The following is a 55,908-nucleotide window of genomic DNA, read 5'->3' as shown; positions in this document are numbered from 1 at the left end:
GCTGACGCTGGCGGGTTTCACCATCCCGCACGGCATGGTATTTCTGGCCTTCGCCTATGTGGCCGTGTCCACCGTGTTTGCCTTCCGCATCGGCCGCCCGCTGGTTAAGCTCAACTTCTTCAACGAGCAGCTCAACGCCAACTATCGTTACTCGCTGGTGCGCCTGCGCGAATACGCTGAAAGCATCGCTTTTTATGCCGGTGAGCGGGTGGAAGGCGCGCTGCTGCGCAGCCGTTTCGGCCAAATCATCAGCAATAATTGGCAAATCGTTTACCGGACGCTGAAGTTCCAGGGCTTCAACCTCATCGTCAGCCAGGCTGCCGTGGTGTTTCCGCTTGTTATCCAGGCGCATCGATTCTTTTCCAAACAGATCACGCTGGGCGATCTGATGCAAACCTCCCAGGTCTTCGGCCAACTGCATGACGGCCTGTCTTTCTTCCGCCAGGCTTACGATGACTTTGCCGGCTACCGGGCCACGCTGGAACGTCTGAGCGGGCTCACCCAGTCCGCCGATCAAGCCGCCGCCTTGCCACGCCCGAATATCGCCCATGACGGGCAACGACTGGCGCTGGAGGACTTCACGCTGCTCTCCCCTGCTGGCGTGCCGCTGATCAGTGCGCTGACACTGGACGTGCCAGAGGGCGAAGCACTGCTGGTGCGCGGCCGCTCCGGCTCGGGCAAGACCACCCTGTTGCGCAGCCTGGCCGGCATCTGGCCTTACAGCCGGGGCAAGATCATCCGCCCGGCAGAGCACACCCTGTTCCTGTCCCAGCGACCCTATCTGCCGGAAGGCAGCCTGCTGGACGCGCTATGCTACCCGGCCACGCCCCAGCCGGGCGGCGAAGCGCGCGCGCGCGAAGTGCTGCAACTGGTACAGCTGGGCCACCTGTGTGACCGGCTGGAGCTACATGACAACTGGGGCGTCATCCTGTCGCTGGGCGAGCAACAACGCCTGGCCTTCGGCCGGTTGCTGATCAATCAGCCGCGCATCGCCTTTCTTGACGAAGCCACTTCCGCGCTGGACGAAGGCCTGGAAGACGCCATGTACCGGCTGGTGCGGCACCAGCTGCCCGGCACCAGCCTGATCAGCGTCGGCCACCGCAGCACCTTGCGCCAACATCACGACCGCGAGCTGGAAATCGGCCTGGACGGCCGCTGGCAAAGCCAGCCCCTGCTTTCCTGACTCGCAGCCACCTCCAGAACAGCCCTTCGCGGGCTGTTTGTTTTTCTGTCTGCGAAATTAATTACGTGTTAGTACGCAGTGTCGCTTGCATTTGCAAGCAAACAGCTAATACTGGTAAAGGTATGTAAAACCATAATTAGCAGGGGGACATTCATGACCATCATCAAGAAACTGCTCATTACACTGGGCATTGCCTTGCTTAGCCTGCTGCTTATCGGCGGGCTGGGTATGTATCAACTCAAGACATCCACCAAGCTGTTTGAAGATCAAGTCAATAATTTCACTCCCAGCATTCACGACTTGAATGACGCCACCTATGCGTTCATGGACGCTCGCAGCGCCGTCACCAAAGGTGGCATGAGCACAGACGCCGGCGTACGCAAGACAGCAGAAGCTGAGGCGGAAACCGCTTTCAAGAAACTGGACGATGCACTTGGCGCCTACGAAAAGAATGACGTATCGGATGATCATGACCGTAGCCTGATCAATGATGACAAAACCAAGGCGGCTGCTTATAGCGTCGCTACCAGAAAATATTTTTCATTACTGGCTACCGGCCATGACGACGACGAAGCCAAAAAAATGGTGAGCGGCGTAATGTCGGAAGCCGGCGGTGCTTTCCGCAAAGCGCTGATCGACCACATTGACTACAACTTCAAGCTCACTAATGACACGCTGGAAAGCAACAAAAACGCCATAGCCGCCGGCATGACCCAAACCATCATCATCATTGCCGTCATTACCCTGTTTGTAGCCTGGATGGGTTTTGCGCTGTTCCGCACCATCAGCGGCGGTCTGACCGGCATTCGCAGCACCCTGCAAACTGTCAGCGCCTCGCTGGACTTCACCCAGCGCGCCCGCGCAGACAGCAAGGATGAAATCAGCCAGACCGCGCAGGCCTTCAACAGCTTGCTGGAAGGGCTGCAGAACAATCTCAAATCCATTCTCAACGGCGCCAACGACGTCGCCGCCGCCTCGCAAAGCCTGTCGCAAACCGCTACCCAGGTGGCCGCCGCCGCCGACTCTCAAAGCGCCTCCTCCGCCAGCATGGCCGCCACCATCGAGCAGATGACGGTGAGCGTCAACCATGTTGCCGAGCGCGCGTCGGAATCCCGCGATCTGGCGCAAAGCGCCGGCGATCTGGCCCGCGAAGGCTCTCACACCATTTCGCAAACCATTCAGGACATCCGGGAAATTTCTCATGCCGTAGACAGCGCCGCCAACAGCATCCGAGAGTTGGACACTTACAGCGCTCAGGTGGACACCGTTGTGAGCGTAATCAAGGACATTGCCGACCAAACCAACCTGCTGGCGCTGAACGCCGCCATTGAAGCCGCCCGCGCCGGCGAAATGGGGCGCGGCTTTGCCGTGGTGGCCGACGAAGTGCGAAAGTTGGCCGAACGCACTTCCAGCTCCACGCAGGAAATTTCCGGCACTATCAACGCCATGCGCGATCGTTCGCGCCAGGCCACCGAACAGATGCACAGCGCGGAAGAACTGGTGCGCAACGGCGTCTCTCGCGCAGACAACGCCGACCAGGCCATCCGCCAGATCGGCGACGCCACCAGCAATACCGTGCACATGGTGTCGGAAATCTCCGGTGCCATCAAAGAACAAGGCAACGCCACCAACAATATCGCCGCGCAGGTGGAGCGCATTGCCCAGATGACGGAGGAATCCTCCGCCGCTGCACAAGAGGCCGCCGGCAGCGCACAAAGGCTGGATGAACTGGCTCGCCAGCAGATTGCCACCCTGCGCAACTATCGCCTGTAAATCACCCCTCGCATCTTGCTGACCAATGGCCGGGCATCGCCCGGCCATTTGCTTTTTCACGCCCGCAATCGTTCCTCTCCCTGGCGCACACCTGCCCAGCGCACAAAGGCTGAATGATCTGGCTCGCCAGCAGATTGCCACCCTGCACGGCTACACGCTCTGACCCTGACAGCGCCAGGCAATACACCCGGCGCTTTACAAAAAGGCTGCCACATGGTTTAACACGCAGCCTTTTTGTTGCTCTCAGGAAGACTTCATGCTTGTGATTCGTCCCGCCGCGCCGCAGGATGTCCCCGCTGTTTTTGCCATCGAGCGCGCAGTGTTCGGCGACCCGCCCTACCCCGATTTCTTTTTCCGCCAGGCCGTGGACATGTGGCCTGAGCAACTCCTGTTGGCAGAAACCGATGGCCGCGTCGTCGGCTACATACTTTCCTGCCCTGCCGGGCAAGCCGGCGAAGCCTGGATCATGTCGCTGGGTGTGCTGGACTCCGCGCGTGGACAGGGCACGGGCAAACGCTTGCTGATCGCCGCGCTGGACGTGCTGAAGAAGCGAGGCTGCAAGACAGCGCTGCTGACTGCGCATCCGGACAACCCGGCGGTAGGTCTTTACCAAAGGCACGGCTTTCAGGTGGATCATCTGGACCCGGCGTACTTCGGCGCCGGAGAACCCCGGCTGCTGATGCGCTGCCAACTTAGCTGAGCGCAGACAAAAAAAAGCCCGCCACTGTTGCTGGCGGGCAATTTCCCTTCCCCCGGTTGTTCCTCTGTTGGCCCTCTTTTGTTCTTGTCGTTTATGCGCAAGCCGCAAAACGACGCTGATGTGTTCTTTATAGACCTTGTTCGTACAAAACAAGATATATTTCGACAAGAGGGTATAACATCAGCATAAACTTGCCGACTTTGTTGGCTGCGCGCGACAAGTCTGCGCCGGACACATCACGAGGGTTGATTCATGAAAATCGCGGTACTCACTTTTCCCGGTTTCAACGAGCTGGACTCCTTCATTGCCTACGGTCTGCTCAACCGCTTGCACCCGTTTGGCTGGCACGCTTTCATCACCACGCCGCAAGACCGCGTGGTGTCCATGAACGGACTCGAAATGCAAGGCCAGCAGCCGCTGGAATTCGCCAATCAGGCTGATATCGTGCTGTTCGGCAGCGGCGTAATGACGCGCGACATTGCCAATGATGAAGCCGTGCTGGGCCGCTTGCAGTTAAACCCCGCTCGCCAGCTGATAGGCGGGCAATGCTCAGGTACGCTGTTGATGGCCAAGCTGGGTCTGCTGCAAGACGTGCCGGCCTGTACCGACCTGCGCACCAAGCCCTGGGTTGAACAGGAGGGCATCAATGTGATTGACGCGCCCTTCGCCGCGCAAGGCAATGTCGCCACCGCCGGCGGCTGCCTGTCCGCACCCTATCTCTCCGCTTGGGCAATGCTCAAAGGCGCGGGCGAATCCGCCACGCGCGAAGCTTTGTACTACGCCGCGCCAGTGGGCGAGAAAGACGCCTACGTAGACAAACTGCTGGATACGGTACGCCCTTTCTGCTGAGTCCTTCTTCCCGCCAAGAGCCGCAGTCAAAACCTCGCAGACACCCTGAATCAGGGTGTGCCGACGCTGGCGACACCCGGACTGCGGCCCGCAGGCGCAACACCGGGACAGGTTTTTTGTCAGCGGGTCTAACACCAGGTTTGCCGAAGCCCGGGACACGATGCGTGAACCGGGCTTTTCTTCTGCCGCCGCCTCTCGCGCCGGCATCGCATCCCTCCTTACAGGCAGGAATGCACCGCTGCATGCAAACCCGGCTGCCTGCACATTGACAAGCCCCTCGCCTCGCCCTACCATTCAAACAAAAGTTTATTTAACAAACATTTGTTTGCAATGACTGAACGCGAGCAACAGATTCTCACCCTCTTGCGGCAAGACCCGCTGATCCCCCAGCAGCAGCTGGCGGATCAACTCGGCATCAGCCGCTCCGCCGTGGCTGGCCACATCATGAACCTGATGCAAAAGGGCCATATCCTCGGCAAGGGCTATATTCTCTCCGGTCAGCGCCATGTGGTGGTGCTGGGCGGCGCCAATATGGACATCCGCGGCGCCACCCGCCAAGCCCTGCGCTTTGGCGATTCCAACCCCGGGGCGGTGAGCTGCTCGCCCGGCGGAGTGGGGCGCAACATTGCCGAAAACCTGGCGCGGCTGGGCGAAGATTGCCGGCTGATCAGCTGCGTGGGCGATGACATTCACGGCCGTTCGCTGCTGGACATCACCCAGCGCGCCGGCGTGGACGTCCGCCCGTGCCTGGTGCTGCCCGACGCCGCTACCTCCACCTATCTGTCCATCCACGGCCCGGATGGCGATATGGCCATCGCCATCAACGACATGGCCATTCTGGAGCGACTGGGTCCGGCGCAACTGGCCGAACAGCGCGAACTGGTACGCCATGCCGCCCTGATCGTGGCGGACGCCAACCTGTCCGCCGATGCGCTGGCCTGGTTGTTTGCCGAAGCTGGCGACACGCCGGTATTCGTCGACACCGTGTCCGCCTTCAAAGCCCAGCGTTTGCGCCCCTGGCTTGGCAAGATCCACACGCTCAAGCCCAATCGCATCGAAGCGACGCAGCTCTCCGGCCTGCCGCTGGAATCCGCCGCCGACATTCCCGCCGTCATGCACTGGTTCCACGCGCAGGGCGTGCAACAACTGGTGCTGAGCATGGCCGATGAAGGCATTCATTTCAGCACCGCTGCCGGCGTGCGCGGCCGCCTGCCGGCCCCCCTTGTCGATATCGTCAACGCCACCGGCGCGGGCGACGCCCTAATGGCCGGGCTGGCGCATGGTTGGCTGGCGGACATGCCGCTGGCCGACGCCGTGCGTTTTGCCCAAGGCTGCGCCGCGCTCACCCTGCAATACGCCGGCACCACCTGCCCCACCCTGTCGGGCAGCGCCGTTCAACATTTCCTGACCGCCACTTCTTCCTCGCAGGAGACCGCATGACTCTCGCCACACATCTGGACATCCACCCCGAAGTCGCCACCGCGCTGGCCGCCAACCGCCCGGTCGTCGCGCTGGAATCCACCATCATTTCCCACGGCATGCCCTACCCGCAAAACGTGGAAACCGCTTTGAAAGTGGAAGCGGAAGTCCGCGCGCACGGCGCGGTGCCGGCCACCATTGCCATCATCAAAGGTCGCCTGAAAGCCGGCCTGACGCCGGAAGACATCGAGCATCTGGGCAAGTCCGGCCGCGATGTGGTCAAAGTCAGCCGCCGCGACATCCCCTTCATCGTCGCCGCCGGCAAAACCGGCGCCACCACCGTGGCCTCCACCATGATCGTGGCCCATATGGCAGGCATCCGCGTATTCGCCACCGGCGGCATTGGCGGCGTGCATCGCGGCGCGGAACGCAGCTTTGACGTTTCCGCCGACCTGCAAGAACTGGCGCAAACCCCGGTCACCGTCGTCTGCGCCGGCGCCAAGTCGATTCTGGACCTGGGCCTGACGCTAGAATATCTGGAAACCCACGGCGTGCCGGTCATCGGCTACCGCACGGACCAACTGCCGGCATTCTTCACCCGCGACAGCGCTTTCGGCGTGGATTACCGGCTGGACGAAGCGGCCGACATCGCCGCTGCCATGAAAGCCAAGCAGGACCTGCAACTGAAGGGCGGCATGGTGGTGGCCAACCCCATTCCGGAAGCCTTCGCCATGCCGCGCGACAAGATCGACGCCGCCATCGAACAGGCGCTGGCGGAAGCGGTCGAACAGAAAATCGGCGGCAAGGAATCCACCCCCTTCCTGCTGGCCCGTGTATGCGAGCTCACCGGTGGCAACAGTCTGGCCGCCAACATCCAGTTAGTGCTCAACAACGCCCGCCTGGCCTCGGCCATCGCCGCGCGTTACTGCGAACTGGCTGCCTGATCGCGCTATCCCTGTGCCTCAGGGTTGGCCGAAAACCTTCGGCCAACCTTGCCCGGGCTGCAAGCCGCCGCCGATTCTCGACTGACTACCGCGCGCTTGACGGCAACATTGTCCGGCGGTGTAATCGCCAGCCCCAAGGGAGAAAACCATGTCCGACCCACGCCTACCCCACTGGCAACCCCGCCTGATCGATCTCTTGCTGCAGCAACCCGCCGACGAAGACGGCGCACACGATCTTTCCCACTTCCACCGCGTTTGGGCCGTGGCGCGCCGCATTCTCGAGCAGCACCCCGAAGCCGACGCGCTGACTGTCATGGCCGCCTGCTACCTGCACGATCTCGTCAACCTGCCCAAGAACCATCCGGAACGCCATCTTGCCTCGCGTCAGGCTGCGCAGAAAGCGGCAGACCTGCTGACCGCCGCCGGCTTCCCGGCAGACCTGCTGCCCGGCGTGGCCCACGCCATCGAAGCGCACAGTTTTTCCGCCAATATCGCGCCTACCACGCCTGAAGCCCGCATCGTGCAGGACGCGGACCGCATGGATGCGCTGGGCATGATCGGGCTGGCTCGCATGTTCTACACCTCGGGCCGCATGGGCCGCAGCCTGGCCCATCCCGACAGCCCGCTGGGCGAGGGCCGCGCGCTGGACGACCGCGAATACGCGCTGGACCACATCGAAGTGAAACTGGCGCGCCTGCCCGCCATGATGCAGACCGCAGCCGGCCGCGCCATCGCAGAGGAAAGGGTGCGCAGACTCTACGAATTTCGCGATCAGTTCGTGGAAGAATGGCTGCAAAGGTAAGGAAAAGTCTGTGAAAGCTTGAGGATGCGCACGGAACCTGCCGGGCGTATCATGGGACAAACAGCCGCACACAGGCAGCGCGCCCGGCAGACATGCCGACGACGCGACAAGACAAAGAGGAGACGTCCCATGGAATACCTCAACCAGAGACTGGTGAACCACGTTCATTTGCAGGCCGCCAATTTCGCCGCCTGCCAACGCTTTTACGCCGCCCTGCTGACAGCGCTTGATCGCCCTGCACCCAGCCTGAGCGACGACAGGCTGGAAAGCGATGAGCTGCTCATCACCGCCGGCGCGCCGGACAAACAAGTGCAACTGGCTTTCCGTTGCGACTCCCCCGCCAGCCTGCAGCGTTGCCAGATCGCCGCGCTGGACAATGGCGGTCGTCCGGTGCCCACCAGCCCCACCGCGCCAGAACCTTCACTCACCGTGCGCGACCCGGACGGCAACGAAGTGCTGCTGTTCTGCCCGCCCGGCGTCAAGGCCGCCTTCGGCAAACCTTCCGGCGACACCCCCTTCACGGTATCCGAATAAGTCCCCGTTTCACGCAAACGGCGCATGCGCCGGCGATCTCACCGGCATCCTGCGCGCAGGATGAAGCCATCTCACCCTCGCCGCTTGCGGCACCCCGCGGGAACACCTCCCGCCATTCAGGAGAAAAGCATGATCGGTTACGTCACCTTGGGCAGCAACGATATGCAACGCGCCGCCGCCTTCTACGATACCCTGCTGGCGGACATCGGCGCCAAGCGCTTGTGGGAGATGGATCGCGGCATTTGCTGGGGCACTCATCCGGAACGCCCGCAACTGGCCATCATGAAGCCCTACAATGGCGAAGCCGCCACCGTGGGCAACGGCGTGATGGTGGGTTTCTACGTGGACAGCCGCGCCAGCGTCGACAAGCTGCATGCTCATGCGCTGCAACTGGGCAGCCAGGATGAAGGCGCGCCCGGCCTGCGCGGCGATGATTTCTACGGTGCTTACTTCCGCGATCTGGACGGCAACAAGTTGTGCTGTTTCACCATGGCCAAATAAAAAAAGGAGGGCAAGATGCCCTCCATCAATGCTTGTAGCCAGGAGTGTTACAAGAAAATCAAACCACGGCCGGGCCTGCCCGGCCGTTTTGCATCCGGTGGATGCGTCAACGTTTACTTCCAGTTTTGCGGCAGCTTGTAGCCGGCGTACTTCTGTTTGGCCCAGCTCTGGAAATCCTTGCTGTTGTAGGCGGCAATCACGTCCTTGGCCCACGGCTTCGCGGCGTCGGCGGCGCGAACCACGCCCCAGTTCACATAGGCGTAGCTCTTTTCCTGATACACGGCTTCGGTCAGCTTGATGCCGGACGAGGTGGCGTAGTTGCCGTTGATCACGGCAAAGTCCACGTCATTGCGGGAACGCGGCAGCTGCGCGGCTTCCAGTTGCACCAGCTTCACCTTTTTCACGTTCTGGGCGATATCGCGTTCGGAAGCAGTCAGCGGATTGATGCCCGGCTTCAGCTTTACCCAGCCCAGATCATTCAGCATCACCAGTGCGCGGGCGAAGTTGGACGGATCATTGGGCGCGGAAACGGTAGCGCCTTCCTTTACATCCTTCAGCGACTTCAGCTTGCCCGGGTAGATGCCCAGCGGCGCGGTCGGCACTTGGAACACTTCTTTCAGCGACAGCTTGTGCTCTTTGGCGAAGTTGTCCAGATACGGCTTGTGCTGGAACACGTTCACATCCAGCGAGCCTTCCTGCAGCGCCAGATTGGGACGCACGTAGTCGGAAAACTCCACCAGCTTCACGGAATAGCCCTGCTTTTCCAGAATCGGCTTGATGGACTGCTTCACCATATCGCCAAAGTCGCCCACGGTAGTACCGATGACGATTTCCTTCTTGGCCGGGTCGGCGGCCAGGGCGGCGCCGGCAAAAGCCAGGCCCAGTACGGAAGCGGCAACTGCCTTGATAACGAATCTGCGCATTGTTTTCTCCTTCGAATGCTTGGGTAAGGGTGGACGCCCCGCCCTCGTGAGGCCGGCGTCCGGAATCAAAATCAGCGTTTGTCCAGATGGGCTGCCAGACGATTGCCGGCAAACTGGATGATCTGCACGATCACCACCAGCAGCAGCACCATGGCTACCATCACATCGGTCTGGAAACGGTAGTAGCCGTAGCGGATGGCCAGGTCGCCAATGCCGCCGCCGCCTACTACGCCGGCTACCGCCGAATAGCTGAGAAAGCTGATGGTAAGAATGGTGAGGCTGGAAATCAGGCCGGATCGCGCCTCGTTCAGCAACACTTTGACGATGATCTGCAGCGGGCTGGCGCCCATGGCCTCGGCAGCCTCCACCACACCGCGCGGAATCTCGCGCAGGGTTTGCTCCACCAGCCGGGCAAAATAGGGAATGGCGGCAAAGGACAGCGGCACGGCAGCGGCAATGGGGCCGATGGTGCTGCCCACCAGCACGCGCGTCAGCGGCACCAGCGACACCATCAGGATGATGAAGGGGAACGAGCGAACCAGATTGACCAGCCAGCCCAGCACGCCGTTGACGACGCGGTTGGCAAACAGCTGGCCCGGCTGGGACAAATACAGAATGATGCCCAGCGGTCCGCCCAGCAAAATGGCGGTAAACAGGCCAATGCCCAGCATCAGCGCGGTTTCGCGGCAGGCCTGCCAGATTTCCGGGGCCATGCTGCTGAGGTTGGCGAGGGCGGAGGCGAAAGTGATTGGTTCCATGTTACGCAGCCTCCAGCAAAGAACGGGCAAGTTCGGAGCGGGCATCCACCTGCCCTTCGGCCACGTCAACCACTTCAACCACTTCGCCGGCGTCCAGCACGGCGGCGCGATGGCAAATGGAACGCACCACATGCATCTCGTGCGTGACAATCACCACGGTGACGCCGAAACGGGCGTTGATGTCTTTCAGGCAATCGAGAATGGATTGGGTGGTTTTCGGGTCCAGCGCGGAGGTGGGCTCGTCCGCCAGAATCACCTTGGGGCGCGGCGCCAGCGCGCGGGCGATGCCCACCCGTTGCTTCTGGCCACCGGACAATTGTGCCGGGTAGTGGTTGGCGCGGTCTTGCAAACCCACCACCTCCAGACACTCCGCCACGCGTTGTTCGATATCGGCGCGGCTCCAGCCGGCAATCTCCAGCGGAAACGCCACATTATCGGCCACCGTGCGATTGGCCAGCAGGTTGAACTGCTGAAACACCATGCCCAGGTTCTGGCGGGCTCGGCGTAGCTCGCGCGGGGCAAGGCTGGTCAGATCCTGCCCGTCCACGATCACCGCTCCGGCGTCTGGACGCTCCAGCAGATTGATCAGTCGCAACAAGGTGGACTTGCCGGCGCCGGAAAAACCGATCAGACCGAACACTTCGCCCGGCGCGATGGAGAGAGAGGTATCGCGCACAGCGTCGAACCAGCCGCCCTCGGGGCGACGGAAACGCTTGCGGATGTTTTGCAGATGAATCATTCAACACTCCAGAAATGCATAAAGCCCGCCGGTTGCGCCGCGGGCTTTATGCATGGAATCCTGAATGAATCAAAGATTATATAACCAGAGGTTCTACACTAATGGGTGTCTGGTTACCCACGCTTTAGCTGTTTTACGCCCGCAAGCTGTGTTCAAATCGGCGATCAAGTTTGATTGGAATTGAACATCCATTTTCATTTCATGTCAACCTTTCTGCTTGAAAAAGTCAGAAAACGTCGCATTACAACAAAAAGCATGTTCTTTTAATTACAGCCAGTTATATACATATCACCCTTCCGGCAACAGCGAGGCCGACAGCGGCAAGTGGTCCGACAAGCGTGACCACGGCTTCCCCTGCAGCACCTGAGCCGCCACGGGTTTGAGGCCGCGCACATAAATTCGGTCCAGCGGCAGCATGGGCATGCGCGCCGGAAAGCTGCGCGCCAGATGCCCCTGGTAAAGGTGGAATACATCCCGCAAACCGGCTTCGGCCAACTGTTGACCCGCCTCAGCCTGCCAGTCGTTGAAATCCCCGGCCAGGATCAGCGGCGTATCCGGCGCGATGGCATGGCGGATGTAGTGCAGCAGGTCGGCATACTGCTTGCGCCGATCACGCGCCAGCAGATTCAAATGCGCGCACAGCGCCACCACCGGCTTCGGCCAACCTTTGGGTTGCACCACGCAATGCAGCACGCCGCGGCTCTCGAACCGGTTGACGGAGATATCGCGGTTGCACCACTCCACAATGGGATAACGGCTGAGCAAAGCATTGCCGTGATGGCCATGCTCATAGGCCGCATTGAGGCCATACACAACCTTGTGATCCAGATGGCGCGCCAGAAAATGATGCTGCGGCAGCGTGGGCCAGTGTTCGTGCCGTAAAGCCCGCTGCAGATTCCGCCCCTGCACCTCCTGCAGAAACAGCAAATCGGGCGACTGCCCATGCAAAGCCTCCGCAATGGCCGCCACACGCACATGCCGGTTCAGCGGAGACATGCCCTTGTGGATGTTGTAAGTCAGTACCTTCAGGCTTTTCATATGTTTTTCAATAGCTTAATTTACCTGCAGCAGGCAAACCACAAGAGAAATTGCACCTTTAAAAATTTTACAAATCAATGACTTTTCGCAGCATTTTGATAACAACAAAGGCTAATTCAATACCCGCTCATCCATAAACCAGCCAACAACGGGCTCACCAACTCGGAACCAGACATATCTAGTTTGATGAGCAAATCGGGCTCGCAAGAACCATTCCCTGCATGAATGCTTTTCCCACCAACTGGCAGTTCGACAACTTGGTCGACGGCAGTTCGCCCACAACAGACATATCGGCCAAATTCATTAAGAGAGGCTAACAAAAAGCGGTTTCACCACAGAGGCAAGGCACGCCGACGCAGGTCGTATCGAGTACGACCAGTCGGCGCAACGCCACATCAGGAATATTATTAGCCGCTCTAAGTGTGGGCGATTTGATGCACGGCAGCTGCTCAGTTTTCCTGCAAAATTCAATCAACTGGTCGGGATCTGGATTCTCCATATCTGCTGAACTGCTGCCTGATTTTTTGAATCAGCCGCTCCACGGCGGGATTTGGTTTATACCCGGACCGGGTTATCAATCCTATGGTTCTCGATATCTGTGGATCTTCCAGCGAGATTCCAGCCAGTATGGGCGTATAGGCTGGCGTCAAGGAGAGTTCAGGCACGATCATTACGCCAAGGCCAGCCATTGCCATGCCGTAGGCTCCGTGCAAGTGGCTGGCTTCATAGTGCACCCGAGGCCTCTTGGGCAGGTTGGCCAGATGATGATCCAGCAACAGGCGGTTACCGCTCCTTTGCGACACAGCAATCAACCGCTCTCCCGTTAGCTCCTCCCACGCTACCGACTGCCGATGAGACAACGCATGATCCCGCCGCACAACCAGCACATAACGCTCAGTGAGCATAGGCTGGAAATCGATGCCGGGATCCTCTCCTCCGATGAAGTTAATGCCGAAATCAGCCTTACCCTCCAGCACTTGGTTCAATACCTCTTGCGCACCTTCATCAAATACCCGCAGGCACATGCCCGGATAGTCGTCGGCAAAGTCTGCCAATGCTGCCGGCAACAGGTGTTGTGCAGCAGACGGGATGGTAGCAATCGATACCAGTCCGTTGCGACGCACCGCCCGCTCCCCCAAGCCTCGCATTGCTTGTTCCAGCTCATCCACCACGTTTTGTGCATGCAGGCGGAAATGCTCGCCTTCCTCGGTCAGTCGCACGCTGCGTGTGGTGCGCTCCAGCAAACGTACCTGCAAGGACTGCTCCAGTTTTTCGATGCGTCGGCTCAAGGCCGGTTGCGATAGATAAAGTGTTTCGGCCGCAGCTTTGAAGCTGGATTTCTCTGCAACCGCCAGAAACGCCTGCAACTCATTAAGTTCCAGATTGATGCGCGCCATCGATTAATCCATGAAATAAAAGCAATTAAACATTTATTGCATCTTGTGCATTATTTCAGCGCAATACAAGCACAACAAGAGGAGAACACCATGGGAAGCGCAAGGAAGCTGCAGCATAGCGCAGCGTTATTGGTATTGGCCGTTAGCTGTGCCCAATCCCAGGCAGAGCAACTGACGGTGGTCAGTTCCGGTGGCTTCGCCGCGGCATTGAAGCTGCTGGCACCACAATTCGAACAAGAAACCGGCCATCACCTGCAGCTGGAATGGGGCCCGTCCATGGGCGACACTCCGCAAGCCATTCCGCAGCGCCTGGCGCGCGGTGAAAAATTCGACGTACTGGTGATGGTGGGAAGCTCACTGGACCAACTGCAAGCACAAGGCCGAGTGGTGCCGGACAGCAATACACCGCTGGCTGCATCGCGTATTGCGTTGGCGGTGAAGCACGGCAGCACGCAGCCGGACATCAGTACGCTGACAGCCCTCAAGCAAACGCTGCTGAACAGCCATTCCATTGCCTACTCCGATAGCGCTAGCGGGGTATTTCTATCCAAGGTGCTGTTTGCCCGCCTTGGTGTGGCAGACCAGATAAAGGATCGCAGTCGCATGATTCCAGCGGAGCCGGTGGGCCAGGTTGTGGCACGCGGCGAAGCCGAACTGGGCTTCCAGCAATTAAGCGAGCTGATTCCGATTGCGGGCATCGACATCGTCGGCCTGCTGCCAGAGCAGGCACAGCAGGTGACCACCTTCTCCGCAGGCATCAGCAACGACAGTGTCCATAAGGGGGTAGCACGCCAGTTGCTGCGCTTTCTTGCTGCGCCGCAGGCTGCGGTCAGCATTCGCCAGACAGGGATGACACCTGCCAGCACCTCGGCTCAATGACAAGGACGACGACATGACCACCACTCCCCCCCGCCAGTCCAGTCTTTCCATGGTGTTGCGCGTTACCAGCGGCAACTTCCTGGAAATGTTCGACTTTTTCTTGTATGGCTTCTACGCCACCTATATCGCCAAAACCTTTTTCCCCAGCGGCAACCTGTATGCCTCGCTGATTCTGGCCTTTGCCACTTTCGGGGCCGGCTTTCTGGCTCGCCCCATAGGCGCCATCGTGCTGGGCAGTTATATCGACCGTATTGGCCGCCGCAAGGGGCTGATTGTCACACTGGCCATCATGGCCTGTGGTACGGCGCTGATCGCCTTTGTTCCCGGCTATGCCAGCATTGGCCTGGCCGCCCCCGTGCTAGTGCTGCTGGGCCGCCTGTTGCAGGGTTTCTCCGCCGGGGTTGAACTGGGCGGCGTGTCGGTATATCTGGCTGAAATGGCCACGCCTGGCCGCAAGGGCTTCTTTGTCAGCTGGCAGTCGGCCAGCCAGCAAGTGGCCATCATGTTCGCCGCCGTGCTGGGTTACCTGCTGCATCAGGCTTTCAACAACCACCAGATCGACCAATGGGCATGGCGCATTCCGTTTTTCATCGGTTGCATGATCATTCCCTTCATCTTCGCCATTCGTCGATCCCTGCAGGAAACCGATGCCTTCCTCGCCCACAAGCACCATCCCAGCTTTGCAGAAATCCTGCGCTCCATTGCGCAGAATTGGCAGCTGATCACCGGTGGCATGCTGCTGGTGGTGATGACCACGGTGAGCTTTTACCTGATCACCGTCTACACTCCCACTTTTGGCAAGAGCGTGCTCAAGCTCAGCGAAAACGACAGCCTGCTGGTAACCTTCTTTGTCGGCCTGTCCAACTTCATTTGGCTGCCGATCATGGGTGCGCTGTCCGACCGCATTGGACGCTGGCCGCTGATGCTGGGCTTCAGCTTGCTGACCATGCTCACCGCCTACCCGGCATTGGCCTGGATGGTAGCCTCTCCCAGCTTTGGCCACATGCTAGTGGTGGAGCTGTGGCTATCCTTCCTCTATGCCAGTTATAACGGCGCCACCGTGGTGGCCTTGACCGAGCTGATGCCCAGCCATGTACGCACAGTGGGCTTTTCACTGGCCTATAGCCTGGCCACGGCCATCTTTGGCGGCTTTACCCCACTGGTATCCACCGCGCTGATTGACGCCAGCGGCGACAAGGCTGCGCCCGGCTACTGGATGATGATGGCCGCAGCCTGTGGCCTAGCCGCTACCCTGATGCTGTACCGCAAGGACATCCTCATCCGCTTGGTCGGCAAGGCTGCCACCGCCTGAGGCACGCACGTTCTTTCCGTGTGCTTTTGCTTACCAGTCAGCACATGCCTGGCCTCCGCAAGGAGGCTTTTTTTATGCCTGCATCCCATTCGGCAGAAGACTGCCACTTGCGCGATTGAATGGAACAGCAATCTTGTTTGCCGTCGCAATAGGCATTGCAAGGCAAGCATGCGGCCTTGGTTTAGGCTGCAAGGGCAACAGGCCTGCGCCAGAGAAGCCGGCTGTCTCATTTTGAGCTCCTCGGCGCTTGAAAGGCACCTGCAACCAGAGCTCGCAGCAAGCCCGGGCACCGAACCCGAGGACGGCCCCGCGCGGCGCAACATCCTGCGCATGCGGCGGGCCAAAAGGGCGAAGGAAAAGCGAGGTCGGCTCGCCCTTCCTCCATTACCGGCCCTACGTCGCGAACGCTTAGGCCACCGCCAGCGACCATACCGCCAGCACGCCCAGCATGGCCACCCCCGCCGCCAGCGCGGCATCCAGCCGGCTGGCGAACGCCGACAGGCCACGCTCCCGCCGCGCACGCAGGTAGAACGGCAGGCCCAGCGCGTACAGGATCATCGACAGCAGCAAAAACTTCATCCCGCCGGCGTAAATCAGCCATGCGCCATATAGCGTGCCCAGCAAGGTCAACGCCAGCAGCCGGCCGCTGCGCGCCGGTCCGGCATAAGCCAGCTTGAGGCTGAACGCCGCGCACAACAGGTAGGGAATCAGCGCCATCGCCGACGCCAATTGAATCAGCAGGTTGTAGCCGGCGTTATTGAGGTGATTGATGACCAGGAACAAGGAAATCAGCCCGTTGGTCAGCCACAACGCATTGGCGGGCGCGCCGCGGGCATTGAGTTTGCCGAAGCAGGCCGGCGCGGTATGTCCCTCGCCGCGCGACGCCAGGTACAGCATTTCGGACGAGATCAGCGTCCAGGCCAGCAACGCTCCGGCCACCGACAGGATCAATCCGATATTGATCAGCGCGCCGCCCCATGCGCCAACTGCCTTTTCCAGCACCGCCGCCATTGACGGGTTTTTCATCGCAGCCAGTTCGGCCTGCGGCAAAACGCCCAGCGACAGCACCGATACGCACACCAGGAGCAGCATGGTGATCCCGAAACCCATCACCGTTGCCAGGCTGACGGTGCGCATGTCCTTGGCGCGGCTGGCGTACACGGTGGCGCACTCGATGCCGAGGAACACCCACACCGTGTACAACATGGTGTTCTTCACTTGTTGGCCAACGCTACCCAATGACGCGCCGCCCCAAAAGTCCAGGCGGAAGGTCTGCACCTTGAAGGCCAGCGCCACGCACAGCACGAACAGGCAGATCGGCACAATCTTGGCGATGGTGACGATGACGTTGAGCAGGCTGGCCGACTGCACGCCACGCAGCACGAAACCATGCAGCGTCCACAGCAGCAACAACCCGCAAACCAGCGCCGGCGTAGTACTGCCGTCACCAAAGAAACCCAGCGCCCGGAACGAGCCCAGCGCGCTGAACATCACCACCAGATAGCCGACGTTGCCCACCCACACCGATATCCAGTAGCCCCAGGCGGCATTGAAGCCGAGGTAATCGCCAAAACCATGACGGGCGTAGCCGTACACCCCATCACCGATATCCGGCCGGCTGATCGACAGCCACTGGAAAATGCGCGTCAGCGCCAGCATGCCGACGAAGGTAATCACCCAGGCGATCAGGATGGCTCCCGCCCCCGCGCCTTCGGCCATGTTTTGCGGCAGGCTGAAGATGCCGCTGCCAACGATGGCGCCCACCACCAGCGCGGTGAGGGGCACCACGCCCAGTTTCTTGTCCGCAGCTTGTGTCATCCGCGTTCTCCTTTGCGGCGGGGCGCGCCCGGCACGCCCCGGTTGTCACACTATCCGCACTGTCAGAAACGCAGCGACATGCAACTGACGCCGCCATCCACTTTGCGGTATTCGGAGGTATCCACCTCGATTACCTGGTAACCGAGCGCGGCGATGCGGTCGCGGGTCTGCGGGTAACCCGAAGGCATGATCACCTTGCCGTTCACCCAGATGCAGTTGGCGGCGTAGGACTCTTCTTCCGGGATAGCGATGATGTTGAACTTCTGGAATTCCGGCTTGGTGATGAACTCGCCGGCAGCCAGCAGATTGTTGTTCTCCAGATAGGCGAGGCCAGTTTTCAGGTGCAACACCTTCTCCAGCCGAACCACCGACCCGCTCATGCCGTGCTTTTCCAGGATGGCGATAAGCTGGCGCGCGCCTTCTGCGTTCGTACGGGCCGATTCGCCGATGTAGAAGTGGCTGCCCACCATCATGACATCGCCGGCATCCAGCGTGCCCGGAGCCTCGATACGCTCCACATGTTGGTAAAAACGGCGCAGCACCGGTTCCATCAGCATGGCTTCGTCGCGACGGCTGTCAGCGCCAGGCCGGGTGACAATGGCGCAATGCGGCGTACACAGCGCCGGGTCTTCCACAAACACCGAATCCGGGAAGTCCTCCGCCGGCGGCAGGATGGTGATGTCCACGCCGCAAGTCTGCAGCGCGCGGATATAGGTGTTGTGCTGTTCCAGCGCCAAGGCGTAGTCGGGCTTGCCAAGGTTGCTGGAGGAAATGCCGTTGACCAGTCCGCGGCAGGGAGTACGGGCGATGATGTGCTTGAACATTGCGATCTCCTGATGGTTGGGGGGTAACGCCCGTATAAGCGCAACTAGCGTGCCAGCTTGCCCGCCCTGATCGCGGCTCAAGTTTGATCAGGATCAAATTTCCGACCCGATTTTCCGCTGTTTCACTGCCTTTCAGCGCGTTTTACCCAGTATTTTCCGCCTACCCCATGGCGCCAACAGGATAACTCTCGCCATATCGCCATTTTTCGACAGAGCCAAGTAGCGATAAATCAATCACACTGAAACAATATGGCGAAAAATGGTCAATCCATCTCCACTACCAATGGGCAGCAGCCTGAGCAAGGGAGCAAGACGTGAGAAAAGAACTGGACTGGCTGATAGCCTGCCTGCGACCGGTACTGGACACGCTGGATCGTCCGGCCACCGTTGTGGACGCTGCAGGACGCTTCGTCTACTACAACCCGGCCAGCGCCCATATGGACGGCGTGGACGCCGACGACGCCATCGGCAAACACGTGCTGGAGCAGAACCCCTGGCTCAGCCGCGAGGACAGCACCCTGCTACAGTGCCTTGAACGCGGCGCGCGCTTCACCGACGTTTGCCAGTCCTACATTGGCCCCGACGGCCAAACCATTCCCTATCTGCACACCGCCGTACCGCTGACCGGGCGCGACGGCGGCCTGCTGGGCGCAATCGAGATCGGCCGCCAGCTCCGACACATGCCCAACCAGCGCGGCAAAGACACCGACGTGCCGCGCATTGCCACCAACGACCCCGGCATGCGCCAGCAGATTGCCTGGCTTGATACCTTCGCCGCCAGCGAACTGCCCATACTGATTTACGGCGAAACCGGCACCGGCAAAGAATTGTTCGCCCGCCGCGCCCACGCACTCAGCCCGCGCGGCAGCCGGCCTCTATTCACGGTCAACTGCGCCGCCATTCCGGATACCCTGCTGGAAAGCACGCTGTTCGGCACGGTACGCGGGGCATTCACCGGCGCGGAAAATCGCAAGGGCCTGCTGACGCAAGCCGACGGCGGCACGCTGTTTCTGGACGAACTCAACTCCATGCCCATCCAGTTGCAGGGCAAGCTGCTGCGCGTGCTGCAGGACGGCAGCTACCAGCCGCTGGGCAGCCATCAGCCACTGCTGGCCAATGTGCGGCTGATCGCGGCGCTCAATCAGGAACCGCTGGCGGCTGTGGAACAAGGACGCCTGCGCGAAGACCTGTACTACCGGCTCAACGTCGGCTACGTACACATCCCGGCCCTGCGCGAGCGACGCAGCGATGTGCCGCTGCTGGCCCGTGAGCTGCTGACCCGCCACGCACCCGAGCTCAGCCCCGGCGTGACGCACCTGTCTCCCGAGGCCGAAGCCTGCCTGCTGGGGCAAGACTGGCGCGGCAATGTGCGCGAGCTGGAAAACATCCTTCGCCGCAGCCTGCTGCTGCACAATGGCGGCACAAGACTGGAGCGCATCGCACTGCACGCAGGCGTATCGCCCGCCGCGCCGCGCAACGGCGGCCTGCGCGGTCAGCTGCGCGAGAGAGAGGCCGAGCAAATCCGCGCCGTGCTGGCCGAATGCCGCGGTAATGTCGCGGCTGCTGCCCGGCAGCTGGGCATGGCGCGCAGCACGCTGGTTTCTCGCCTGCGCCGACTGGGGCTGGCCTGACCTGGCGGCCTCCGCTCACAACCGCCGCCCTTGGAGCGGCTTGCCGCAAGCGCCAGGGAGACAGCAGGCACCGGGCCACGCCGGGTGGGAATGTGCGATGCGGCAAGAGCCCGCTGTTGGCCGAAGCCAGCTGCGCATGCGAGATCCGGACCAGCGGCCTTGACGGTGAGGCGCCGCCGCGCTGATGAGCACGCAAGACGACACACGCCAAAAGCAGCGCATGTCGTCTTGAACGCCCCCGCCCGCGCCTCACTGAGGGCTTACTTGGCGTACTTCTTCGCCCCCGCAACACAGATTACCGCCGCAAGCGTCACCACCAGCATGGTCCAGCTCACCTTTTCATGGAGCAACATCGCGGCCAGGCCCAGCCCCATGAATGGCTGGAATAGCTGAAGCTGGCCGACAGCGGCAATGCCGCCTTGCGCCAAGCCCCGGTACCAGAACACAAAGCCCAGCAACATGCTGAACAAAGACACATACCCAAGGCCAAGCCAGGCAGACACGCTCACATGACCGAATGAGCTCGGCATGGTCATCAGTGCGATCGGCAACATGATCGGCAGCGACAAGGCCAGCGACCAACTGATGACCTGCCAGCCACCCAGCGTCCGGGACAGCCGCGCCCCCTCCGCATAGCCCAGTCCGCATACGACGATGGCGGCCAGCATGAACAGATTGCCTTGCAACGAAGATGCCATGCCTCCCCATGCGGCATAAGCCACGATGAAGCTTGCCCCAATAACAGCGAATAACCAAAACAGCGGCCTTGGCCTCTCGCCCCCCCGAATCACCGCGAAAATAGCCGTGCAAAGCGGCAGCAGGCCCAGAAACACAATGGAGTGAGCTGCCGTAACGTGCTGCAGCGCCAGGGCAGTCAACAGCGGAAAGCCAACCACGCCCCCCAAGGCCGCCAAAGCAAGAGAGAGCAAATCCTCAACCTTCGGCCTTGGTTGCCGCAACAGCAGCAAAAGCGTCAATCCCAGCGCGGCGGCAATGGTGGCTCGGGCGCTGGTCAGGAATGCGGGGGGAAAATCAGCAACTGCGACACGCGTAGCGGGCAGTGATCCCGCGAAGATGGCCACACCGGCAAACCCGTTGATCCACCCGCTTGTTGTTCTTTCCATCAAGAGCTCCCTCCATTCTTTTTACGGGCTCCAGTAAAGCATCTCCCAGACTGGTTCAGCCAGAAACAGTCCAGTACAATTTCAAAGTACTGTTATGCAATAAAAACCAGCACAGTCAGGAAAAACCATGGCGCGAAGCGGCACAAGAATTGAAGCAGTGATGACGGAAATCCGCTCGCGGATTGCGTCGCGAGCCTATTCACCTGCAACCCGTCTGCCTTCTGTGCGCGCTCAGGCGCAGACCATGCAGGTTTCGGTTTCAACGGTGGTGGAGGCCTATGAGCGGTTGGCGGCCGAAGGCGTGATCACCTCCCGCCCGGGCTCAGGCTTTTATGTCGCCGGGCCGGTAGCCCCTCTCTCGCTGACACAGATCGGCCCCAGACTCGACAGGGAAGTGGACCCGCTATGGGTATCGCGACAGGCGCTGGAAACGGATCCCGCCATGCTCAAGCCCGGCTGCGGCTGGCTCCCGCCATCATGGCTGTATGAGACGGGGGTGCGGCGCGCCCTGCGCGCGCTGGCGCGGGCAGACTGCCTCGCGCTGACCGAATACGCCGTCCCGTTGGGTCACCCCGGTCTGCGCCAATTCCTGTCCCGTCGGCTGATAAACGCCGGCATCGAAGCCGCGCCTGAACAGATAATGCTTACCGAGTCAGGCACCCAGGCCATTGACCTGATTTGCCGCTTCCTGCTGGAGCCGGGCGACACCGTGCTGGTTGACGATCCTTGCTACTTCAATTTCCACGCCTTGCTGAAGGCGCACAGCGTTCAAGTGATTGGAGTTCCCTACACGCCCAACGGGCCGGATGTGGAGAAATTCACCACCGCCTTGCAAGAACACGCCCCCCGGCTCTACATCACCAATTCGGGCATCCACAACCCAACCGGTTCAACGCTTTCAGCCGTCACCGCGCACCGACTGCTGAAGCTGGCTGACCGTTACGATCTGGTGATCGTCGAGGACGACATCTTTGCCGATTTTGAAGTCAGCCCCGCGCCAAGGCTGGCCGCCTTTGACGGTCTATCGAGGGTCATTCAGATCGGCAGCTTTTCCAAGACCATTTCTGCCTCGGTACGGTGCGGCTACATCGCCGTCCGTCCCGACTGGGTCGATAGCCTTGTCGACCTGAAGCTCGCCACCAGTTTCGGTGGCGGCCGGTTGGCGGCAGAAGTGGTACTGAGGGCGTTGACCGACAGCGGCTACCGCAAGCACATGGAAGCCCTGCGCCTGAAACTGGCCGAGGAAATGGCCAGGACCGCGCTGCGGCTCGAAGCCTTGGATATACAACCCTGGCTGCTTCCCCAAGCCGGCATGTTTCTCTGGTGCCGGCTGCCGCAAGGCAGGGACGCCGCCTCCATTGCGCGATCATGCCTGCAAGAAGGCGTGGTGATGGCGCCGGGCAATGCCTTTAGCCGATCCTTGAGCGCGGCAGACTTCCTGCGCTTTAACGTTGCACAATGCACCGACAATCGGGTTTTCGATGTTCTTGCGCGAGCCCTGTCCACGCGATAAGCCTGAGGCTGCGGCAACGCAGGCAACACAAAGCGCCCGCCGACCAAAGAGCCCGCGCTGCCCCGGCTTGCCGCGAAGCCATCCTCCCGGCGGCTGAACAGGCCGCCCGGCATGGGCGGCATCTGCGTATAATCAGCCCTGCGCCCTCGGCCAATGTGTCCGGGGGCGCTGTTTTTTTCATGGCATTCCATCGCGGTGGAAGCGCGCAGCGGGCTACTGCTTTTCGCTTCCAAAACATGGCCGTACAACGACTCCCTCATGATCATTCTGAAAAACGTGGCCTTGCGCCGTGGCACCAAAGTCTTGCTGGACAACGCGACAGTCAGCATCAATCCCGGTGAAAAAGTCGGCCTTGTCGGCCGCAACGGCGCCGGCAAGTCTTCGCTGTTTGCGGTACTGAATGGCAGCCTGCACGAAGACGGCGGCGATTTCTCCATTCCCAGCCAGTGGCGCATGGCGCAGGTGGCTCAGGACATGCCGGAAACCTCGCAGACCGCTACGGAGTTTGTGGTGGAAGGCGACCTCACCTTGCTGGCTGCGCGGCGCGAAGTGGCGGAAGCCGAAGCGGGCGACGACTACATGCGCATGGCGCATGCTTATACCGCACTGAATGACGCCGGTGAACACGACGCGCCGGCACGGGCGCAGGCGCTCATTCTGGGCTTGGGGTTTAGCGTGGCCGAGCTGCAGCAACCGGTCAACAGCTTCTCCGGCGGCTGGCGCATGCGCTTGCAGTTGGCGCGGGCACTCATGTGCCCGTCTGATCTCTTGTTGCTGGATGAGCCAACCAACCACCTCGACCTGGATGCGCTGGTCTGGCTGGAAGCCTGGCTAAAGCAGTACGCCGGCACCATGGTGGTCATCAGCCATGACCGCGAATTCCTGGATGCGGTAACCAATGTCACCCTGCATATCGACCACGGCAAGCTGGTGCGCTACGGCGGCAACTACAGCAAGTTCGAGGACATGCGCGCCGAGCAAATGATCCTGCAGCAGGCGGCGCAGGCCAAGCAGCAGGAAAAAATAGCGCACCTGCAAAAATTTATTGATCGATTCAAAGCCAAGGCAAGCAAAGCCAAGCAAGCGCAAAGCCGCGTCAAAGCGCTGGAGCGCATGGAGAAGATCGCACCTGTATTGACCGATGCCGACTTCCAGTTCGAATTCAAAGAGCCGGGCAGCCTGCCCAATCCCATGCTGACCATGTCGCAGGCTTCGTTCGGCTATCCCGCGGCGGAGACCGCTGCGGCCGGCACGCCGCCAACCGTGATTGTCAAAGGCGTGAATCGCTCGGTGCTGGCGGGGCAGCGCATCGGCATCCTCGGAGCCAACGGCCAGGGCAAATCCACCCTGGTGAAAACCGTGGCGGAAGCGCTGGCAGCCACCAGCGGCGAAATCATCCGCGGCAAGGGCCTGAATATCGGCTATTTCTCGCAGCAAGAGCTGGACGTATTGCGCCCGGAAGACGACCCGCTGCAGCACATGTTGCGACTGGTGCGAGAAACGCCGGCACAGCTGCGTCCGCCCGCCAACGATTGCCGCGAGCAGGGCCTGCGCAATTTTCTCGGCACCTTCAATTTCAGCGGCGACATGGTCAAACAGGCGGTAGGCAGCATGAGCGGCGGCGAAAAGGCGCGACTGGTGTTGTGCATGATCGTCTGGCTGCGCCCCAACCTGCTATTGCTGGATGAACCGACCAACCACCTGGACCTGGCTACGCGCGAGGCGCTCAGCGTGGCGCTCAACGAGTTTGAGGGCTCGGTGATGCTGGTAAGCCATGACAGGGCCTTGCTGCGGGCCGTGTGTGACGAGTTCTGGATGGTCTCGCGCGGCGGCGTCAGCGACTTTGACGGCGATCTGGACGATTATCAGGTTTATCTGCTGGCAGAGGCCAAGCGCCGGCGTGAAGAGGCCGCAGGCAAACGTTAAAGGCCCCGGATGCTGCGAGTCAGACTTGCCAAACCCGGCGCAATCACACTCCCGGCACCTCAAGCCCGCCCCAGGCACCGCCACGTCTCAACTATCCCCTGCCCTGCGTCCAGCCTCTTCGGCCAAGCTCATGTTGGCCGAAGAGGCTGGCGGCAAACCAACCTTGCCGCAATGCACAATCTTGCTCGCCACTGGCAGAATGCCTAGTATTAGCTGACACACACGCCACAACCGCGCCATTACTCATGCCCAAGGTTGCTTTCGATGTGCTGGATGCGCTGAACACCCCTGTCTGGGTGATTCTTCCGCAAGCCGGGCGCATCTGCTTCGCCAATACATCCGCTCGCAAACTGGTTCCGAATATGGAACTGCAGGCCATGCGCGACGGCATTTTCTCTGCCCACGCGCATAGCTCCTTGCTGAGCTACACGCCCGAAATGCTTACACGCGAGCAGATTGTGGAAATCTGGACTGTCAGCCGCGAGGGTAAGCCGGCGCCGCTGTCCTGCCGCTTGTCCGCCATAGCCAGCGCCGAAGAAGAATACGCCATCGTGGCGGAAGGTATTCTGGGCGCGCCCTTGTCCGGCGTCTGTCTGCTTCCCGACGAGGGCTCGTTTGCCGGCGCCAGCGCGGAAACGCGTTTCTACGAAATGCTGTTCCGCACCAACACCGCGCCGATGCTGCTGATAGACCCGGAGCAGAATGGCCGCATTCTTGACGCCAACGAGGCCGCCACGCGTTTTTACGGTTATTCGCGGGAGACGTTCTGTACCAAACACACCTGGGACATCAATGCGCTCGGCAAGGACATCTTGCCGGTGATGCGGGAGGTGGCCAAGCTGCCCGGCGGGCACAAGCCCTTGAGTTTTGCCCATATTCTGGCGGACGGCAGCCAGCGCGACGTACAGACTTACGCAGGCCCGGTGGAACTGGACGGCAGACGACTGATGCTGTGCGTGGTGCACGACATTACCGAGCAGAAGCGACTGGAGAGCGAGCTGGAACGGGCCGCCCTGCGCGACCCGCTGACGGGCTTGTGGAACCGCCGCCACTTGTTGCTGTTGCTTGAACAGGCGCGCCAGCAAAAACAGCTGTGCGGCATCGACTACAGCATCCTGCTGGTGGATGCGGACCACTTCAAGCGCATCAATGACGAGTACGGCCATTTCATCGGCGACGAGGTGCTGCAACAGCTGGCCTCCACCTTTGAAAACCGGGTGCGGGCGGCCGATGCGGTATGCCGCTGGGGCGGCGAGGAGTTCGTGATTCTGTTGCCGCACACGGACGAAACGCACGCCGTGTTTCTGGCCGAGTTCCTGCGCCAGACCGTGGAGCAGTTGCGCCATCCCGAGCTGCCGCCGCTCACCGTCAGTATCGGCGTGGCCCAGCATCTGGACGACGAGTCCACTGAAAGCCTGATCATGCGTGTAGACCGGGCGCTGTACACCGCGAAGGCCCGCGGGCGCAATGCGGTGGTGGCGGCGCAGGACTGCGGCTGAGCACGCCCGCCAAGCCGCCCAGCCCTTCGGCCAACCTGGCTAAGTGGCTTCCCACAGTCGGTAGAACAGCGGCAAATAACGCTCCTCCACCTGAAAATTCAATGCCTTGACGATAGACACCTCGGCTTGCCCCGTGTCTATCAGGCTGCCCGGCCTTGTTTGCGAGGCCACAATGGGCGTAGCCACATTATCCGTTTGCCGCACAACGATGGCGCGGTCGCCGTCCGCCAGTTCGACAAAACTGCCCGGCGGATAAATGCCGATGATCTTCACCAGATGGCTGACCAGTTCAGGCTCCACTTGCTCCATCTTGCCCGCATAGAGTTCGCCCAGCGCCACCTTGGGCTTGAGGCGGCTGCGATAAGTGCGCGGCATCATCTTTGCCGTCACCAGATCCAGTGCGTGCAAACGATGCACCTGATGCTCGATGTCATCGCCGGACAAGCCGAAGGGGTAGCCGCGGCCATCGGTTTTTTCATGATGCAGCAACACCAGCTCCAGCCACGCCTCATCCTCCACCCCCGCCTCGCGCAGCATCGCGGCCGCCAACAAGGGGTGCGCGTGCAGTGTCTGCTGTTGCGCGGTGGACGGGCCAGCCTGTTGCGAGGCCATGCGATCCTGCAATTTAGCCGAGGCGATATTCATGGTCAGCGCCGCGCACACCAGCTGTTCGGCCGCCTGCGACGTCAGCGCCAAGCTTTGGCCGAGGCGCGCGGCCAACAAGCTGCAGTTGATGGCGTGGTGAGCCGTGTAATGGTGGTAGGGACACAGCATGATGGCGGCGATGACGCCGTCCGGCTGCGTGTGCGCCATGCGGCTTACCAGCGCGGCCAGCGCGGCAATGCGCTCGGGGAAACCAGGCACCGCCAGCACTCGCTCGCTCAGCGCGCGCAGGTGCGCCACCAGCGCCGGCATGGCCTGCAAGGGCGTCATGTCTTCGCTTGGCAACGCCGGAATGGCGCCGCCCGGCGAATGCTCCAGCACGCGCTGGCGATACTTGTCGCTCAGGCGGAAAACCACGCTTTCCTTGCCATCCCGCTCTTCAAGCACTTCCACCAGCCGGTTACGGATATACAGGGAATTGGGCAAACTCAAGCGCAAACCAAACTCCAGAGGCAGACATCAATACGCTTTACCTTGCAGCATCTTCAGACAAATGCCAAGAGTCATACGTCATTTTCTGGCTGTCGATCATCATAATAAGGCAGAATTTCAGGCATCTTCTGCTGAACCATACTTGCACCACTCCTGTGCGCCACTCACCAGCCCGGTGCCGACTCAAGGCTTGCCGCCGCCCGCACACTCAGCAGCACAGCCTGGCCGCGCAGCGGGCAGGTCCGCCCAAAATCCTTGCCAGACGCCATTCTTGCAGGCAACCCGGTACTGCAGGGAAGCAATTGCCGGCCAACGCGCGGCTTTGCGAGTGACGGCATCCGCAATGGCATGCCGCTTGCTTCTCCACCACAGCATGACGCCACCATCCCGACGTCGCCCCATGCCGCGCGCCACCCTTGCGCGGCCATTCAACGCAGGAGCAGCCATGAGCCACAGCGCCCCCCTCAATTTGCTGGTGAGCCGCCGCATCAAGCCGGATCGCCATGACGACTTTCACCGCTGGATCCGCCGAGGAGAAGCGCTTGCCAGCGCCGCGCCGGGTTATCTTGGCTCCGGATTGCTCAAGCCGCCCGATGGCGACGACAACTGGCAGATCCTGTTCCGCTTTAGCGATCAGGCCAGCCTGGACGCCTGGGCGGCATCGCCGGACCGGTTGCAATGGTTGGCCGAAGGCGAACCGCTGCTGCAGCACAGCCGGGTGCACTGCGCTCAAGGCGTGGACAGTTGGTTTGGCGCGGGCGCACCGCCGCGCTGGAAGCAGGCAGTGATGATCTGGCTGGTTTTCTTCCCAGTATCGCTCTGTTTCACCCTGCTGCTGGGCGACAGTCTGGCCCGCTTGCCCATACCGCTGCGCGTGCTGTGCAGCACGCTGATGATGACGCCGGTGATGGTGTTCTTTTTCATCCCGCTGAGCAGCCGGCTGCTGCGACGCTGGCTGCAGGCAGCGCCGGCCCGTCCGGTGATTCCGCTGCGCTCGCACTAAGAAGCGGGCGGACAACAACAAGGCGGGCCGCTGGCCCGCCTTGTTGTTTGCCATCGATGTCAATTATTGCTGGCAGCAGGCAGCGCTGGCTCGGCGGCCACCGTCGAAGCCGTGCCGCGCAACAGCCGCGCCATATCAGGCATCGGGTGACCGTTGATGCTGGCGCCGTCCCTGCTGAAGCTGGCATCGGTGCTGATCTTGTCGCCACCGTCATTCACCCACCCCTGACGCACGGCTTGTTGCATGCCGGACTCCACAGCCTGTGTCATGGCCGCGGCGGAAGCGCCCTCTCCCGCCATTGCGGCAGCCTGGGTCAGCAAACGTTTATCCAGCTGCAAAGCCGCCCTGCCAGCCAGGCGATCGCGCATCAGGGCGGGCAAGCCGGCGCTGACGACACTGGCGGCCTGCAGGCCGCTACCGTCAAACCGCAGCTCCATCGAAGCATGCAGAGCGCCATTGGCGGTGGTGAATGACAGCTGGTCCAGACGGAAAGCCGGCGAGGCGGCCAGGAGGCGCGGCGCGCTCTGCATCAGGCCATCCAGCTGGCCTTGCGCCAGCGCCTGTTGGTCCTGACCGTATACGCTGTACAGCTGGCGGGTGCGGGTTTGCCAGTCGGCATAGCCTTGCTTGTCCAGATTGATCAGCGAAAAATCCAGCCGCAGATCGCTGATCGACACCGCCTGTCCGGCCGCGCCCAACTGCCCCTCGCCGATACGGCTGTGATACAGCGCGTCCATCAGCGCGCCCTTGTCCTGCAATGCGGCATCCATGGACAGTTTGCCGAAACGCGCCATGGACTGGCCGTTGATCTGGATCTCCAGACTATCCAGCCGCTGGCTTGCCTCCATCTGCCAGACGTCGCTGGCCGCAAAAGCCGGGCTGCTTCGCCCTTCGGCAGTCAGCTTGCCTGCCAACATGGCCAGCTGGCGACCCTCGGGCAAGGGTGCCCTGAGGGTGAGCCCGCCCACGCTGGCCCGGTATTGCATGGGCTTGCCGTCTTCACTGTGGAATTCGGCGTTCAACCCGTTCAGCGTCAGAGCGCTGCCGTCCACTTCGCGCCAGTTGAGCTCCGCACTGTCGACAAAAGTATCGAGACCGCCAAGGAAGTTCTTGATGCTGTAGGCGGTAAGCGGCAGCGGATCGCCCAGCGGTTTGCCGGCGGCGTCCACCGGGGTAACGGTGTAATCCGTGCGCGTCCAGCGCTGGAAAGGGATGGGTAGCTGATTAACGCGATAATCCACCGCCAGCCTGGCTAGCTGGTCTCCCAGCGGTACGCTGTACAGCACGCGCGCGCTGGAGGCGAACCACCCACGGTCGTATTGCTCCAGCCTGGCGCTGACCGTGCTGGTCTTGTCGCGCTCCAGTTGGTCGATATCCTGACGGATCTTTTCTTCCGTCCTCACACCCACCATGACCGGTGCCGCCAGTACGCCCGCCAGCGTCAACGCGGCGGCCGCCGCCGCCATCAAGGCCTTTCTACCCATGCTTTGCTCCCTGTCACGCGGTGATCGTCATGCCACGCCTCATCTGACAATAGCAGCGCTTGCAAAACGGCAGAGTAAAACCTGACGGCAGCTTATCAATCGCCAAGCAGGCTCAGTCAAACAGGCTGCCCTGCTCCGGGGCGGCGACAGGCGCATCCCGCGCCGGCAAGGGGGCGGGATCGGCGCGCATGGATTGCGCCGGATAAAGTTGCAGCAGACGACGCGCCTCGGCGTCCTCCCGGCAATACAACCACTGAGCCTCGGCCTCTTCGGCCAACATCACCAGACTGCGCTTTTCATCCCCAGGCCGATGCATGCGGCCCATCAACGGGTGGCCATCGGCATTGACTGTCAGTTGGGTGAACGAGGCCAGCACGCTACCGTCCGCCTCGCGCCATTCCCGCCACAATCCGGCTACGGCAAAGGGCGCACCGTCGGCTCGGCCGATGCGCCAGCGCTCGGCCCTACCGGATTCGTAGCAGGGTTCGTAAAAGCCCAGCATGGGCACCAGACAAAACCGTCGCCGCTGCCAGGCCTCGCGATAGCTGGGTCGGCTATCCACTGTTTCGGCACGGGCGTTCATGGTGCTGGCGCGCGCGCCCGGCGGCCAGCGGTCTTGCGGCACCATGCCATAGCTGGCCAGCAGCAGGCGGGGCCTGCCTTGCTTGCCCGGCACGATGATGGGCGCCAGATAGTCCTGCCATATCTCTGCGCTCCAGTCGTCGCTGTCGCCGTCCAGATCCCAGACATCCAGCAGACGGCGGCGCGAGGGCGCGACGTAGTTCACACACATGGGAGGCCAAGCCAGATCAAAAGCGCCGAGCATAACAGACGCCGCGCCGCAGCCAAAAAAGTGGCGGCGGGCGGTAAGCCGGATAATGCGCCCGCTTGCTTTGTGGTCAGAAATCGAAGCTTCATTGCGGGGCAAGGGCAAGGGGTTGGAAATAAGCTGGCAGGCTGCAGAATCAAGCAGTGCGCCAAAAGACCCGGCATTGCCGGGCCCTCTGCAATCTCATCCAATCAGTCAGCAGCCTGCAGCGGTCAGCGGCCAAGGAAACAGAAAAGCCGCGTGTCTGGCGGCCCCCTCCCCCTAAACCAGGCCGAGCTGGGCGCGCCCCAGCGGGCTCAGTTGCTCGGGGAGGGCGCGGTCGGGGAAAGACGCTTCGAAATGGTCTGCCGGAAAATCCGGCGGGCTCTTGCCTTCGGCAAACGCAGCGGCCTGCGCCGCCAGATAGGCGCGATTCTTGGCGCAATCCGGCGCGGCGGCGATGTACATCACATTGCTCCAGCCTTGTCCATCATGCCGGTCTTCCACCGCGTGAATCACATCGCTGTGCCAGAACACCGCATCGCCGGGCTGCATCAGCGGAATGGACGACAGCGCCGGCAGCAGCGGCGCATGCCATTCCGGCTTGATGGACAAGGCGCGACCGGGCAAGGCGCCGCACAGATCGTCGTCCGGCACATCGTCCTGCAAGGCCCGCAGCAATAGATAAGCCATGGCGTTGGCAATGGGCACCAATTGCAGCGTGCCGTCGCCCGGCCCTTGCCGGGTAAGCGCGGTCCAGCCCTGGAAAGTACGGAACATGGAGCACACCGCCGGCGACGGCACTTCACGCACCTCGGTGCGCCAGGCGGCGTCGAAGGGATCGTAATCGCGCCACTGACCGCTGAACACATGGCGGTAGACCTGGCGAAAACCGGTGTCCAGCCAGCGCTCCACCGAGCCGCCGTCGCAGTGGGCCGACAAACCCAGCGACGCGGAGCCGGGCGGCCGGCGGCGCAAACGGTCGGCATAGGCCAGCGCCGCATCCGGATTGAAATGCTCGCCCGCCGCCCCCTGCCAGCGCCACAGGCGGTTGAGAAACACGCGCGTGGCGGTCAAGGCGGGCGACTGGCGCGCCGCCATTTGCGCCGGCGACCAGTACACGCCGTAAATCTGCGGTTTGCTGGAAGCCAGCTCGCCAAAATATTTGTCCTCGGCGCGATGGGCCAGCAAATCGTCCAGCCGGTTGCGCGCCAGATAGTCGGCGATATCCCGATCCCAGGCCTCGGCCTGCGCTGGCTTGAACACGCCGCGCACCACACAGGCGCCCCGCTGACGGATGGCGGCCAGCGATGCCAGACTCACCGTGCCGGCGTCGATCTCGCGCTGGCTGATTTCCGGTATGACGGGCAAACCGGCGGCGCGCTCTGCGGCAATGATGGCAGCCTGACGCGTCATCTCGGCCTCCAGTTCCAGAAAACGCTCGCGATAGGCGGGCAAAGCCTGCCGCAGTTCTTGCTTGGCCGCGCGGATGGCGGCAGGAAGATCGTCGATGTGCAAAGTCGGCATGGTCAGACTCCTCAGGGGTGGGAAACCGCAGCGTAAACGCAGCCCGTCCGGCAAAGTGATACCATTCAGCCAACTAATCATTCATTTCAGCCATGAAAGCCGCTTTCGAACACGTCACATTTGGCGAAGGCTGTTCAGTGCGCGTCTATCACCGCCAACTGCAGCGCATTCCCTTTGAATGGCACCATCACCCGGAATACGAGCTGACCCTGACGCTGAGCAGCGCCGGCAAGCGCTATGTCGGCGACGACATCGCCGATTACCGCGAGCTGGATCTGGTGCTGCTGCCGCCGGACTTGCCGCACAGCTGGGCTTCGGACAAAAGCGGGCCAGAGGACGAGACGCAAGAAAACGAAGAGGCGCTGGTGATCTGGTTTGACGGCGACTGGGCACGCCGGCTGGCCAGCTGCTGTCCTGAATACGCCGCACTGCCGCGCCTGCTGCGACAGGCCGGCTGCGGGCTGGCTTTTGAGGAAAGCGCTGCCCGCGAGGCGCTGGCCAAGCGCCAGCGGCTGTTGTCGCCGGAGCCTGCCACCCGGTTGGCGGCGGCGCTGGAGCTGCTGTGCGCGCTGGCCGACGCCCCGGCCCGGCCACTGGCCTCCCCCGGTGCCTTCATCAAGGGAGGCCAACCCAGCGGCCGCCAACCCGAGCGCGTCAACCGCCTGCTGGCAACAATGGAAGCCAGGTTGGCCGAAGCGCTGACGGTGGATGAGCTGGCGGCGCTAGCCAACCTCTCGCCACGCTCTCTACACCGCTACTTTCAGCAACATCTGGGTGAAAGCGTCACTCGCCATCTGGCCCGGCTACGCATTGGCCAAGCCTGCCGCTTGCTGGTGGACACCATGCAGCCGATCACCCTGGTGGCGACACGCTGCGGCTACGCCAACCTGGCCCATTTCAACCGCCAGTTCCGTCAATTCAAAGACATGACGCCTTCGCAATACCGTCGCCGGCACAGCAACGCCGCGCCGCAGCAGGATGCGCCAGCGCTGACCGCACGCTCGCCCTCGCTGGAGAAAACAGCGCGGCCAGCGCCTTGAGCAGCCCGTTTTGCCACAGGCAAGCCCGCGCGGCGCCGCCAACCGATTCAGGTTTACCGGTCGATGTTGACGTCATACACTGAAGTTCCAACCATCACCGCAAACGCATCCCGTATGCCTTTCGCCCTTCGCCATGCACTGCCAAGACTGGCCGCCCTGCTGACGGGCGTTTTGCTGCCTGTGCTTGCTTCGGCCGCCGCCTGGGATGGGCCGACCACCGGCCCCACCGCGCAATCCGGCCCGCGCGAAGTCACCTTCATCGCCCAGGATTTTCGCAATGGCGGCATCAGCGGCGTGTACCGGGCGTTCTCCATGGCGGCCGCCGAACTGGGCTGGAAGCTGCGCGCAGTGGACGGCAACGGCAATCCGGAGGTCATCCGCAAACTGTTTGCCGAAGCCTTGAGCAAAGGCAGCCAGGGCATTGTACTGGGCGGTTTTCAGGCAGAAGACCTAGGCGATGCGCTGCCGCGCGGAGGCCGCACGCCGGTACTGGTGGGCTGGCACGCCGCCAATGCGCCCGGCCCCACTCATCAGCTGTTTTTCAATGTCAGCTCCGATGCGGTGGATGTGGCCCGCATGGCCACCAACTACGTGATGCAACACCACGCCGGGCCGGTGGGCGCAGTCATCATCAATGACAACCGTTTCGACATCGCCAATCTGAAAACCCGCAAGATGAAATCGCTGCTGGACGGCTGCGCCTTCTGCAAGACGCTGGAGGTCATGAACGTGCCCATCAATCGCGCCGCGCAGGAAATGCCGGAGCTAGTGCGCGGCCTGAACCAGCGCTTCGGCAAACAGTGGACACATACGCTGGCCATCAACGATATCTACTTTGACGAAATGAATTACCCGCTGATGCGCAGCGGCCGAACCGACATCCGCAATGTTTCCGCTGGCGATGGCTCGCCCAAGGCCATCAGCCGTATTCGCAGCGGTCAGTCGCAACAAGCCGCCACCGTGGCCGAGCCGCTCAATCTGCAAGGCTGGCAACTGGCCGACGAGCTCAACCGCGCCTTCGCCGGCAAGCCGCCCAGCGGCTATGTCAGCAAACCCATCCTGCTGGACCAGGCGGCCCTGCTGCGCATCAAGGGCGCGGACATCGATGCCGACATTCCTTACAAACAGGCCTATCGCGCCATCTGGCAAAACGGCCGCACAGGGCAGGGTCTGCAGTAAGACAGCGCCAACGCTTGCCTTGCGTCGGCCGGATTGGATACAGTCGACAGAACCCCCACCCACTGGAGTGCGCCCGTGACCCGCATGCTGTCCGCTGAAGATACCGCCCGTTTACTCCCCTTTCCCGCGCTTTGCGACACCCTTGCCGCCACCGCGCGCGACTATCGCGCCGGTCGTATTGCCAGCCCTCCGCGCCATGTGCTGCCCTTGCAGGGAGAGGGGGTGATGCTGTCCATGCCAGCCAGCGCCGGCGATATCGCCATCCACAAACTGGTGTCGGTGTGCCCGGCCAACGCCGGCGGCCCCCGCCCTACCATCCAGGGCGTGGTCAGCATCATGGACGGCGCGCATGGCGGCGTGCTGCTGCAACTGGACGGCCCCACCGTCACCGCCCGCCGCACGGCCGCGGTATCGATGCTGGCCCTGCGCAGCCTGCACGCAGGCGCGATGCGCAAGCTGACCCTGATCGGCACCGGCGGGCAGGCCGCAGCCCATCTTGCCGCGCTGGCCGATTGCTATCCGGGCGTAGCGGTGGAAGTGTTGTCGCGGAGCCTCGACTCGGCCAAGCAACTATGCGATGCCCATGCCGCTTTACCGCTGCGGCTGACGGCGGCCACCCGCCAGGCCGCCGAGGACAGCAGCGCCGTCATTGCCGTCACCACCGCCTTGCAGCCAGTGTATCTGGAAGCGGCGCGGGCGGACCGGCTGCTCATCGGGGTGGGCGCCTTCAAGCCCGCCATGGCGGAGTTCGGGCCGGACACCGTCCGCGCCAGCCAATTGTTTGTGGACGATCCGGCCGGCGCGCCGCATGAGGCGGGCGATCTGCTGCAAGCAGGTGTGGACTGGGCAGATGTGGGCGATCTGGTGGACGCGCTGGATGGCAAGGGCGATGCCCGGCGGCCCCGCCTGTTCAAGAGCGTGGGCTGCGCCGCCTGGGATCTGGCGGCGGCGCGCTGTGCGCTGGCGCACGCCTAGCCTGTTCAGATGGCCGGCTGCATGGCCGGCCCCTGCGCCACCCGGTTTCAGGCAAACCTCAGACGTAGCAGCGCTTTACCCCCTCTAAAGAGCCGCCAGTATCGCCTCGCTGGGCCGCTGCCGGCGCAGGCCATACCGGCAGCACGACAGGCAGGCGCAACGCAGGATCAGGGGTTTTGTCTGGCGGGCTAAAGCCGGCGGTGTCGCCGCTTGCTTATTTCAGGTAGGAACGCACAATGCGCACTAGCTGCTCCAGCTCCTCGCCGCGCGTTTCGCCGGATATCTCCTGATCCAGCAGATGCTCGCGCAGATGGCCCTCCAGCACTTCCGCCATCAGGCCTTTGACCGCGCCGCGTATGGCGGCAATCTGCTGCAACACCGCCAGGCAATCCTCGCCCTCCTCCAGCGCCCGCTCTATCGCCGCCGCCTGACCTTTGATGCGGCGCACTCGCGCCAGTAAAGGCTTCTTGTCGCGCTGGGTATGCGCCATGAGGCTTGCCTCGCAAAAATATACTGAGGGGGAGTATACTCCAGGCATCCTGATTTTTACGACCCCCCCCCATGCCTCCCATCGCCGACATGATCCAACAGGGCAGCGGCAACCTCTGGTTGTTCATCCCTTCCGCCATTCTGCTGGGCGCGCTGCACGGGCTGGAACCCGGCCACTCCAAAACGCTGATGGCGTCGTTCATCATCGCCATTCGCGGCACCATCGGCCAAGCCGTGCTGCTGGGCACCTGCGCCGCGCTGTCGCACTCGCTCATTGTCTGGTTGCTGGCAGCGACGGCCCTGCGCTTTGGCAACCACCTGATCGCCGAGCAAAGCGAACCCTGGTTCATGCTGGCTTCCGGCCTCATCGTCATCGGCATTGCCGTGTGGATGTTCTGGCGCACCCGACAGGACAATCTGGCCGCCAAGGCCTGGCAGCAAGCGCCACACGGCGGCAAAGTGATCAACACCGGTCATGGTCTGGTTGAGCTGACGTTGGCCGAAGACGGCCACCTGCGCCTCTATTGCTACAGCAGTAGCCTGAAACCACAAGTGCCGGACCCGCGCGTGCGCTACCTGATCAGTCTGAGACGCGACGACGGCTCACAAGCGTCGCCGGACATGCTGAACATGGGCAACTACCTGCAATCCGCCGTCGCCCTTACCGCGCCGCACGCCTTCAACGCCACGCTGGACATGCGCCATGGCGATCATGGCCACCAGTTCAGCGTGCGCTTCGGCGCAGCGCCGGTGGAAAAGAGCATGCGTTTTCGCAGCCAGCCAGCCGCGGGGGCAGCGACCCGCCCGGCCATGGCCACGCGCAAGACCGCGCCCAAACCCGCAGCAGAAGAAGGCTATCAGGATGCGCACGAGCGGGCGCACGCCGAGGAGATTGCCCGCCGCTTCGCCGGCCGCGAAGTCTCTACCGGCCAGATCGCCTTGTTCGGCCTGACCGGCGGACTGATGCCCTGTCCGGCCTCGGTCACCATCCTGATCATTTGCCTGCACCTGAAGAAAGTGGCGCTGGGCGTAACCATGGTGGCCTCTTTCAGTCTGGGACTGGCGCTGTCCATGGTGAGCGTTGGCGTGGCTGCGGCCTGGGGGGCGCAACAATTGGGCAAGCGCTTTGGCAATCTCGATGCCTGGGCGCGCAAGACACCCTATTTTTCCAGTGGCCTGATGGTGCTGGTAGGCGGCGTCATGGCGGTGCAAGGGCTGCTGCACTTGCGCTAGGGCACATCCTGCGCCACCGGGCGCCGGCATGACGCACCAAGAATATCGCCACATCCGCCATGCACGCTGCGCACATAAAACCCCGCCGGTTCAATTGAACCGGCGGGGTTTTATGTGAAGCCGACTGCCTGCTTACGCCCAGAACGCGAGCCGGTTCAAGCAGCCAGCCAGCCCTTGCGGATGGCCCAGCCAAAACACAGGCGGTAGGCTTTCTGGCAGACGTTCAATAGCGTATGTCCCAGCGCCGGCCAGGCTGCATGCACTAGCCAAGCATAGGCCATAGACAAAACCAGCCCGCCCAGAATATCCAGCGGAAAATGCACGCCAAGGAATATGCGCGACAGCCCCACCAGTGCAGTCAGCGCCAGCAAAATACCGCCCAGCCTGACGCGCCCAGCCAAGCAGAAGGCCCAGGCCATGGTGGCCATGATGGTGGTGTGATCGCTCGGGAAGGACGGATCGGCCGCATGGTCGATAAAGCGATACCCCAGGCCGATGGCAAACGGCCGCGGATGCGGGTAGAGCTCACCGATGAGGAAATTGGCGGACAAGGCCAGCACGATGCTGAGCAGCACGCGCAAAGCGCGGTCGCGCTGGGCTTCGTCACCCCACACCCACATGGCCAGCAGTAGCGCCGGCACCAGCAGGATCAGGTATTTCGCCGTGAAAATTCCCAGCGCGATAGCGAGATGGGGGGTGGCGGGCGTCGCGTTGATCAGCAGGAAGGCCGACTGGTTGAAAGCTTCTAGAGCATGCATTGCAAAATGATGACGTGTAACAAAAGGAAGCCATTCTAGCCATCCACCGCGCCGCTGTCCTTAGGCCTTATGCGACGGCGCGCGCGATTGACGGCTACATACCGTCACAAAAACGATACACCTCTGCCCGGGCCGCCGTTCGCGGTTAATATGTAGCACCACTTCCGGAACCCGCCTCATGCACACCACCTCACACCCCGCAGCCCCAACGGACGCCATCCGTTTCCGCGACGCGCTGCACTTCTGGCTGAAACTGGGCTTCATCAGTTTTGGCGGACCGGCTGGACAAATCGCCATCATGCATCAGGAACTGGTGGAACGCCGGCGCTGGATATCCGAAGGCCGCTTCCTGCACGCCCTCAACTACTGCATGCTGCTGCCCGGCCCGGAAGCCCAGCAGCTAGCCACGTATATCGGCTGGCTGCTGCACCGCGCACCAGGCGGCATTGCCGCCGGCGTGCTATTCGTGCTGCCCTCGCTGCTCATTCTGATCGGCCTGTCCTGGCTGTATATGGCGCTGGGCAACCTGCCCTTGGTGGCCGGGCTGTTTTACGGCATCAAGCCGGCGGTGACCGCACTGGTATTGCAAGCGGCCTGGCGCGTGGGCAGCCGCACGCTGAAACATCCCGGCCTGTGGGCCATCGCGGCTTGCGCCTTCATCGCCATCGCAGCGCTGAGCCTGCCCTTTCCGCTGATTATCCTGCTGGCCGCGCTCGCAGGCTGGCTGGGCGGCCGCTTTCTCCCTGCCGTTTTCAAGCCCGCCACGGGCGGACATGCGGCTGGCTTAGGCGCATCGGCGCCCGCGCTCATCGACGACCATACCCCGCCGCCGCCGCACGCGCGTTTCAGCGTCGCGGGCCTGGCGAAGGTTGCGGTGGTCGGGCTGATCCTGTGGTTGCTGCCAATGGGATTGCTGGCGGCCTGGCAAGGCTGGCCGCATCCTTTCACGCAAATGGGCTGGTTCTTCACCAAAGCCGCCCTGCTGACCTTTGGCGGAGCCTATGCGGTGCTGCCTTATGTGTTTCAGGGCGCGGTCGGCCATTACGGCTGGCTGAACTCAGGCCAGATGATGGATGGTCTGGCGCTGGGAGAAACCACGCCCGGCCCGCTGATCATGGTGGTGGCCTTTGTCGGCTTTGTCGGCGGCTGGCAGCATGCGCCGCTGGCCGGCCACGCCTGGCTGGGCGCGTCGCTGGCAGCGTTCATCGCAACCTGGTTCACCTTCTTGCCGTCCTTCCTGTTTGTGCTGGCTGGCGGCCCCTTCATCGAACACAGTCACGGCAAGGCCAGCCTGAGCGCGCCGCTGACCGGCATCACCGCCGCGGTGGTGGGCGTCATCGCCAATCTGGCGCTGTTTTTCGGCTTGCATACGCTGTGGCCCAAAGGCATGGGCCACGAGCCGGACTTGTGGTCGATCCTGATCATGACGGCGGCCGGGATTGCGCTGCTGCGCTACAAGGCGGGGGTAATTCCGGTGATTCTGGTTTCAGCGGCGGCAGGCGCGCTGCTGACGCTGACCGGCTGGCGCATCATGCCGGCGTAAGAGCGCTGCTCAACAACCGCACGGTAGGCCTGCCTGTTACAGGCCCAGGCGGGCGGGCAGCAAACGGATGGCTTCGGCGTTGGAGGGAGAAAACACTAGGTCGGCGGCTTCGCGCCAGGGCAGCCAGCGATAGCCAAGATGCTCGGCCGGCGCCAGCGTCACCGCTTGCGGCGCGGGCAACAGCAGCCCGAAAACGTGTTCTTCGTTGTGGGTGACGCCCTCCGGATAACGGTGGCGCCAGTGCGGGTAGATTTCATACCGGTTGATAATGCCCCAGTCGCTCAGCGCGTATCGGCCGGCCTCCAGGCCGGTTTCTTCGGCCAACTCGCGCGCAGCGGTCTGCAGCAGGCTTTCACTGCCTTCGCGGCTGCCGGTCACGGATTGCCAGAAGCCGGCCTTGTCAGCCCGCTCGATCACCAGTACCTGAGCGTCCGGCGTGTGAATCACCACCAGCACCGACACCGGCTGCTTGTTGCCGGCCATCAGAAGGGGTTTCCTGCATTGGCGAGCGCGCCGGCCAGCTCAACCGCCGACTTCACGCCCATTTTCTCAAACACGCGCGAGCGATGCACTTCCACCGTTTTCATGCTGATGGAAAGCTCCTCCGCAATCTGCTTGTTGAGCTTGCCAGCCAGAATCAGATGCATCACCTCGCGCTCGCGCTCGGTGAGCGAACCCAGCAGATCCTCAATGCGGCGTGAGCGCGCATGGCGGGCGCGCCCCTCTTCATCCTGCCGCACCAGTCGCGCCACGCGCTCCAGCAGGCGTTCGTCGTCGAAGGGTTTTTCCATGAAGTCGATGGCACCCAGCTTGATGGCGGCCACGGCGTGCGGTACATCGCCATGCGCGGTCAGCATCATGGCTGGCGGGCAGTAGGGCCACTCTGCCAACTTCTCCAGCAGTACGATGCCGGACATGCCGGACATGCGCAGATCCACGATCAAACCGTTGAACGGACAGGATGGGCCGGTGGCGAGAAACTCTTCCGCGCTGTCGAAACCGCTGGCCTCATAGCCCTGGCCTTCCAGCAACCAGATCAGCGCCTGCCGCACGGCGGCATCGTCGTCCACCACCGCCAGATGTTTGTCCGTCATGCCCTGCCCTCCCCTCAGACTGTTTTGTCCGCATCATCCCCCACAATGCGCACGGTGCGCTGCGGGAAGGGAATGTCGATGCCCACTTCATTGAAGCGACGCCAAATAGCGAGATAGATTTCCGATTTCAGGCCCATGAAGCCGTTTTCCGGGTCTTTCACCCAGATGCCCAGCTCGAGGTTGATGCCATTGTCGGCAAAGGCGGTGACAAACGCCGCCGGGCCCGGCTCCTGCAACACGCGCGGATGCACGGCGGACTCGCGCAAGATGGCCAGCGCCTGATCGAGATCGGTGCCGTAATCCACCTGGATCGGCATGCTGATCCACATGGATTTGTCGGAATAGGACTGGTTGATCACGGTATTGGAAATCAACGCGTCGTTAGGCACCAGCGCTTCCGAGCCGTCCGCGCTCTTCAGCACCACATAGCGGGAGGTGATGCGCGTGACGTAACCCACGCGATTGTCCACCATCAGACGGTCGCCAATGCGGATGGAGCGATCCAGCAGAATGATGAAACCGGACACATAGTTGCTGGCGATCTTCTGCAAGCCAAAACCCAGCCCCACGCCCACCGCGCCGCCAAACACCGACAGCACGGTCAGATCGATGCCCACCACCGGCAGCGCTATCAGTACCGCCACCACGATCAGCAGCGTGCGCGCCATCTTGGCGAAGACAATGCGCAGCGACAGGTCCAGATGCTGAAGCTTCATCACCCGCGCTTCCAGCAGGCGGCTGACCCACAGCGCGCCCACCACAATCACCGTTACCCACAGCAACGCGTTGAGGATGGTCAGCAAATCCAGCCGGCTCTTGCCCACGCTGAAAGACACGGACTCCAGCCAGTCGATCAGCACATGATCAAAACCGATGGCCCAGGAAACAAAACCCAGCCACAGCACTGTGGCGATGAAGTGTTCCGAATGCCGCTCGAAGCGGCCCTTGGGCAGCGCTTGCCGCATCATGGCGGTAAACAGGCGGATGATGGCCAGCCACATCAGCATGGCCGAGAACAGCGGCAACAAATGCGGGCGCTGGTGGATGGTGAAATACCAGACGATGGTGCTGGCAATCACCAGCAACTGCGACACCCCCGGCAACACCAGCCGGAAAGCCGCGTACGGCAGAAATCGCTCATAACGCGCTGGGTCGCGCTGAAAGAAGCGGCGGAACACCAAGGTGGCGGTAAAGCGGGCAATCAGGATGCACAGCACGCCGATGGCCAACTGAGCCAGACCACTGTCGGTCTGCAGTGCGTTCAGCAGGTTGTCGAAGCTGATTTCATCACGGGCGATCAGTATCAATGCGGTTCCTTGTCAGACTGTTTGTGGTGGCGGCCTTCGGCCAACCTTGCAGGAAATACGGCGAATCGGACTCAGACAGCGGCCTCCACCAACCGTCCTTCCACCAGCCGCAAGGCGCGTTGGGCCCGGCCGGCCAGCTCCATATCGTGGGTGACGATCACCAGGCTGGTACCCAGCGTGGCGTTCAACTCCAGCATCAGGTCGAATACCTGCCGAGCCGTCTGGCTATCCAGATTGCCGGTAGGCTCGTCGGCCAGCAGACAGGCGGGCCGCGTCACCAGCGCGCGGGCGATGGCGGCGCGTTGCCGCTCGCCGCCGGACAACTCGCCCGGCTTGTGTTGCAAGCGCTTGCCCAGCCCTACTTTCTCCAGCATGACGGCGGCCTCCTCCGCGGCGGCCTTGGCCGGCATGCGGCGGATCAGCAAGGGCATCATCACGTTTTCCAGCGCGGTGAACTCCGGCAGCAGATGGTGAAACTGGTAGACAAAACCCATGGAGCGATTGCGCAGCTCGCCGCGCGCTTTCTCGCAGAGACCGGACAGCGGGTGCCCCAGCACTTCCACCTCGCCGCGACTGGGCGTGTCCAGCCCGCCTAGCAGGTGCAACAGCGTGCTTTTGCCGGAACCGGAGGCACCGACAATGGCTAGGCGCTCGCCCTTGGCCACGGTGAGGCTCACATCGTCCAGCACGGTGAGGTTCAGCTTGCCTTCATCGTAAGTTTTGCCCAGTTGGCGGCAGACCAGTACGGCGTCACTCATAGCGCAGCGCCTCCGCCGGTTGGGTGCGCGCGGCGCGCCAGCTGGGGTACAGCGTGGCAAACAGCGCCAGCAGCAGCGAAATCACGGTAATGGTCAGCACATCGCCGGTTTGTACGTCGGAAGGCAGGTAATCAATCATGTACACCTCGCTGGACAACAGCTTGGTGCCCAGCACGCGCTCGATCAGCGGCACGATCACATCCAGATTCAGCGCCACCAATACCCCGCCGGCCACGCCGGACAGCGTGCCGGTAACGCCAGCCACGGAGCCCTGGATCATGAAAATCTTCATGATGCTGGCCGGCGATGCGCCCAGCGTGCGCAAAATGGCGATGTCAGCCTGTTTGTCGGTGACCACCATGACCAGCGTGGACACCAGATTGAAGGCCGCCACCGCCACGATCAGCGTGAGGATGATGGTCATCATGCGTTTTTCGATCTGCACGGCGCGGAAGTAATTGGCGTTGGTATCGGTCCAGTCCGTCACCAGTTGTTCCTGCGAGAAGGCCTTTTGCAGCTCCGCCTTCACCAGCGGCGCCAGCATCGGGTCGTCCAGTTTCAGCCGCACGCCGCTGACGTTGTCGCCCAGCCGGGACAAAACTTGTGCGTCGCGCAGGTGGATCATGGCCAGCGAAGCATCGTATTCGAACATATCCACCTTGAAGAGACCCACCACGGTGAACTGCTTGTAGCGCGGGATCATCCCCGCCGGCGTCACGGTGCCCTCAGGCACGAACAGGGTTACCTTGTCGCCCATGCCCACACTGAGCTGGCGCGCCAGCTCCACGCCCAGCACGATGCCGAACTGGCCCGGCTGCAAGGCTTCCAGCTTGCCCGCCACCATGTGCCGCCCCACGTCCACCACGCCGTTTTCCAGCGCGGGCTCAATACCGCGCACCAAACCTCCGCGCACATTGCCGTAGGCGGAGAACAGGCCTTGGCCATTGACGAAAGGGGCTGCCGCCAGCACGTGCTTGTCGTGGCTGGCGGTTGCCGCCACCTGTTGCCAGCCCGGCAGCCTGCCGTTGTAAGCGCTGACTTCCACGTGGGAGGCGACGCTGAGAATACGCCCACGAATCTCCTTCTGGAAGCCGTTCATCACCGACAGCACGATGATGAGCGCGGCCACGCCCAAGGCGATGCCGACAATGGAGATCAGGGAGATGAAAGAGATGAATCCGTTGCGGCGGCGAGCCCGCAGATAGCGCAGCCCGATGAGAGCTTCGAACGGCCATTGCATCCGGTTGCCGCCTTTCAGGACTGATAGGGGTTGTGCAGGCTTTGCATCAGCCGCATCAGGAAATCGCGCACCTGATGCTCGTCGCAGCCCATGAGAATGGCGTCCTCGAAAGCGTCCTGCGCCATCTGGTGCAGCTCTTCCAGGTTTTCATTCATCACTTTGATTTTTTCCACGCAGGCTACTGTCGCGCCTTGCGGGTCCTTCCACACCGGAATTTCGATATTCATTGCCATTGAGGGCCATTCCTGAAAACGCGATGCCCGCAAAGGCGGGCATCGACCTGCTGTCTGGTCCGGGAAAGCCTGTTCGGCTCAATGCCCGGACTTTTTCTTCTTGCCGTGGCCTGCGGATTTCTCCGCCTTGCCCTTGCTGCCGGAAGACTTGCCGGATTTGCCGGCCTTCTCCGTCTTGGCGCCCTTCTTGCCTGCGGCCTTCTCCGCCACGGCCTTGCACTTACGGCCTTTACGGCATTTTACCGCCGGAGCCGGCGAATCGGCTGCGGACTTGGACGCTACCGACGGTTTTTCATCACCGGAAGTATCCGCCTGCAAAAGCGCCGTGGTGCGGTTCACCCGCCGCGCGCCATTGAAGCGCTTCTGCCAGTAGGAGTCGCCCATGCTGACCACTTCGACATTCTTGCCGGTGCGCGGCGCATGGATGAACTTGCCGTTGCCCATGTACATGCCGACATGGGAATAGGCGAAGCCGCGCGTGTTGAAGAAGACCAGATCGCCAGCCGCCAGTTCACTCCGATCCACCGGTTTTCCCACGCGGGCCATCTCGGCGGCGGTGCGCGGCAGGTTGACCTTGAGGGATTTCTGGAATACATAACGGACGAAGCCGCTGCAATCCAGCCCGTTGACCGGCGAGTTGCCGCCAAAGCGGTAAGCCACGCCAAGCAGACTCATGGCTTGCAAAAGCAGGTCGCCCACCGCATCCTCGCCCGGAGAGGCGAATTTGCCTATCGGGTCTTCTGAGGCTTCAGCCTTGGTGGGTTCCTGGGATGTCTTCTCGGGCGCGGCCTGGGCAAAAACCATGACGCCTGCCAGCATCACGGCAAGTAAGCTCAGTTGCAATTTCATAGGCCGCACTCTATCGGACGAGGCCGACAGTGTAAAGCCAACCGGGACACCATAAAGCTCATGCTACGCGAAACGCTTGTCGCCATGCGCGACCTGCCCCGCCTGAAGGAAATCAGCGGCATTCTCATCCGCCATGGACTGGGGGAATTCGCCCAGCGCCTGCGCCTGCCCCGCGCCATGGAAAAGGCCGGCGAGTGGCTAAACTTGCGCCTGCCGGACCCCGACGCGGGCCTGCCCACCCCGGTAAGAGTGAGACTGGCCTTTGAAGAGCTGGGCCCCACCTTCATCAAACTGGGCCAGATCCTTTCTACTCGCGTGGACGTTTTCCCCGCCGACTGGATAGCCGAATTCGAAAAACTGCAGAGCACAGTCCCCCCGGTCAGCCCGGCCTCGGTGCGCATTCTGGTGGAAAAGGCGCTGGGCGCGCCGCCCGAAGAGGTATTTGCCAGTTTCGACGACAAACCCATCGGCTCCGCCTCCATCGCGCAAGTGCATTTCGCCACCCTGAAGGACGGCGCATCCGTGGCGGTCAAGCTGCGCCGGCCGGGGATTGTGGAAAAGGTGGACGCCGACTTGCGCATCCTGGCCCACCTGGCCACGCTGATTGAAATGGAGTTTCCCGATGCCCGCCGCTTCCAGCCCTCGGAGATTGTTTCCCAGTTCGCCCGCTCCTTGAAGCGTGAGATGGATCTGGCTGCAGAAGCGCGCAGCATGGAGCGCTTCGCCGTGGATTTTGCCGACGACCCTTTCGTGGTGGTGCCCAAGGTGTATTGGGAATACACCAACTCCGCCATCAATGTGCAGGATCACATCGAAGGCGTGCCCGGCGGCCGGTTGGACCTGTTGGCCGAAAGCGGCCTGGACCCGGTGGAGCTGGCCAGCCGCGGCGCGGACGCCGTGCTGAAGATGATCCTCATCAACGGTTTCTTTCATGCGGACCCCCACCCCGGCAACGTTTTTTTCCTGCCGGAACATCGTATCGCTTTCATCGATTTCGGCATGGTGGGCCGCATCAGCCACGCCCGCCGCGACGAAATCGTCGACTTGCTGGCCTCGCTGGCCGAGCGCAACGAGCACGCCATGATGGATGTGCTGATCGAATGGACCGGCAGCACGCCGGTGGATGAGCAGAAGTTTGCCCACGACATCGGCGAATTCATGTTCCAGTACGAACACGTCCCGCTGAAAAACCTCAATATCAGCCAGTTGATCAACGACATCATGGCGCTGATTCGCGATCACGGCATCGTGCTGCCCCCGGACATGGCCATGCTGTTCAAGGCGCTGATCACCCTGGAGGGGCTGGGGCGGCAACTGGACCCGGATTTCCAGCTGGTGGAACACATCACGCCCTTTGTGCGCGAACTGATCGTGGCGCGCTACCACCCCAAAACCCTGCTCAAGCGCGGCAAGCTCACTGCGCAAGAAGTGCTGGGCATGCTCACCGGCCTGCCGCGCGATCTGGTGCGCCTGTCCAAGGACATCCGTCACGGCAAGTTCCGCATCAATCTTGACCTGCAACGTCTGGACAGCTTCGGCAAACAGCTGGATCGCAGCACCAACCGCCTCACCATGGCCATCGTCACCGGTTGCCTTATCATTGGCTCTTCCATCGTGATGACCGTCAACGCCGGGCCCAAGCTGTTTGGCCTGCCCTTGTTCGGTTTCATCGGCTTCATGGCCGCCATGGTCAACAGCATCTGGCTGATCTGGTCCATCTGGCGCTCTGGAAAGGATTTCTGATGCGACGACTGATTCTGTCCTTGTTACTGCTCCCCGCTGCGGCTCAGGCCTTGCAAGTCATCGACATGCACTGGCGCGACGCCGCCGATGTGGCCACGGCGTTGCGGCCGCAACTGCAGGCCGGCGAGAAAGTCAGCAGCCTCGGCAACCAGCTGGTAATCGATGCTCCGCCGGCCCGCGAGGGTCAGCTGATCGCGCTGGCGCAACAGCTGGACGTTCGCCCGGCCAGCCTCAATATGGAAATCAGCATGGCAGGGCGCCGCAGCGGCGATGACAGCAATCTGCGCATTGGCGGCGGCGTCACCATCGGCAATGTTACTATCGGCAGCGGCGGCCGTTACGGTGCCGGCATCACCATCGGCGGCAGCCAGGGCAGCTACAGCACCAGCGGCAACACAACGCAAAGCCTTCGTCTGCTGGACGGCGGCAGCGGTTACATCCGGGCGGTGGACAGCCGCCCACTGCCCTGGAGCATGGTGACGCCGCGCGGCACGGTGCTGCGCGGCGGTACCTACCAAGACGCGGTCACCGGTTTTTACGCCAAACCGCATGTGGTGGGCGACCGGGTGCGACTGGAGCTGGCCGTCAGTCAGGAAGCCTTCAGCGGCCGCGACAAGAACGGCAACAACCTCAGCACCACCGTGGAAGGCCGCCTGGGCGAATGGATTGAAGTCGGCAGCGCCGCGCGCAACGAGCAAGGCCAGGAAACCCTGCTCATCGGCCACGCCAACGGCAGCTCGCAAAGCAGCAACGCCATTCGCGTTAAAATTCAGACAGTTGAATGAGAAATACGGCTAAAGCCGGCGGCGTTTTTTGTCGATAAACAGCAACGCCGCCGACGGGCGCCGCCCGCTTTGCATTCCGCTACTCCGCATCGACGCACCTTGCCGGCAGCGCTGGTCATGGCCGATTTCCCTTCGGCCAACCTGCCGTCGTGGAGGTAACGCCATGCGTGTTTCCGCTTTCTCCCTGTCAATGAGCAGCCAGTATCAGGCTGTACAAACCCACACCCTGACCCGGATCAGCCAAGCCGCCCCCTCCGCGCCGGACAACAGCGCGAACGACGCGGTAATGCTGAGCGCCGCCTCACAGCAAAGCCAGGCCATAGCCGGCGATCAGGACACCACCCTTCCCGCCCTGCAAAGCCTTATCAAGCGGATTCTGGAGCAGATGCTGGGCGTGCAGTTTCATCTGGCCACCGGCAAGGATGCGCCAGACAAGGCTAATGCCGCCCCCGATCCGCAAAACCAGAGTGCGCCCTCCACACCCGCCGCCAGCAGTCTGGTCGCCAGCAGTGAAAGCTACAGCGAGTCCGCCAGCCTGTCGTTCAAGGCGGAAGGCAAGTTAAGCACGGCGGACGGTCAATCCTTTTCCTTTTCCCTGTCCTTCAATCTGTCTTACAGCTATCAGTCAAACCTCAGCACGATGACGGACAACCGGCAAAATCATGATCCCTTGTCCATCACACTGGGCGACCAGGCCGGCAGTTTCAGCGGCGCCACGGCCCTCTTCGACCTGCAGTCCAACGGACAGTCACTGAACATGCCCTTCCCCAATCAGGGCGGCTGGCTGGTAGACGACAATCAGAGCGATGGACAGGTACACGATGGCCGCCAGCTGTTTGGCCCGGCCAGCGGCAACGGATTTAACGATCTGGCGAAACTGGACAGCAATGGCGACGGCGCCATTGACGAGGCGGACCCGGGTTTTGCCAGGCTGAAGCTGTGGCAAGGCAGGAATGCTCAGGGCAAGGACATGCTGATGAGTCTCAAGCAGGCCGGCATCGGGGCGTTGCTGCTGCCTTCCATCAGCACGCCATTCAGCATCAAGGACAGTCAACACCAGCAAGTCGCCGCTTTGCGCTCCTCGGGCGTCTACCTGCGCGAAGATGGGCAAGCCGGGCAAATCGCTCAAGTAGATGTGACTGCGTAGCAACAAGCCGGTGCGATTGTGGCATGGCGGTATTGTTTTCTTAAATGATAATGATTATCATTAACAAAACATCAACCGGGAGTAGCCCCATGAACGCCATGCTGGTAGGCGCCGATACACTCGGCAATATCCCCAACGTGCTGCAGGACTTCGGCATTACCATTCACCGCCACCTGAGCGGTCGCAACAGCTCGCATCAGCGCAAGGTAGACCGTTTGCCGGCGGGTACCGACCTGCTGATTCTGTTTACCGACTTCCTTGGCCACAACGTGATGCGCCACTTCCGGGAGTTGGCCGCCGAGGAAAACATCCGCTTCATCGCCTGTCGGCGTTCCGTTTGCGCGCTAAAACAGTCGCTCAATTGCGCCGGGCTGGCCGAAAGCTGCCAGCAATGCCCGCAGCGAGAACAAATTGTCGCCGCGCCAGCGCGACGCAAACGCTGACCCCCTCTTTCATCCGACATTGAAAAAGCCGATCACGCGATCGGCTTTCTTTTACGCCGCAGCCCCGCTCAAGCCGTCGGGGCATCTTTTCCGTCGCCCGCCGCCCGCGCGGCTTGGCGCATAGCGGCCAGTTGACGGGAAAACTGGCGGCAGTTGCCGCACATGGCCAGATGCACACGCAGGCGCAGATAGCTCCAGCGCCCCAACGGTTGATCCAAGCCCTGAGAAATGAGTCGACTGGCCTGACGACAATTGATATTCATGCTGAGCGTCCTCCAGTCCAGCGTATTTCAAAGCATTCGCGCAGACTCATCCGCGCGCGGTACAACAGTACCGAACAGTTGGTCGCGGTAATCTCGAGATTGTTACAAATGTCAGTGATTTCCATGCCCATCACCTCGCGCATGACAAACACCATGGCCGTGCGGCGGGGCATCACTTCCGAGCAGCGCTCAAATACCTCCCAAAACTGGCGCGAGATCATCGACTCTTCCGGCGCGCTCCACGCCTTCACCGGCGTCTGCCAGTGACCGTCGCGGCTGAACAACCCGTCAAAATCGCTCTCGTCCGTTTCGTCCTCCAGAGACTCGAACAACTTTTCCTTGCCGCGCTGGCGCATCAGGTCGATCAGCTTGAAACGCAGGATGGAAGTAAGCCAGGTGCGCAGCGTGGATTTGCCGCCAAAAGAGCTGCTGGACTCCAACGCCGCCAGCAAGGTTTCCTGCACCACCTCGTCCGCAGACTCGCGGTCGCGCAATTGGGCGAGCGCATAGCGAATCAGGTAGGGTCGCTCCGCTTCAATATCCTTGGGGTTTATCATGCGCGCTCCGCTCAACGGCAATAGTCAACCGCCTGCTCGAGGCGGTCCACGGCAATCACCTCCAACCCGTCAACCGGCTGGCGGGGGCGGTTGGCCGAAGGCACGATGGCGCGGGTAAAGCCCAGCTTGGCCGCCTCCTTGAGACGCTCCTGCCCTCGCGACACCGGACGCACCTCACCTGCCAGCCCCACCTCGCCGAACACCACCAGTTTTTCCGGCAGCGGACGATTGCGCAGTGAAGACACCATGGCGAGAATCACCGCCAGGTCGGCCGCCGGTTCGGAAATCTTCACCCCGCCCACCGCGTTGAGGAATACATCCTGATCAAAACACGCTACGCCGCCGTGGCGATGCAACACCGCCAGCAACATGGCCAGCCGGTTTTGCTCCAGCCCCACGGTCAGTCGCTTGGGCTGGAAACCATGGCAGTCGTCCACCAACGCCTGAATTTCCACCAGCAAGGGGCGGCTGCCCTCCTGCGTCACCAGCACGCAGGAGCCGGATACATCATCCCGATAGGACGACAGGAAGATGGCAGACGGATTGGAGACGCCCTTGAGGCCGGTCTCGGTCATGGCGAACACGCCCAGCTCGTTCACCGCGCCAAAGCGGTTCTTGATGGCACGGATCATGCGGAAGCTGGAGTGAGAATCGCCCTCGAAATACAGCACCGTGTCCACCATGTGCTCCAGCACCCGCGGGCCGGCCAGGGAGCCTTCCTTGGTGACATGGCCCACCAGCAGGATGGTGGTGCCGGTTTGCTTGGCCATCCGCGTCAACTGTGCCGCGCACTCTCGCACCTGCGACACCGAACCCGGCGCGGAGGTGACCTGCTCGGTATAGAGCGTCTGGATGGAGTCGATCACCGCCACTTCCGGCGCTTCCTGCTTGAGGATTTCCAAAATGGCTTCCAGGCGGATTTCAGCCAGCAGTCTCACTTTGTGCGGGTCGACGGCAAGGCGGGAAGCGCGCAAGGCAATCTGTTGCGGCGATTCCTCACCGGACACGTACAGCACCTTGCGCCGCGCGCCGATGGTGGCCAGCGCTTGCAACAACAGGGTGGATTTGCCGATGCCGGGATCGCCGCCGATCAGGATCACTGCGCCGCGCACAATGCCGCCGCCCAACACGCGATCCAGCTCATCGATGCCGGAAGGGTCGCGCGGGACTTCCACCGCCTGCACTTCGGACAGCATCTGCACGCGGGAATTGGTCGTGGACCAGGACTGGAAACGGGGGTTGGCCGAAGCCGGTGCGGCCACGGCCTCCACCAGCGTGTTCCAGGCGGAACAATGCGGACATTGGCCTTGCCACTTGGGCGATTGGCCGCCGCACTCGGTACAACTGAAAACGGTTTTGCTTTTTGCCATCGGGCAATGGTAACAGGTCAGCCCGGCGCTGCGTCATTGCCGGCGGGCGGCGCTTCGCCATCGCCTTGCGGCTTGTTGCCGTTGAGTTTCTGGATGATGTTGAGCAGACGCTTCTGGTCTGGTTCGCCGCTGGGATGGGTATTCTTGGGCTTGGCGTCGCCGTTCTTGCGGATGGCGGACAGCACCGCCGCCACTTGCGGGTCGCTCTTGGCGGCTTTTTCCGCCTCTTCGTTCGTCAGATGTGGGGCGGATGCCATAGAAGCCTTGCCCTCGGCCGGCGCGGAAGCATTGCCCGAGGCCGGAGCCTCAGCCATCGGCTTTTTTACCGGAGCCGAGCTCTCTCCCTTCCCCGACTGATCGTCCGGCGGCGACATGGTTTCCAGATGGTTCTTGGACATGTACTCGTTCATTTCGCGCCAACCGGCGTAAATGGCGGCCGTATCCGCCTCCGGGTTACGCCGGAAACACTCCTCCAGCGAGCGACCGGTCTGCCGGCAAGCCGCGCCCAACGCCTTGTGCGCTTCCTTGGAGAGCCCGGAAACGTTATTGACCCAGTTGCAACCCGCCAGCGCCAAGGCCAGCGGCAGAATCCAGAATTTTCCCACTCATCACCCCCGTTTCGGCCGACGCCGTCCGCCCGCCCTGCCAGCCTGGAATCGCTGCCGCCGATTCGTGCCGGCGGCGCAGATTTGACCACCATGCGGTCAGCCGCGCTTATTCGCCTTTTTTGGTGCGCAAATCCAGTTCGATCACTTCCCCGCTGCGGCCCTTGCTCTCGCCGCTCATCCAGTACATCAGATAGGGCATCAGATCCGCCAACGGCGCGCGCTCGCTCTTGTCTTCGCCCGGATGGGTGCGATTGCGCTGCGGCGAATTCACCGGCCCCGGAATCAACATGTTGACGCGCAGGTCCGGATACACGTCCCACTCGCTGGCCGCCACGCGGGTCAGGTAATCCAGCCCTGCCTTGGAAGCGCCGAAACCTCCCCAATAAGCTGCCGGGTGCAAAGCATGCGTTTCACCCATGAACAGCACCGAAGCATCGGCCGAAGCTTTCAGCAAAGGCAGGCAGGCCTTGGTCAGGGCGAAAGGCGCCACGGTATTGATGCGGTACTGGTTCATCCATTCCTCGATGCCCTGGTTGGACAGCGGCGACAGGGCAAAGAAATGGGAAGCACAATGCACGATGCCGTCCAGGCCATCGAACTCGCGTTTGATCTGCACGGCGAGATTGCTCAGCTCGCCCTCCGCAGCGGTCAGCAAGTCCAGCGAGATCGCGGCGGGTTCCTTGCCGCCGGCGGCCACGATTTCATCGTAGACCTTCTCCAACCCCTTCACGCTGCGCGCGAGCAACACCACGGACGCGCCATGCGCGGCGAAGGTCAGCGCGGCCTCGCGGCCTATCCCTTGCGATGCGCCGGTCACCAGAATGGTACGGCCGGCAAGGCAATCCTTTTCGTATGTCTTTTTCATTGTGTCTGCGTTTCTGTGTTGCTTCATCGGGCCAGAAGGCCCCGTTTCAAGATAAATCCGTCAGCAGGGCGCGCGCCGCCGTCACGCCGCTGCGCGCCGCGCCTTCCAGCGTGGCGGGGTAATCCGGATGCGTCCAGTCCCCGGCAAGATAAATGCCCGCACCGGCTGCGCGGCAATCCGGCCGCGCCAGATCCACCGTGGCGGCGAAAGTGGCGCGCTTCTCGACGATCAGCTGACTGGACAAGAGCCGGCTGGCGGCCAAGTCCGGCTGGATCGCCTCGGCGTCTCGCTTGACCGCCGCAATCACATCATCCCGGCCCAGCGCCGCAACGTATTCGTCCGGCGCGCTGATCACTGCGGCAATCAGCCCTCTTTCGCCGGTCAGTCGCTGACGGTCGAACAACCAGTCAGCCGTGCCGCCTTGCCGCCCGATCATGACATCAGGCAAGGCGATGTCGGCGTCGTAACGCAGATATACGGTGTATATCGGCCAATAGCTGAAAGCCTTGACCCTGTCCGCCAACATCGGCAACAAGGCTGACAGGTGATAGGGCGCCACGGCCACCACCACGGCATCGAACAGCTCGCCGTCCACGGTCACGCCGCGATCAAGCGCCTGCAAGCGCTCCACGCGATGCCCGCCTCGCCACCTCGCGCCTTGCGCCTGCAAACGCGCCAGCGCCGGCAGGGGAAACAGCGAAGACAGATCCGTCGCCGGCAACAGGAGATCGCTGGCTTCGCGCCCGCCGCCCATGCTATCGCGCAAGACGGCAGCCAGGGTGCGCATGGAGGCAGCCTCCGGCGGTGTATTCAGCGCAGACAAGATCAAGGGCCGCCAGAATTCGCGAATCATCCGCGGCGTCTGCCGGGTTTGCCGAAGCCAGTCCGCCACCGGCATGTCGGCCGGCAAACGCCAGCCGCGCAATTTGAGGCTTTGCAAAGCAGCCAGCATGCGCCACTTGTCGCCAATGGAAATACCGCTGGCCGCCAGCAAACCGCCCAGCACATGCCAGGGCGCGGGCCAGTCCGGGCAACGCAGGCAGATGCCGCCGGCGCGTACCCAGTTGAGCGGCTGGCGCAGCAAGGCGCCGTCGGCATCCACGCCCACCTTGCGCATCAGGCGCAGGCATTCTGCATAAGCGCCGATCAGGATGTGCTGACCATTATCAAGCTTGCCGTCGGTTGACCCCACCCGGCGAGCGCGACCTCCCGGCTCTCTGCCGGCCTCGTACAGCGTCAGCTCGGCCTGGCCGGACAGTTCCACGGCGGCGGCAAGTCCGGCCCAGCCAGCGCCGATGACGGCAACGCGCGGCAAGCTCATGCAGTCAGGCCTTGTAGCCGAAAGTCCATGTTTTCCAGGCCAGCCAAAGCTTGCGCACCGGCGTCAGCGACAGGCGCTGATTGAGCACCTTGGCCGGGCCATCCAGGCTCAGCTCCTCCAGCGTGGCTCGGTAGATGGCCGCCATCAGCAAACCCGGACGCTGGGTCTTGCGGTCCACCGCCGGCAGTAGCGCCCAGGCACGGGCATAGTGCTCGCGGGCGCGCTCGATCTGGAAGGCCATCAGTTCGGCGAAGGCCGGTGTTTCTTCGTAATGCAGGATGTCCATGGCCGGCACATTGAAGCGCTGCAGCTCTTGCATGGGGATGTAGATACGATCGCGCCGCGCGTCTTCGCCCACATCGCGGGCGATATTGGTGAGCTGGAACGCCAGGCCCAGTTCATGGGCGTACTCCAGCGTGCGCGGGTCTTGATAACCGAAGATGCGCGCGGACAGCCGCCCCACCACGCCGGCGACGCGATGGCAATACAGTCGCAAGTCGTCGAAACTTTCATAGCGGGCGAAATCCAGATCCATCTGCATGCCGTCTATCACTTCTTCCAGTTCGGATTGCGGCAGGCCGAAAGCCGCCACATGCGGTTGCAGCGCCAGGCTGACCGGGTGCTCGGGCTTGCCCTGATACAGGCGCGCTACCTCGTCGCGCCACCAGGCCAACTTGGCCCGGGCGACGGTTTCTTCGTGACACTCGTCCACCACATCGTCCACCTCGCGGCAAAAGGCGTACAGGGCAGTGATGGCGCGCCGGCGTTCGGGCGACAGAAAACGGAAGCTGTAATAGAAGCTGGAGCCGCTGGCGGCGGCCTTATCTTCGCAGTATTGGTCGGGCGTCACGCGCCGCTCCTCTTTGTGCAGTCGGTTTGGCCGGTCTTGTTGCTGCTTGCCGGCGTCTTGTGTCACTTGGCGCGCACAGCGCGCCAGATCATGTAAAGCCAGTCTTTCCAAGTAAGCACCGGGCGCTGACGAAACACGTCGCCGCCGCTGTCGTGCAGCTTTTTCAGGATGCGCTCCCCGCCCATGATGATAAGCCGCAGCTCCAAGCCCAGGCGGCCCTTGAGCTTTTTGCCCAGTGGCGCGCCGGCCTGCAGCATTTTACGGGTACGCTCCACCTGATGCAGCATCATGGGCCGCCACAGGCCGGTAGGATCCTTGCCGGCGATCTGCCCTTCGCGGATGCGGTATTTGTCCAGATCAGTCTGCGGCAGGTAAACCCTGCCCTTCTGCCAGTCGATGGCCACATCCTGCCAGAAGTTGATCAGTTGCAGCGCGGTGCAGATACCGTCCGACATCGCCAGGCTGCGCTGATCGTTCTCGCCGTAGAGCGCCAGCATCAATCGTCCCACCGGGTTGGCCGAACGACGGCAGTAGTCCATCAGCTCGGCAAAATCCTGATAGCGATGCTTGACCACATCCTGACTGAAGGCGGACAGCAGATCGTAGAACGGCTGCAAGGGCAACTGATGACGGGCGATGGTGTCCGCTAGTTTGCGCATCATGGGCATGGCGGGAATGCCGCCGTCGCGAATGGTGTCCAGCTCCTTGGCCAGGTGGGCCAGCTCTGCCAGCCGTTCGTCCGCGCTCTTGTCGCCCTCATCCGCCACATCGTCCGCATAGCGGGCGAAATGATAGATGGCGTGCACCGCCTTGCGCATGCGCCGCGGCAAAAGAATGGATCCCACCGGAAAATTTTCGTAATGACCTACGGACATGCGCGCTCACCGCGTGGCTTTTCGGAAAGCGCGATTATACCGCGAGGCATGGCAAAAAATTTTTTCGAAAACCTCTTTACAGCCCGGAATGGCCTGTCTATACTGCGCCCCACTGTGAACGACACGTTCGGGGCTATAGCTCAGCTGGGAGAGCGCTTGCATGGCATGCAAGAGGTCAGCGGTTCGATCCCGCTTAGCTCCACCAACAACTCTTCACAGTGATGATGTCTCAGGGTCCCCATCGTCTAGAGGCCTAGGACACCGCCCTTTCACGGCGATAACCGGGGTTCGACTCCCCGTGGGGACGCCAAATGCAGTAACCCTGTGGGGGTATAGCTCAGCTGGGAGAGCGCTTGCATGGCATGCAAGAGGTCAGCGGT

53 protein-coding genes, 2 tRNA genes and 1 pseudogene (1 of these 56 only partly in view) are annotated in these 55,908 nt (G+C 62.1%); 27 read left to right on the top strand and 29 right to left on the bottom strand.

The features are described 5' to 3' along the window. From Q0P52_RS16140 to Q0P52_RS16100, 9 genes are all read left to right on the top strand, one after another. Positions 1 to 1,183 carry the 3' portion of an ABC transporter ATP-binding protein/permease gene (locus tag Q0P52_RS16140; RefSeq protein ID WP_293765256.1) on the top strand. The gene continues 608 nt to the left of window position 1, outside the view, so 1,183 of the gene's 1,791 nt are visible here — the last part of the coding sequence; its start codon lies off the left edge, out of view; it ends in the stop codon at positions 1,181 to 1,183. Positions 1,184 to 1,336: 153 nt separating this feature from the next. Beyond that, positions 1,337 to 2,956 carry a methyl-accepting chemotaxis protein gene (locus Q0P52_RS16135; RefSeq protein WP_293765255.1) on the top strand — a complete coding sequence of 540 codons (1,620 nt, stop codon included), beginning with the start codon at positions 1,337 to 1,339 and terminating at the stop codon, positions 2,954 to 2,956. Between the two features lie 256 nt (positions 2,957 to 3,212). After that, positions 3,213 to 3,656, top strand: coding sequence for an N-acetyltransferase (locus Q0P52_RS16130; RefSeq protein WP_293765253.1), 444 nt, complete (start codon positions 3,213 to 3,215; stop codon positions 3,654 to 3,656). Between the two features lie 252 nt (positions 3,657 to 3,908). After that, on the top strand, positions 3,909 to 4,505 hold the full coding sequence (locus tag Q0P52_RS16125) for an AraC family transcriptional regulator (RefSeq protein WP_293765251.1): 597 nt from the start codon (positions 3,909 to 3,911) through the stop codon (positions 4,503 to 4,505). A 330-nt stretch (positions 4,506 to 4,835) separates the two neighbouring features. Continuing rightward, entirely contained in the window at positions 4,836 to 5,945 is a 1,110-nt protein-coding gene (locus Q0P52_RS16120; RefSeq protein ID WP_293765249.1) for a PfkB family carbohydrate kinase, read from the top strand. After that, entirely contained in the window at positions 5,942 to 6,868 is a 927-nt protein-coding gene (locus Q0P52_RS16115; RefSeq protein ID WP_293765247.1) for a pseudouridine-5'-phosphate glycosidase, read from the top strand. Before Q0P52_RS16120 ends, Q0P52_RS16115 begins: the two co-directional genes overlap by 4 nt. 148 nt (positions 6,869 to 7,016) lie before the next feature. Then, complete coding sequence (locus Q0P52_RS16110) at positions 7,017 to 7,670, top strand: HD domain-containing protein (RefSeq protein ID WP_293765245.1); 654 nt, start codon at positions 7,017 to 7,019, stop codon at positions 7,668 to 7,670. A 129-nt stretch (positions 7,671 to 7,799) separates the two neighbouring features. Then, the gene (locus Q0P52_RS16105; protein WP_293765243.1) at positions 7,800 to 8,204 is read left to right on the top strand and encodes a VOC family protein; all 405 of its coding nucleotides are present in this window, start codon (positions 7,800 to 7,802) and stop codon (positions 8,202 to 8,204) included. Between the two features lie 129 nt (positions 8,205 to 8,333). Further along, a complete protein-coding gene (locus Q0P52_RS16100) occupies positions 8,334 to 8,705 on the top strand; it encodes a VOC family protein (protein WP_293765241.1) in 372 nt (123 codons plus the stop codon). Positions 8,706 to 8,833: 128 nt separating this feature from the next. On the opposite strand, the pseudogene Q0P52_RS16095 reads toward Q0P52_RS16100, so the two are convergent. The 5 genes and pseudogenes from Q0P52_RS16095 to Q0P52_RS16075 all read right to left on the bottom strand — a co-directional run. Next, positions 8,834 to 9,628, bottom strand: a pseudogene (locus Q0P52_RS16095) (MetQ/NlpA family ABC transporter substrate-binding protein); the annotation flags it as partial. Between the two features lie 71 nt (positions 9,629 to 9,699). Beyond that, entirely contained in the window at positions 9,700 to 10,386 is a 687-nt protein-coding gene (locus Q0P52_RS16090) for a methionine ABC transporter permease (RefSeq protein ID WP_293765239.1), read from the bottom strand. A gap of 1 nt (position 10,387) precedes the next feature. Beyond that, positions 10,388 to 11,125 carry an ATP-binding cassette domain-containing protein gene (locus Q0P52_RS16085; RefSeq protein ID WP_293765237.1) on the bottom strand — a complete coding sequence of 246 codons (738 nt, stop codon included), beginning with the start codon at positions 11,123 to 11,125 and terminating at the stop codon, positions 10,388 to 10,390. A gap of 288 nt (positions 11,126 to 11,413) precedes the next feature. Then, positions 11,414 to 12,163: an endonuclease/exonuclease/phosphatase family protein gene (locus Q0P52_RS16080; protein WP_293765235.1), complete on the bottom strand. Its 750-nt coding sequence runs from the start codon at positions 12,161 to 12,163 to the stop codon at positions 11,414 to 11,416. 467 nt (positions 12,164 to 12,630) lie between these two features. Then, complete coding sequence (locus Q0P52_RS16075) at positions 12,631 to 13,560, bottom strand: LysR family transcriptional regulator (protein ID WP_293765234.1); 930 nt, start codon at positions 13,558 to 13,560, stop codon at positions 12,631 to 12,633. A gap of 90 nt (positions 13,561 to 13,650) precedes the next feature. Here Q0P52_RS16075 and Q0P52_RS16070 point away from each other — a divergent pair, with 90 nt between their 5' ends. Beyond that, a complete protein-coding gene (locus tag Q0P52_RS16070) occupies positions 13,651 to 14,439 on the top strand; it encodes a substrate-binding domain-containing protein (protein WP_293765233.1) in 789 nt (262 codons plus the stop codon). Positions 14,440 to 14,452: 13 nt separating this feature from the next. Further along, positions 14,453 to 15,751 (top strand): MFS transporter, encoded by a 1,299-nt coding sequence (locus Q0P52_RS16065; RefSeq protein WP_293765231.1) that lies wholly within the window; start codon positions 14,453 to 14,455, stop codon positions 15,749 to 15,751. Between the two features lie 408 nt (positions 15,752 to 16,159). On the opposite strand, the gene Q0P52_RS16060 is transcribed toward Q0P52_RS16065, so the two are convergent. Continuing rightward, the gene (locus tag Q0P52_RS16060; RefSeq protein WP_293765229.1) at positions 16,160 to 17,569 is read right to left on the bottom strand and encodes a basic amino acid/polyamine antiporter; all 1,410 of its coding nucleotides are present in this window, start codon (positions 17,567 to 17,569) and stop codon (positions 16,160 to 16,162) included. A gap of 62 nt (positions 17,570 to 17,631) precedes the next feature. Next, positions 17,632 to 18,393, bottom strand: a complete 762-nt coding sequence (gene ddaH, locus Q0P52_RS16055) for a dimethylargininase (protein WP_293765227.1) — start codon at positions 18,391 to 18,393, stop codon at positions 17,632 to 17,634. Positions 18,394 to 18,707: 314 nt separating this feature from the next. Between ddaH and Q0P52_RS16050 the strand changes: the two genes are divergently transcribed. After that, entirely contained in the window at positions 18,708 to 20,024 is a 1,317-nt protein-coding gene (locus tag Q0P52_RS16050) for a sigma 54-interacting transcriptional regulator (RefSeq protein ID WP_293765226.1), read from the top strand. A 260-nt stretch (positions 20,025 to 20,284) separates the two neighbouring features. Here Q0P52_RS16050 and Q0P52_RS16045 read toward each other — a convergent pair whose 3' ends face one another. Beyond that, positions 20,285 to 21,148, bottom strand: a complete 864-nt coding sequence (locus Q0P52_RS16045) for a DMT family transporter (protein ID WP_293765224.1) — start codon at positions 21,146 to 21,148, stop codon at positions 20,285 to 20,287. Positions 21,149 to 21,275: 127 nt separating this feature from the next. On the opposite strand from Q0P52_RS16045, the gene Q0P52_RS16040 reads away from it, so the two are divergent. The 3 genes from Q0P52_RS16040 (at position 21,276) to Q0P52_RS16030 (ending at position 26,086) form a co-directional block, all read left to right on the top strand. Continuing rightward, positions 21,276 to 22,661: a PLP-dependent aminotransferase family protein gene (locus Q0P52_RS16040; RefSeq protein WP_293765222.1), complete on the top strand. Its 1,386-nt coding sequence runs from the start codon at positions 21,276 to 21,278 to the stop codon at positions 22,659 to 22,661. A 258-nt stretch (positions 22,662 to 22,919) separates the two neighbouring features. Beyond that, on the top strand, positions 22,920 to 24,587 hold the full coding sequence (locus tag Q0P52_RS16035; protein ID WP_293765221.1) for an ATP-binding cassette domain-containing protein: 1,668 nt from the start codon (positions 22,920 to 22,922) through the stop codon (positions 24,585 to 24,587). A gap of 245 nt (positions 24,588 to 24,832) precedes the next feature. Then, a complete protein-coding gene (locus tag Q0P52_RS16030) occupies positions 24,833 to 26,086 on the top strand; it encodes a sensor domain-containing diguanylate cyclase (RefSeq protein WP_293765220.1) in 1,254 nt (417 codons plus the stop codon). A 39-nt stretch (positions 26,087 to 26,125) separates the two neighbouring features. Here Q0P52_RS16030 and Q0P52_RS16025 read toward each other — a convergent pair whose 3' ends face one another. After that, entirely contained in the window at positions 26,126 to 27,181 is a 1,056-nt protein-coding gene (locus tag Q0P52_RS16025) for an HD domain-containing phosphohydrolase (RefSeq protein ID WP_293765219.1), read from the bottom strand. Positions 27,182 to 27,626: 445 nt separating this feature from the next. Here Q0P52_RS16025 and Q0P52_RS16020 point away from each other — a divergent pair, with 445 nt between their 5' ends. Next, positions 27,627 to 28,184: an antibiotic biosynthesis monooxygenase gene (locus tag Q0P52_RS16020; protein WP_293765218.1), complete on the top strand. Its 558-nt coding sequence runs from the start codon at positions 27,627 to 27,629 to the stop codon at positions 28,182 to 28,184. A gap of 59 nt (positions 28,185 to 28,243) precedes the next feature. Here the strand turns inward: Q0P52_RS16020 and Q0P52_RS16015 are convergent, their stop codons facing one another. The 3 genes from Q0P52_RS16015 to Q0P52_RS16005 form a co-directional block, all read right to left on the bottom strand. Then, a complete protein-coding gene (locus tag Q0P52_RS16015) occupies positions 28,244 to 29,668 on the bottom strand; it encodes a DUF945 family protein (RefSeq protein ID WP_293765216.1) in 1,425 nt (474 codons plus the stop codon). 112 nt (positions 29,669 to 29,780) lie between these two features. Continuing rightward, positions 29,781 to 30,461: an SOS response-associated peptidase family protein gene (locus Q0P52_RS16010; RefSeq protein WP_293765215.1), complete on the bottom strand. Its 681-nt coding sequence runs from the start codon at positions 30,459 to 30,461 to the stop codon at positions 29,781 to 29,783. Positions 30,462 to 30,758: 297 nt separating this feature from the next. Beyond that, positions 30,759 to 32,003 (bottom strand): YbiU family protein, encoded by a 1,245-nt coding sequence (locus tag Q0P52_RS16005; RefSeq protein WP_293765214.1) that lies wholly within the window; start codon positions 32,001 to 32,003, stop codon positions 30,759 to 30,761. A gap of 92 nt (positions 32,004 to 32,095) precedes the next feature. Between Q0P52_RS16005 and Q0P52_RS16000 the strand changes: the two genes are divergently transcribed. From Q0P52_RS16000 to Q0P52_RS15990, 3 genes are all read left to right on the top strand, one after another. After that, positions 32,096 to 33,043 (top strand): helix-turn-helix domain-containing protein, encoded by a 948-nt coding sequence (locus Q0P52_RS16000; RefSeq protein ID WP_293765213.1) that lies wholly within the window; start codon positions 32,096 to 32,098, stop codon positions 33,041 to 33,043. A 114-nt stretch (positions 33,044 to 33,157) separates the two neighbouring features. Beyond that, positions 33,158 to 34,222 carry a hypothetical protein gene (locus tag Q0P52_RS15995; protein ID WP_293765212.1) on the top strand — a complete coding sequence of 355 codons (1,065 nt, stop codon included), beginning with the start codon at positions 33,158 to 33,160 and terminating at the stop codon, positions 34,220 to 34,222. An 84-nt stretch (positions 34,223 to 34,306) separates the two neighbouring features. Then, complete coding sequence (locus Q0P52_RS15990) at positions 34,307 to 35,197, top strand: delta(1)-pyrroline-2-carboxylate reductase family protein (RefSeq protein WP_293765275.1); 891 nt, start codon at positions 34,307 to 34,309, stop codon at positions 35,195 to 35,197. Positions 35,198 to 35,411: 214 nt separating this feature from the next. Here Q0P52_RS15990 and Q0P52_RS15985 read toward each other — a convergent pair whose 3' ends face one another. Further along, a complete protein-coding gene (locus tag Q0P52_RS15985) occupies positions 35,412 to 35,687 on the bottom strand; it encodes a metal/formaldehyde-sensitive transcriptional repressor (protein WP_293765211.1) in 276 nt (91 codons plus the stop codon). Between the two features lie 71 nt (positions 35,688 to 35,758). On the opposite strand from Q0P52_RS15985, the gene Q0P52_RS15980 reads away from it, so the two are divergent. Next, positions 35,759 to 36,919 carry a sulfite exporter TauE/SafE family protein gene (locus Q0P52_RS15980; protein ID WP_293765210.1) on the top strand — a complete coding sequence of 387 codons (1,161 nt, stop codon included), beginning with the start codon at positions 35,759 to 35,761 and terminating at the stop codon, positions 36,917 to 36,919. A 155-nt stretch (positions 36,920 to 37,074) separates the two neighbouring features. On the opposite strand, the gene Q0P52_RS15975 is transcribed toward Q0P52_RS15980, so the two are convergent. After that, a complete protein-coding gene (locus tag Q0P52_RS15975) occupies positions 37,075 to 37,677 on the bottom strand; it encodes a phosphatase PAP2 family protein (protein WP_293765208.1) in 603 nt (200 codons plus the stop codon). 178 nt (positions 37,678 to 37,855) lie between these two features. Between Q0P52_RS15975 and chrA the strand changes: the two genes are divergently transcribed. Further along, entirely contained in the window at positions 37,856 to 39,220 is a 1,365-nt protein-coding gene (chrA, locus tag Q0P52_RS15970; RefSeq protein ID WP_293765206.1) for a chromate efflux transporter, read from the top strand. 36 nt (positions 39,221 to 39,256) lie between these two features. Here the strand turns inward: chrA and nudB are convergent, their stop codons facing one another. The 7 genes from nudB to Q0P52_RS15935 form a co-directional block, all read right to left on the bottom strand. Beyond that, complete coding sequence (gene nudB / locus Q0P52_RS15965) at positions 39,257 to 39,703, bottom strand: dihydroneopterin triphosphate diphosphatase (RefSeq protein WP_293765204.1); 447 nt, start codon at positions 39,701 to 39,703, stop codon at positions 39,257 to 39,259. After that, positions 39,703 to 40,314 carry a response regulator gene (locus Q0P52_RS15960; RefSeq protein WP_293765203.1) on the bottom strand — a complete coding sequence of 204 codons (612 nt, stop codon included), beginning with the start codon at positions 40,312 to 40,314 and terminating at the stop codon, positions 39,703 to 39,705. Before Q0P52_RS15960 ends, nudB begins: the two co-directional genes overlap by 1 nt. A 14-nt stretch (positions 40,315 to 40,328) precedes the next feature. After that, the gene (locus Q0P52_RS15955) at positions 40,329 to 41,621 is read right to left on the bottom strand and encodes a mechanosensitive ion channel domain-containing protein (RefSeq protein ID WP_293765202.1); all 1,293 of its coding nucleotides are present in this window, start codon (positions 41,619 to 41,621) and stop codon (positions 40,329 to 40,331) included. A gap of 71 nt (positions 41,622 to 41,692) precedes the next feature. Then, on the bottom strand, positions 41,693 to 42,379 hold the full coding sequence (gene lolD / locus Q0P52_RS15950) for a lipoprotein-releasing ABC transporter ATP-binding protein LolD (protein WP_293765200.1): 687 nt from the start codon (positions 42,377 to 42,379) through the stop codon (positions 41,693 to 41,695). Next, positions 42,372 to 43,619, bottom strand: a complete 1,248-nt coding sequence (locus Q0P52_RS15945) for a lipoprotein-releasing ABC transporter permease subunit (RefSeq protein WP_293765198.1) — start codon at positions 43,617 to 43,619, stop codon at positions 42,372 to 42,374. Before Q0P52_RS15945 ends, lolD begins: the two co-directional genes overlap by 8 nt. Before the next feature lie 14 nt (positions 43,620 to 43,633). Continuing rightward, positions 43,634 to 43,852 carry a hypothetical protein gene (locus Q0P52_RS15940; protein ID WP_293765196.1) on the bottom strand — a complete coding sequence of 73 codons (219 nt, stop codon included), beginning with the start codon at positions 43,850 to 43,852 and terminating at the stop codon, positions 43,634 to 43,636. Between the two features lie 78 nt (positions 43,853 to 43,930). Further along, the gene (locus Q0P52_RS15935) at positions 43,931 to 44,701 is read right to left on the bottom strand and encodes a C40 family peptidase (protein ID WP_293765195.1); all 771 of its coding nucleotides are present in this window, start codon (positions 44,699 to 44,701) and stop codon (positions 43,931 to 43,933) included. A 60-nt stretch (positions 44,702 to 44,761) separates the two neighbouring features. Between Q0P52_RS15935 and Q0P52_RS15930 the strand changes: the two genes are divergently transcribed. The 4 genes from Q0P52_RS15930 (at position 44,762) to Q0P52_RS15915 (ending at position 48,819) form a co-directional block, all read left to right on the top strand. Beyond that, the gene (locus tag Q0P52_RS15930; RefSeq protein WP_293765193.1) at positions 44,762 to 46,444 is read left to right on the top strand and encodes an AarF/UbiB family protein; all 1,683 of its coding nucleotides are present in this window, start codon (positions 44,762 to 44,764) and stop codon (positions 46,442 to 46,444) included. Next, positions 46,444 to 47,229: a hypothetical protein gene (locus Q0P52_RS15925; RefSeq protein WP_293765191.1), complete on the top strand. Its 786-nt coding sequence runs from the start codon at positions 46,444 to 46,446 to the stop codon at positions 47,227 to 47,229. Before Q0P52_RS15930 ends, Q0P52_RS15925 begins: the two co-directional genes overlap by 1 nt. A gap of 163 nt (positions 47,230 to 47,392) precedes the next feature. Next, complete coding sequence (locus tag Q0P52_RS15920; protein WP_293765189.1) at positions 47,393 to 48,376, top strand: hypothetical protein; 984 nt, start codon at positions 47,393 to 47,395, stop codon at positions 48,374 to 48,376. Between the two features lie 89 nt (positions 48,377 to 48,465). Beyond that, positions 48,466 to 48,819, top strand: a complete 354-nt coding sequence (locus Q0P52_RS15915; protein WP_293765187.1) for a DUF2325 domain-containing protein — start codon at positions 48,466 to 48,468, stop codon at positions 48,817 to 48,819. 68 nt (positions 48,820 to 48,887) lie between these two features. Here the strand turns inward: Q0P52_RS15915 and Q0P52_RS15910 are convergent, their stop codons facing one another. The 8 genes from Q0P52_RS15910 to hpnC all read right to left on the bottom strand — a co-directional run bounded on the left by Q0P52_RS15910 (position 48,888) and on the right by hpnC (position 55,528). Next, positions 48,888 to 49,082, bottom strand: coding sequence for a zf-HC2 domain-containing protein (locus Q0P52_RS15910; protein ID WP_293765185.1), 195 nt, complete (start codon positions 49,080 to 49,082; stop codon positions 48,888 to 48,890). Further along, positions 49,079 to 49,639: a sigma-70 family RNA polymerase sigma factor gene (locus Q0P52_RS15905; RefSeq protein WP_293765183.1), complete on the bottom strand. Its 561-nt coding sequence runs from the start codon at positions 49,637 to 49,639 to the stop codon at positions 49,079 to 49,081. Before Q0P52_RS15905 ends, Q0P52_RS15910 begins: the two co-directional genes overlap by 4 nt. An 11-nt stretch (positions 49,640 to 49,650) precedes the next feature. Further along, positions 49,651 to 51,009 (bottom strand): DNA repair protein RadA, encoded by a 1,359-nt coding sequence (radA, locus tag Q0P52_RS15900; RefSeq protein WP_293765182.1) that lies wholly within the window; start codon positions 51,007 to 51,009, stop codon positions 49,651 to 49,653. A gap of 17 nt (positions 51,010 to 51,026) precedes the next feature. Continuing rightward, complete coding sequence (locus tag Q0P52_RS15895) at positions 51,027 to 51,614, bottom strand: hypothetical protein (protein WP_293765180.1); 588 nt, start codon at positions 51,612 to 51,614, stop codon at positions 51,027 to 51,029. A 109-nt stretch (positions 51,615 to 51,723) separates the two neighbouring features. Next, on the bottom strand, positions 51,724 to 52,482 hold the full coding sequence (locus Q0P52_RS15890) for an SDR family oxidoreductase (protein WP_293765178.1): 759 nt from the start codon (positions 52,480 to 52,482) through the stop codon (positions 51,724 to 51,726). A gap of 46 nt (positions 52,483 to 52,528) precedes the next feature. Next, positions 52,529 to 53,803, bottom strand: coding sequence for a hydroxysqualene dehydroxylase HpnE (gene hpnE / locus Q0P52_RS15885; protein ID WP_293765176.1), 1,275 nt, complete (start codon positions 53,801 to 53,803; stop codon positions 52,529 to 52,531). A gap of 4 nt (positions 53,804 to 53,807) precedes the next feature. Then, complete coding sequence (gene hpnD, locus Q0P52_RS15880; RefSeq protein ID WP_293765175.1) at positions 53,808 to 54,653, bottom strand: presqualene diphosphate synthase HpnD; 846 nt, start codon at positions 54,651 to 54,653, stop codon at positions 53,808 to 53,810. Positions 54,654 to 54,715: 62 nt separating this feature from the next. Further along, on the bottom strand, positions 54,716 to 55,528 hold the full coding sequence (gene hpnC / locus Q0P52_RS15875) for a squalene synthase HpnC (protein WP_293765174.1): 813 nt from the start codon (positions 55,526 to 55,528) through the stop codon (positions 54,716 to 54,718). 129 nt (positions 55,529 to 55,657) lie between these two features. On the opposite strand from hpnC, the gene Q0P52_RS15870 reads away from it, so the two are divergent. Both Q0P52_RS15870 and Q0P52_RS15865 read left to right on the top strand, forming a co-directional pair. Beyond that, a tRNA-Ala gene (locus tag Q0P52_RS15870) sits at positions 55,658 to 55,733 on the top strand. Between the two features lie 29 nt (positions 55,734 to 55,762). Then, a tRNA-Glu gene (locus tag Q0P52_RS15865) sits at positions 55,763 to 55,838 on the top strand. Positions 55,839 to 55,908 lie beyond the last annotated feature (70 nt).

Origin of the sequence: uncultured Aquitalea sp. (genome assembly GCF_945957525.1) — a bacterium.
GTDB lineage: Bacteria > Pseudomonadota > Gammaproteobacteria > Burkholderiales > Chromobacteriaceae > Aquitalea.
This window is presented reverse-complemented; position numbering and strand designations above follow the sequence as displayed.

Excerpts from the sequence above, each read along its gene's own strand:
- Q0P52_RS16135 (WP_293765255.1), top strand. The coding sequence starts at position 1,337 with ATGACCATCATCAAGAAACTGCTCATTACACTGGGCATTGCCTTGCTT.
- Q0P52_RS16130 (WP_293765253.1), top strand. The coding sequence starts at position 3,213 with ATGCTTGTGATTCGTCCCGCCGCGCCGCAGGATGTCCCCGCTGTTTTT.
- Q0P52_RS16125 (WP_293765251.1), top strand. The coding sequence starts at position 3,909 with ATGAAAATCGCGGTACTCACTTTTCCCGGTTTCAACGAGCTGGACTCC.
- Q0P52_RS16120 (WP_293765249.1), top strand. The coding sequence starts at position 4,836 with ATGACTGAACGCGAGCAACAGATTCTCACCCTCTTGCGGCAAGACCCG.
- Q0P52_RS16115 (WP_293765247.1), top strand. The coding sequence starts at position 5,942 with ATGACTCTCGCCACACATCTGGACATCCACCCCGAAGTCGCCACCGCG.
- Q0P52_RS16110 (WP_293765245.1), top strand. The coding sequence starts at position 7,017 with ATGTCCGACCCACGCCTACCCCACTGGCAACCCCGCCTGATCGATCTC.
- Q0P52_RS16105 (WP_293765243.1), top strand. The coding sequence starts at position 7,800 with ATGGAATACCTCAACCAGAGACTGGTGAACCACGTTCATTTGCAGGCC.
- Q0P52_RS16100 (WP_293765241.1), top strand. The coding sequence starts at position 8,334 with ATGATCGGTTACGTCACCTTGGGCAGCAACGATATGCAACGCGCCGCC.
- Q0P52_RS16090 (WP_293765239.1), bottom strand. The coding sequence starts at position 10,386 with ATGGAACCAATCACTTTCGCCTCCGCCCTCGCCAACCTCAGCAGCATG.
- Q0P52_RS16085 (WP_293765237.1), bottom strand. The coding sequence starts at position 11,125 with ATGATTCATCTGCAAAACATCCGCAAGCGTTTCCGTCGCCCCGAGGGC.
- Q0P52_RS16080 (WP_293765235.1), bottom strand. The coding sequence starts at position 12,163 with ATGAAAAGCCTGAAGGTACTGACTTACAACATCCACAAGGGCATGTCT.
- Q0P52_RS16075 (WP_293765234.1), bottom strand. The coding sequence starts at position 13,560 with ATGGCGCGCATCAATCTGGAACTTAATGAGTTGCAGGCGTTTCTGGCG.
- Q0P52_RS16070 (WP_293765233.1), top strand. The coding sequence starts at position 13,651 with ATGGGAAGCGCAAGGAAGCTGCAGCATAGCGCAGCGTTATTGGTATTG.
- Q0P52_RS16065 (WP_293765231.1), top strand. The coding sequence starts at position 14,453 with ATGACCACCACTCCCCCCCGCCAGTCCAGTCTTTCCATGGTGTTGCGC.
- Q0P52_RS16060 (WP_293765229.1), bottom strand. The coding sequence starts at position 17,569 with ATGACACAAGCTGCGGACAAGAAACTGGGCGTGGTGCCCCTCACCGCG.
- ddaH (WP_293765227.1), bottom strand. The coding sequence starts at position 18,393 with ATGTTCAAGCACATCATCGCCCGTACTCCCTGCCGCGGACTGGTCAAC.
- Q0P52_RS16045 (WP_293765224.1), bottom strand. The coding sequence starts at position 21,148 with ATGGAAAGAACAACAAGCGGGTGGATCAACGGGTTTGCCGGTGTGGCC.
- Q0P52_RS16040 (WP_293765222.1), top strand. The coding sequence starts at position 21,276 with ATGGCGCGAAGCGGCACAAGAATTGAAGCAGTGATGACGGAAATCCGC.
- Q0P52_RS16035 (WP_293765221.1), top strand. The coding sequence starts at position 22,920 with ATGATCATTCTGAAAAACGTGGCCTTGCGCCGTGGCACCAAAGTCTTG.
- Q0P52_RS16030 (WP_293765220.1), top strand. The coding sequence starts at position 24,833 with ATGCCCAAGGTTGCTTTCGATGTGCTGGATGCGCTGAACACCCCTGTC.
- Q0P52_RS16020 (WP_293765218.1), top strand. The coding sequence starts at position 27,627 with ATGAGCCACAGCGCCCCCCTCAATTTGCTGGTGAGCCGCCGCATCAAG.
- Q0P52_RS16015 (WP_293765216.1), bottom strand. The coding sequence starts at position 29,668 with ATGGGTAGAAAGGCCTTGATGGCGGCGGCGGCCGCCGCGTTGACGCTG.
- Q0P52_RS16010 (WP_293765215.1), bottom strand. The coding sequence starts at position 30,461 with ATGTGTGTGAACTACGTCGCGCCCTCGCGCCGCCGTCTGCTGGATGTC.
- Q0P52_RS16005 (WP_293765214.1), bottom strand. The coding sequence starts at position 32,003 with ATGCCGACTTTGCACATCGACGATCTTCCTGCCGCCATCCGCGCGGCC.
- Q0P52_RS16000 (WP_293765213.1), top strand. The coding sequence starts at position 32,096 with ATGAAAGCCGCTTTCGAACACGTCACATTTGGCGAAGGCTGTTCAGTG.
- Q0P52_RS15995 (WP_293765212.1), top strand. The coding sequence starts at position 33,158 with ATGCCTTTCGCCCTTCGCCATGCACTGCCAAGACTGGCCGCCCTGCTG.
- Q0P52_RS15990 (WP_293765275.1), top strand. The coding sequence starts at position 34,307 with ATGCTGTCCGCTGAAGATACCGCCCGTTTACTCCCCTTTCCCGCGCTT.
- Q0P52_RS15985 (WP_293765211.1), bottom strand. The coding sequence starts at position 35,687 with ATGGCGCATACCCAGCGCGACAAGAAGCCTTTACTGGCGCGAGTGCGC.
- Q0P52_RS15980 (WP_293765210.1), top strand. The coding sequence starts at position 35,759 with ATGCCTCCCATCGCCGACATGATCCAACAGGGCAGCGGCAACCTCTGG.
- Q0P52_RS15975 (WP_293765208.1), bottom strand. The coding sequence starts at position 37,677 with ATGCATGCTCTAGAAGCTTTCAACCAGTCGGCCTTCCTGCTGATCAAC.
- chrA (WP_293765206.1), top strand. The coding sequence starts at position 37,856 with ATGCACACCACCTCACACCCCGCAGCCCCAACGGACGCCATCCGTTTC.
- nudB (WP_293765204.1), bottom strand. The coding sequence starts at position 39,703 with ATGGCCGGCAACAAGCAGCCGGTGTCGGTGCTGGTGGTGATTCACACG.
- Q0P52_RS15960 (WP_293765203.1), bottom strand. The coding sequence starts at position 40,314 with ATGACGGACAAACATCTGGCGGTGGTGGACGACGATGCCGCCGTGCGG.
- lolD (WP_293765200.1), bottom strand. The coding sequence starts at position 42,379 with ATGAGTGACGCCGTACTGGTCTGCCGCCAACTGGGCAAAACTTACGAT.
- Q0P52_RS15945 (WP_293765198.1), bottom strand. The coding sequence starts at position 43,619 with ATGCAATGGCCGTTCGAAGCTCTCATCGGGCTGCGCTATCTGCGGGCT.
- Q0P52_RS15940 (WP_293765196.1), bottom strand. The coding sequence starts at position 43,852 with ATGGCAATGAATATCGAAATTCCGGTGTGGAAGGACCCGCAAGGCGCG.
- Q0P52_RS15935 (WP_293765195.1), bottom strand. The coding sequence starts at position 44,701 with ATGAAATTGCAACTGAGCTTACTTGCCGTGATGCTGGCAGGCGTCATG.
- Q0P52_RS15930 (WP_293765193.1), top strand. The coding sequence starts at position 44,762 with ATGCTACGCGAAACGCTTGTCGCCATGCGCGACCTGCCCCGCCTGAAG.
- Q0P52_RS15925 (WP_293765191.1), top strand. The coding sequence starts at position 46,444 with ATGCGACGACTGATTCTGTCCTTGTTACTGCTCCCCGCTGCGGCTCAG.
- Q0P52_RS15920 (WP_293765189.1), top strand. The coding sequence starts at position 47,393 with ATGCGTGTTTCCGCTTTCTCCCTGTCAATGAGCAGCCAGTATCAGGCT.
- Q0P52_RS15915 (WP_293765187.1), top strand. The coding sequence starts at position 48,466 with ATGAACGCCATGCTGGTAGGCGCCGATACACTCGGCAATATCCCCAAC.
- Q0P52_RS15910 (WP_293765185.1), bottom strand. The coding sequence starts at position 49,082 with ATGAATATCAATTGTCGTCAGGCCAGTCGACTCATTTCTCAGGGCTTG.
- Q0P52_RS15905 (WP_293765183.1), bottom strand. The coding sequence starts at position 49,639 with ATGATAAACCCCAAGGATATTGAAGCGGAGCGACCCTACCTGATTCGC.
- radA (WP_293765182.1), bottom strand. The coding sequence starts at position 51,009 with ATGGCAAAAAGCAAAACCGTTTTCAGTTGTACCGAGTGCGGCGGCCAA.
- Q0P52_RS15890 (WP_293765178.1), bottom strand. The coding sequence starts at position 52,482 with ATGAAAAAGACATACGAAAAGGATTGCCTTGCCGGCCGTACCATTCTG.
- hpnE (WP_293765176.1), bottom strand. The coding sequence starts at position 53,803 with ATGAGCTTGCCGCGCGTTGCCGTCATCGGCGCTGGCTGGGCCGGACTT.
- hpnC (WP_293765174.1), bottom strand. The coding sequence starts at position 55,528 with ATGTCCGTAGGTCATTACGAAAATTTTCCGGTGGGATCCATTCTTTTG.